The organism is Pseudomonas sp. BN102, assembly GCF_029871245.1.
GTDB lineage: Bacteria > Pseudomonadota > Gammaproteobacteria > Pseudomonadales > Pseudomonadaceae > Metapseudomonas.
Map to the genome: position 1 here is coordinate 1 of NZ_SSON01000037.1, position 42,525 is coordinate 42,525.

Here is a 42,525-nt window from a genome sequence, read left to right on the forward strand (position 1 = left end):
GCGCAGCTTATGCCAGGCGCCGGAGAGGGTCATCATGCCGTTGATCATGCCGCCCCAGCTGGGTGCCAGCAGCACCAGGGACATCACCATGCCGAGGGACTGGGCCCAGTCCGGCAGGGCGGTGTAGTGCAGGTGGTGCGGACCGGCCCAGATGTACAGGGTGATCAGCGCCCAGAAGTGCACGATGGACAGCCGGTAGGAATACACCGGGCGCTCGGCCTGCTTGGGCACGAAGTAATACATCATCCCGAGGAAGCCGGCGGTGAGGAAGAAGCCCACCGCGTTGTGGCCGTACCACCACTGGATCATGGCATCGGTGGCGCCCGAGTAGAGCGAGTAGGACTTGGTCAGGGTGACCGGGAGCTCCAGGTTGTTCACCAGGTGGAGGAGGGCCACGGTGAGGATGAAGCCGCCGAAGAACCAGTTGCCCACATAGATGTGCTTGGTCTTGCGCTTGGCCACGGTGCCGAAGAAGACGATGGCGTAGCTGACCCAGACAATGGTGATCAGGATGTCGATCGGCCACTCCAACTCGGCGTATTCTTTCGAGCTGGTCCAGCCCATCGGCAGGCTGATGGCGGCCAGCACGATCACGGCTTGCCAGCCCCAGAAGGTGAAGGCGGCCAGTCGGTCGGAAATCAGCCGGACCTGGCAGGTGCGTTGCACCGCATAGTAGGAGGTGGCAAACAGCGCGCAGCCGCCGAAGGCGAAGATCACCGCATTGGTATGCAGTGGTCGCAGGCGACCGAAGCTGGTCCAGGGCAGGTTGAAGTTGAGTTCCGGCCAGGCCAGTTGTGCGGCTATGAGAACGCCGAGCCCCATCCCGACGATTCCCCAGACCACCGTCATGATGGCGAACTGGCGGACCACCTTGTAGTTATAGGCGGTACTGCTTGCTGTGCTCATGTTATGGGCTTCCGTCCACGGTTTTTGGATTGCGAGGCAAGCATGGTGAAAGGCCATTGGGCGACCATTGACCTGGATCAATCACCCTCGACTGACGGAGAAGACTGAATGCTGTTGTGGAACAGGCCGGACGGCCCGGTTGTGAGCACCCTGATCCTGGCCCACGGGGCGGGTGCGCCCATGGACAGTCCATTCATGGACGACATGGCGCAAAGGTTGGCTGCACGCGGGGTTGCGGTGGTTCGCTTCGAGTTCCCCTACATGGCCGCACGGCGTGAGGACGGGCGCCGCCGGCCGCCGAATCAGCAGGCCCAGTTGCTGGCCTGCTGGCGGGAAATCCATGCCCTGGTGCGACAGCAGGTCACAGGGCGCCTGGCCATTGGCGGCAAGTCCATGGGCGGGCGCATGGCCAGCCTGCTGGCTGACGAACTGGGTGCGGATGCCCTGGTCTGCCTGGGCTACCCCTTTCATGCCGTGGGTAAGGCGGACAAGCCCCGCGTCGCCCACCTGGCGGATCTGAAGACGTCGGCCCTGATCGTCCAGGGCGAGCGCGACGCCATGGGCGACCGCCTCACTGTGGAGGGCTACAACCTTTCTGATGCCATCCACGTGCACTGGCTGGTGGCGGGGGACCACGACCTAAAGCCGCTCAAGGCGTCTGGGCTGACCCATGAGCAGCATCTGCAGAGTGCGGCTGATGAAGTAGCGAAATTCCTGACGGCCTGACGCTGCCCTGGCCCTTGGCGGATGCCAGCAGACTGCTGGTTCCGATTACTGCCAAGGACGAGGCCCGCGAATGAGTTCGCTGCATACCGATATACCCGTACTGATCTACCAAGATGCAGGCGACTGCATCACCGAAGTTCGGCTCGATGGTGAGACCGTCTGGCTTACGCAGAAACAGATGGGCAAGTTGTTCGACACCACTTCGGACAACATCGGCATCACCTGAAGCCGGATGGCGAGTTGAAGATCAACGACAACGCCTTGGCGGCCATCGCCTTGCTGGTGGTGCAGAGCGATCCGCTGCACAAGGAGCTGATGGTCCACCTGATCATGGGCTGAGCCAAAAAAGAAAAGGGCGCCTTGCGGCGCCCTTCTTCATGGCTCGGAATCAGCGATTGAACCTGTCCACCAGGGAGTACTGCCCCTGCGCCGTGTGCGTCAGTTCCTCGCTGAGCAGGGCGGTGCGCTGGGCTTCGCCCGAGGTCTGGTCGGCCAGGTGGGCGATGCTGGCGATGCTCTGGTTGATCTGCTCGGCCACCGCGCTCTGCTCCTCGGTGGCGGCGGCGATCTGGTCGGCCATGTCGGCGATGTTGGCGACCGATTCGCTGATCCCCACCAGCGCCCGGTCGGCCTGGAGCACGCGCTCGACACCTTCGTCGGCCTGGCGGCGACCATGCTCCATGGTGTGTACGGCCTCTTCGGCGGTCTTCTGCAGCTGGGCAATCAGCTGGTGGATCTGCCCGGTGGATTCCGCCGTGCGCTGCGCCAGCTGGCGCACTTCGTCGGCGACCACGGCGAAGCCGCGGCCCATCTCGCCGGCGCGGGCGGCCTCGATGGCGGCGTTCAGCGCCAGCAGGTTGGTCTGGTCGGCGATGCCCTTGATCACATCCACTACGCCGCCGATCTGGTTGCTGTCCTGGGCCAGCCGGGTCACGGTCTCGCCGGTTTCCCCCACCGACCGCGACAGGCGCTGAATGGCTTCGCGGGTCTCGGCAGCGATGGTCCGGCCCTGGCTGGTCAGGCGGTTGGCTTGCTGAGTGGCATCGGCGGTGCGTTGCACGTTGTTGGCGACTTCCTGGGTCGTGGCGGCCATCTGGTTGACCGCGGCGGCCACCTGTTCGGTCTCCACCCGCTGGCGTTCCAGCCCTTCGGAACTGTTGTGGGCCAGGGCATCGGCCTCGCTGGCCTGCTGGGCGAGGTGCTCGGCGGTGTCTTGCAAGCGGGTCAGGCAGGTCTTGAGGCGGGCTTCCTGGCTGAGCATGGCCATTTCCAGCCGTGCCTGGACACCGCGGCTATCGGTGAACATCTGGGCAATCAGCGGGTCCGAGGTGGTCTGGTCGGCCAGGTGCAGCAGGCGCTTGATGCCACGGTTCTGCCAGGCCAGGCCGATGAGACCCAGGGGCACCGAAAGCAGGGCCGCGAGGAGGAAGCCCCAATGGGAGTCCAGCCAAGCGCCGATGAGAAAGCCGATCTGGCTGATCAGGATGAAGGGCAGCCAGTCCTGCAGCACTGGCTGCCAGCGGTCGCGCCTGGGAATGGCCGGCTTGCCGGTATTCAGGCGCTGGTAGAGGGCCTCGGCCCGGCGCACCTGTTCGGCGGTCGGCTTGACCCGCACGGATTCGTAGCCGGTGACCTGGCTGCCTTCGAAGATGGGGGTGACATAGGCGTTGACCCAGTAGTGGTCGCCGTTCTTGCAGCGGTTCTTCACCAGGCCCATCCAGGGACGGCCCTTCTTCAGGGTGGTCCACATATGGGCGAACACCGCCGGCGGCACATCGGGGTGGCGGACCAGGTTGTGGGGTGCGCGGATCAGCTCTTCTCGGCTGTAGCCGCTGAGATCGATGAACGCCTCGTTGCAATAGGTGATCACACCCTTGCTGTCCGTGGTGGAGATCAGGCGTTGCTCGGCCGGGAAGCTGCGTTCCCGTTGGGTGATAGGTTGATTGTTTCTCATGGTTTCCATCCGCAAGGCTTACTACTGCTATCGGCATCCAGGCGCTTAGGTTGAGCCTTTTCTTTGCGCGTTAGTCTACCCAGCTTCAGTTCGCGGCCGCTTCCATTGTTGTTTGCGTCGCCCGTCTATCCCGGCTCTTGCCAACGCCGTTTCGTCTCAAAGGGGGCGTGGGGCCGGGGAGGTGAGCGCGTGTAACGACTCATCCCGGATTTCATCCGGGCTACGCGGGTCTTGTAGGTTGGCGCTGAGCGCAGCGAAGCCCAACGATTTGGGGCACCGAGTGGGACCCTGTTGGGCTTCGCGGGCTCAGCACCAACCTGCGAGGGCGCAGCCGCTACCCCGCCAGCAGCTGGCGCAGCACGTAGTGCAGGATGCCGCCGGCCTTGAAGTACTCGACCTCGTTCAACGTATCGATGCGGCACAGCAGCTGCGCCTCGTCCTTCGACCCGTCTTCGCGGGTGACTTCCAGGCGCAGGTCCATGTGCGGCCGCAGGATGGCACCGTCCAGCCCGCTGATGGTGAGGATTTCCCTGCCGGTCAGACCGAGGGTCTTGCGGTCGTCGCCGTCCTTGAACTGCAGGGGCAGCACGCCCATGCCCACCAGGTTGGAGCGGTGGATGCGCTCGAAGCTCTCCGCGATCACCGCCTTGACCCCCAGCAGGTTGGTGCCCTTTGCCGCCCAGTCACGGGAGGAACCGGTGCCGTATTCCTTGCCGGCGACTATCACCAGCGGCGTGTCGTCGGCCTGGTAGCGCATGGCGGCGTCATAGATGGCCAGTTTCTCGCCGCTGGGCACATGCAGGGTGTTGCCGCCTTCCTCGCCGCCGAGCATCTCGTTGCGGATGCGGATATTGGCGAAGGTGCCGCGCATCATCACCTCATGGTTGCCGCGCCGCGAGCCGTAGGAGTTGAAGTCGGCAGGCTGGACACTATGCTCGCGCAGGTAGCGTCCGGCCGGGCTGTCGGCCTTGATGTTGCCGGCGGGGGAGATGTGGTCGGTGGTCACCGAGTCGCCCAGCAGGGCGAGGATGCGCGCCTGGCGTACGTCTTCCACCTTAGGCGGAGCGCCGGTGATGTCGGCGAAGAAGGGCGGGTGCTGGATGTAGGTGGAGTCCGTCTGCCAGGCATAGGTGTCGGATTCGGGCACTTCGATCGCCCGCCACTGGTCGTCGCCGGCGAAGACCTCGGCGTACTCCTTGCGGAACATGGCGGTATCCACTTTCTGGATGGCGGCGGCGATCTCCTGCTGGCTTGGCCAGATGTCCTTGAGGTAGACCGGTTGGCCGTCCTTGCCTTGGCCCAGGGGCTGGCTGGCGAGGTCCAGGCGTATGCTGCCGGCCAGGGCGTAGGCCACCACCAGGGGGGGCGAGGCCAGCCAGTTGGCCTTCACCAGCGGGTGCACCCGGCCCTCGAAGTTGCGGTTGCCGGAAAGTACCGAGGCCACGGTCAGGTCGGCTTGCTGAATGGCCTGTTCGATGGGGTCCAGTAGCGGTCCGGAATTGCCGATGCAGGTAGTGCAGCCGTAACCCACCAGGTTGAAACCGAGCTGGTCGAGGTAGGGGGTGAGGCCGGCGGCGCGGAAGTACTCGGTCACCACCTTGGAGCCGGGGGCCAGGGAGGACTTGACCCAGGGCTTGCGGGTGAGGCCCTTTTCCACGGCCTTTTTCGCCAGCAGGCCGGCGGCCATCATCACGCTGGGGTTGGAGGTGTTGGTGCAGGAGGTGATGGCGGCAATGACCACGGCGCCATCATCCAGGGCGAAACTCTGGCCATCGTCGAGGGTGACCAGGCCATTGCCCACATCGCGCTCGCCCTCGGGCTTCAACTGCAGACCCAACAAGTCGTCGAAGGCCTGGGGTACCTGGGGTAGCGGCACACGGTCCTGCGGTCGCCGCGGGCCGGCCAGGCTGGCTACAACGCTGGAGAGGTCCAGTGCCACGCTGTCGGTGAACGCGGGCTCATGGCCGGGCTCCCGCCACAGGCCCTGGGCCTTGCTGTAGGCCTCTACCAACTGCACCGTCTCATCCGGGCGGCCGGACAGTCGCAGGTAACCCAGGGTGATTTCGTCCACCGGGAAGAAGCCGCAAGTGGCGCCGTATTCCGGGGCCATGTTGGCAATGGTGGCGCGGTCGGCCAGGGGCAGGTCGGCCAGGCCGTCGCCGTAGAACTCGACGAATTTCCCCACCACGCCCTTCTTGCGCAGCATCTGGGTGACGGTGAGCACCAGGTCGGTGGCGGTGATACCTTCGCGGAGCTTGCCGGTGAGCTTGAAGCCGATCACCTCGGGAATCAGCATGGATACCGGTTGGCCGAGCATCGCGGCCTCGGCCTCGATGCCGCCGACGCCCCAGCCGAGCACGCCGAGGCCGTTGATCATGGTGGTGTGGGAGTCGGTGCCGACCAGGGTGTCGGGGAAGGCCCAGGTGATGCCGTCTTCTTCCCGGGACCAGACGGTGCGGGCGAGGTATTCCAGGTTGACCTGGTGGCAGATGCCGGTGCCCGGCGGCACCACGCTGAAGTTGTCGAAGGCGCGCTGGCCCCAGCGCAGGAAGGCATAACGTTCGCCATTGCGCTGCATCTCCATCTCGACGTTCTGCTCGAAGGCGGCCTGGGAGGCGAAGCGGTCCACCATCACCGAGTGGTCGATCACCAGGTCCACCGGCGACAGCGGATTGATCCGCTGCGGGTCGCCGCCGGCAGCGGCCACGGCGGCGCGCATGGCGGCCAGGTCGACCACTGCCGGTACGCCGGTGAAGTCCTGCATCAGCACCCGCGCCGGGCGGTACTGGATCTCCCGCTCCGAACTGCGCGGGCCGAGCCAGTCGGCCAGGGCCTTGAGATCGGCGGCACTGACGGTTTCGTCGTCCTCCCAGCGCAGCAGGTTCTCCAGCAGCACCTTCATCGACATAGGCAGCCTGTCGATGGGGCCGAGGCGCTTGGCGGCCTCGGGAAGGCTGAAGTAGTGGTATGTCTTGCCAGCGACATCGAGGCTGCGGCGGCAGTTCAGGCTATCCAGGGAAGGCATTGGGACATCTCCTTTTGGCCCACACGGCATGGGCCAGCTGCTCGTACAGAACCTTAAAGGCTAGTTCTGCTTGGCGGGTCTCGCCATAGTAGCCGACCGGCTGGGCGCGCCCGGGTTTCCCGGAGACAAAGCGCCCGGCTGTATGAAATTACTCCGTGGCCTGTGTGAAAACAGCCGCCGCGCAACTATAGTGCGCGCCCAGGAGGAGCCCCCCGATGAACACTCTGTTGCTGCACTGCCGCCCCGGCTTCGAGGGCGAGGTCTGTGCCGAGATTTCCGAACATGCCGCCCGCCTCGACGTGGCCGGATACGCCAAGGCCAAGCCGCAGAGCGCCTGTGCCGAGTTCATTTGCACCGAGCCCGGCGGTGCCGAGCGGATGATGCGCAAGCTGCGCTTCGGCCAGCTGATCTTTCCGCGCCAGTGGGCCCGCGGCGAATATGTCGACCTGCCGGAAACCGATCGAATCGGCGTGCTGCTGGAGGCGCTGGCCGGCTACCCGGTGTGCGGCAGCCTCTGGCTGGAGGTGCTGGATACCAACGATGGCAAGGAGCTGTCGACCTTCTGCCGCAAGTTCGAAAAGCCCCTGCGCGCTGCCCTGGCCAAGGCCGGCCGGCTCAAGGACGATCCGCAGCTGCCGCGCCTGTTGTTGACCTTCCGCAGCGGTCGCGAGGCTTTCATCGGCCTGGCCGAGTCGAACAATTCGGCGCTCTGGCCCATGGGTATCCCGCGCCTGAAGTTCCCCCGCGAGGCGCCCAGCCGTTCGACCCTCAAGCTGGAAGAAGCCTGGCATCACTTCATTCCCCGCGCCGACTGGGACAAGCGCCTGGCGCCGGGCATGACCGCCGTGGACCTGGGCGCCGCCCCCGGTGGCTGGACCTGGCAGCTGGTGCAGCGGGAGATCAAGGTGACGGCGGTGGACAACGGCCCGATGGCCGAGAACCTGATGTACTCCGGCTTCGTCGAGCACCAGCGCGCCGACGGCTTCACCTTCAAGCCGCGGCGGCCGGTGAACTGGATGGTCTGCGACATCGTGGAGAAACCCGCGCGCACCGCGGCGATGATCGAGACCTGGCTGGGCGAGGGCTGGTGCCAGGAGGCCGTCGTTAATCTCAAGCTGCCAATGAAACAGCGTTATGCCGAGGTGCAGAAGCTGCTCGCGCGCATCGACGATGGGCTCAAGGGGCGGGGGCTGAAGGTATCCATCGGCTGCAAGCAGCTCTATCACGATCGCGAGGAAGTGACCTGCCATCTGCGCAGGTTGTGAGGGGGCAAGGTCCCGCATGGGTAATTTCTTGTAGGGGCGAATTCATTCGCCAAGGGCAGCGTAGCTGCCCCCCCGGCCCCGCAGGGCAGCCCTTCGGCCTGCTTGGCGAATGAATTCGCCCCTACATCAAGCCCGCATCCGGCTCACCCAGTAACTCTGCTTGTGCCCCCGCTCCTGGTATTCCGCGGCCAGGCGCTCGGCTTCCTCGCGGGTCAGCCCCGCGCGCAGGACGAACTCATTGCCATTGTCATCCAGCCGCTTGACGCACCAGTTGCGCTCGGGAGCCTGGGCCATGCCGCATCCTCCGGGAAATGCCCCATGCTGCGCCGGCTTTCACTGCCTGGCCAGCGGCGCCTCCAGCGGCAGCAGCGGCGGCAGGCTGATATCGCCCTTGAGCGTCGCGGCGCGAGGATTCCACGAACTATTGAACAGGTATTGGCCGCTGAAGCCGCTGACCCGCAGGCCCAGCTCGTCACCGGGCTGGAGCAGCGCGCTGGCGGCGGCCAGATCGATCTGGCGGGCGTTGAGTGGCGTGACCTGTTCGCTCAGTACCTCGATGTCGCCGCCGCCCCGTCGAACCGCCAGCGAGGCGAACAGCAGCGGCGTGTCAGCAGCCTGCTCCAGACGCAGACGGGCGCTGCCAACCAGTCCGCTGGCGGCGTCCGCCTTGCGCAGGGGGATGAAGGTGGCCGGGCTCAACCAGCCGCTGGTCAGCGGGCGAATGCGGGTTTCCGGCAAGGGCTGGGTTGCCTCGGCCTGCGGTAGATGCTGCAGGGCCAGGCCGTTGTCCAGGTCCAGGCTGAGACAGAGGTCCGGCACGCTGTCGGCGGCACCAGGGCGATTGCGCAGCTTGTCCTCGTACCAGGCGACCACTGCCTGATAGAGATTGATGGCGCGGTCGCCGCAATGCAGCACCGGCTCGTTGTTGAAGGGAGGCAGGCCGCTCCAGCGCTGCATGGGCGGCGGCAGTATGTGTCCACCCTGCATGCCCAGCAGGCGCACGTCGGCCTCGCCCTGGCGCAGGCAATCGCGGATCGCCAGGCCCTGGTCGAGGGGGAACAGGGTGTCGCGCAGGCCCTGGATCAGCAGCGCGTCGGCATGGGGCCGCTGGCCGCGCTGGCAGTAACTGGCCAGGCTATGGGCCTTGAGCTCAGCCCGGACCTGGGGCGCCATTTCGCCACCCGCGCTCTTCAGGTAGGGCGCCTGGGTGAACTTGCCGAGGTCGTAGCCGGTGGCGACGCCCAGGCCCAGCAACACCCCGGTCCAGCCCACCTTCATGCGGCCGCCCGGCGCCAGGGCCTCGGACAGGTCGTACCAGGTGGCGATGGGTACTATGGCGTCGATGCGCGGGTCCTCCGCCGAGGCCAGCAGTTGCACGGCGCCGCCGTAGCTTTCGCCGAGCATGCCGACGCGCGGATCGCCGGGACGATCCATGGCCAGGCGCGGCAGATGGGCGCTGGCCCAGTCGATTACCGCCAGGGCGTCCTGCACTTCGTAGCGCGGGTCCATCATCTCGATATCGCCATCGCTGCCGCCCCAGCCGCGCTGGTCGTAGCTGATCACCCAGAAACCGGCGCGCCAGGCCTTGAGGGCGGCGCGGCCGGACATCATCTGCCGGCCGTAGAAGCCGTCCGGCCCGGTCACCCTCCAGCCGCCCCATCCGTGGGTGTGTACCACCAGAGGCGCCTGTTCGCCGGGTCTGAGCGCCGGCTGGAAGACGGTCGCCGAAATTCGTGTGCCGTCGCGCGCAGTTATCACCGTCTCAAAATGCGAGGCGGGCAGTTCTCGGTCGGCGAGGGGCCCAAAATCGGGCAATTGTTCGCGGGCGGCGCAGCCGCCGAGCAGGAGGAGGGCGATGAACAGGCTGGCGAGACGCATCGGAGTTCTGCAGTTGGGGATGATCCGTGCAGCTTGCCCGAGGTTCGAGCCGTCGGGCGCCGATCCAAGGTTGTGTCGCGCTGTGGCCGGACGTCGCAGCGGCGCCGGCAAGGCTGGGCGGACTCCCGGCTTTGCGCCACAATAGCCGCCAGTTTTCGGAGTGCCCCATGTCCCAACAGCCTGATGCCATCCTCGACGCCACCGGCCTGAACTGCCCAGAGCCGGTGATGATGCTGCACAACAAGGTGCGCGACCTGCCGGCCGGCGGCCTGCTCAAGGTGATCGCCACCGATCCGTCGACGCGCCGCGACATCCCCAAGTTCTGCGTCTTCCTCGGCCATGAGCTGCTGGACCAGGCGGAAGAGGCGGGTACCTATCTCTACTGGATCCGCAAGAAGGCCGACTGATGCCTTACTACTTCGCCTACGGCTCGAACATGAACCCGGCGCGCATGCGCAGCCGCGGTCTGGATTTCAGCGAAGCCCTGGCAGGACGCCTGGAGGGGTACTCCCTGTGCTTCGACAAGCGCGCGCATGACCGTCCCGGCCGTTCCTACGCGAATATCCGCCACCAGCAGGGCGGCGTGGTGGAAGGCGTGCTCTATCGCCTGGCCCATGAGGACGAAATCTGGAAGATGGACCCTTTCGAGGGTACGCCGATCTTCTACAGCCGCGAGCGCATGCCGGTGATCACCGAAAAAGGCGTGCAGCCGGCCTGGGTCTACATCGCCAACCCGGCCATGCGCGAACCGGGCCTCTCGCCGACCCGCAGCTACCTGGAGCATCTGCTGGCGGGGCGGGATTTCCTGACGCCGGGCTACTGGGAAAACCTCTCGGCGGTGCCGGCGCATCCCGACGAATGACGGACCCTGCGCGCCTCATTCGCCGGAAGGAAAAAAGGGCCGCTGAGTGCGGCCCTTTTCATTACCTCCGGATCCTTGCCCTGGAGCTGCGCGCCAGGCGCAAGCTGAGCAGCGCGGCAGCGCAGGTCAGGCCAACCACCAGCCCTTGCCAGAGCCCTTTGGGGCCGCTTGGCTCGCCCAGCCAATCGGACAAACCGAGGGCGTAGCCAACCGGCAAGCCGATGCCCCAGTAGGCGAAGAGGGTGATGAGCATGGTTGCGCGGGTGTCCTGGTAACCACGCAGGGCGCCGGCTGCGGCGACCTGGATGGCATCGGAGAACTGGAATAGCGCCGAATAGACGATCAGCATGGCTGCCACCGCGATCACCTGCGGATCGGGCGAATACATCTTCGCGATCAGTTCGCGGCACAGCAGCATCAGGCTGGCGGACAGGCAGGCGTAGGCCAGCGCGGTAGCGATGCCGATGCCGGCGGCGAAGCGTGCTTCCCGTGGCTCGCCGCGGCCCAGAGCCTGGCCGACGCGTACTGTGACGGCCATGGCCAGGGCATAGGGAATCATGAAGATCAGGGCGCTGAAGTTCAGCGCGATCTGGTGCCCGGCCACCACGGTGGCCCCCAGTCCGCCGATCAGCAGGGCGATCACGGCGAAGATGCTCGATTCGGCGAATACCGCGATGCCGATGGGGCCGCCAATCGAAAGCAGGCGCTTGATCATCGGCCATTGCGGCTTGTCGAACCGGCCGAACAGCTGGCTCGACTTGTACGCCGGCGCGCGGGTCACCCAGCTAAACATGCCCAGCAGCATGAACCACATCACCAGGCCGCTGGCCCAGCCGCAACCCACGCCGCCCAAGGCGGGCATGCCCAGGTGGCCGTAGATCAGGATGTAGTTGAGCGGAATGTTCAGCAGCAGGCCGCAGATGCCCAGCACCATGCTCGGCCGGGTGCGGCCCAGGCCATCGCTGAAGCAGCGCAGCACGTAGTAGAGGGCTACGGCCGGGAAGCCGAAGGCGATGCCGTGCAGGTAGCCCATGGCGGGGTCGATCAGGTCCGGGTCCACGCCCATCAGCTGCAGCACCGGGCGGGCGTTGAGCAGCAGCAGGGCGCCGCAGAGGCCTACCACCAGGGCGAGCCAGAGCGCCTGACGTACCAGCGGGCCGATCTCGTCCTGTTTGCCGGCACCGAAGCGCTCGGCCACCTTGGCGGTGGTGGCCAGGAGGATGCCGGTCATCAACAGGAACACCGGAATCCAGATGGAGTTGCCCAGGGCTACGGCAGCCAGGTCGCGGGGGCTGACGCGGCCGGCCATCACCGCATCGACGAAGCCCATGGCGGAGTTGGAAAGCTGGGCGATCATGATCGGTGCGGCCAGCTTGAGCAGCGCGCGCAATTCGGTGCTGGCGCGGCTGAAACGGGTTTGAGCGGGGTTCAGTGATAGATCCATTTCAATCAGTCATCCACTGGGCATACCAGTGGCGTCCAGGCATTAGGTGGCAGGGAGTTGGATGCTGCCTGGTTGCGACGGGCTCGCAACGTTGCACTATCCCAGCCTTTGCAGAAGAGGCTGCCGGCGGAACGGGACGTGGAGGCTGAGGGACGGCTAGTCTACGCCCTGACGTATTGGTCAGGAAAGGGGGCGGACGGGCAGCATTAGCGCGCCAAGCGGGCCGATTGCGTAGAATAGCGGTCTCTCTGCCGGAGCCTGCCATGCGAATAGTTGCCGACGAAAACATACCCCTGGTCGATGCCTTCTTCGGCGGCCTGGGCGAAATCCGCCGCCTGCCCGGCCGCGCCATCGATGCCGCTGCACTAGCGGACGCCGACCTCCTGCTGGTGCGTTCGGTGACCCGCGTCGACCGTGCCCTGCTGGCCGGCAGCCCGGTGCGTTTCGTCGGCACCTGCACCATAGGCACCGACCACCTTGATCTCGACTACTTCAGCGAGGCCGGCATCGCCTGGTCCAGTGCGCCCGGCTGCAACGCCCGCGGCGTGGTCGACTACGTGCTCGGCAGCCTGCTGGTGCTGGCCGAGGACGCGGGCGTCGACCTCGCTTCGCGCACCTATGGCGTGGTGGGTGCCGGCCAGGTCGGCGGGCGCCTGGTGGAAATGCTGCACGGCCTCGGCTGGCGCGTGCTGGTCTGTGACCCGCCGCGCCAGGCTGCCGAGGGCGGCGACTACGTCGATCTGGAAACCATCCTCCGCGAATGCGATGCCATCAGCCTGCATACCCCGCTGAGCGCCAGCGGCGCGCACCCGACCCGCCACCTGCTGGATGCCGGGCGCCTTGAGCGCTTGCGCCCTGGTGCCTGGCTGATCAATGCCAGCCGTGGTGCGGTGGTGGACAACCAGGCCCTGCGCGACGTGCTGGCCCGCCGTGGCGAACTGCGCGCGGTGCTGGATGTCTGGGAAGGCGAGCCCCAGGCGGACGTGGAACTGGCGCGCCTGTGCCGGATCGCCACTCCGCATATCGCCGGTTACAGCCTGGACGGCAAGTTGCGTGGCACGGCGCAGATCTACCAGGCCTGGTGCCGGTTCAGTGGAGAGGCCGAAAGCGTCCGGCTCGACGAGCAGTTGCCGGCGCCCTGGCTGGGCGAGCTGGCCCTGGATGCCGCTTGCGACCCCAACTGGGCCCTGGCCACCCTGTGCCGGGCGGTCTACGACCCGCGCCGCGACGATGCGGATTTCCGCCGCAGCCTGGTTGGTGACGAGGTCCAGCGCCGCGCCGCCTTCGATGCCCTGCGCAAGCACTATCCGGTGCGGCGCGAGATCGACGGGCTGCGGGTGCGCCTGGCGGGGGATGCGCCGAGGCTGGCGGAAATGGTCCGGGCGTTGGGGGCGGAACTGGTGTAGGAAGCGGCCCGGGATTGCCCCGGGCCACAGGGGTCAAGCCTGTTTCAGTTCGGGTGCCAGCTGCTTGTGCAGTTCCTGGCAGGCGCGCTGGATCATGGTTTCGGTGATCGGAATCTCACGGCCCTGGGCGTCGATGATGGCGCCGCCTACGGGGCGACGCTGCTGCAGCGGGACCACGCGGCGATCGGAAGTGCTGTCGTGCAAGCTCATGGCCTGTCTCCTCTTCAGGTAATGCGCGCAGTCTAGGTACGGTAGATGAACACGCAGTGACAGTTGGCGCCGGCAATGCGCCGGAAAAACGAAAGACCAGGAAACGCCAGCAGCGAATGTGCCAACTGCGAGCCTCCTGGTCCTGGTGGATGGACCCCCTGCACGGGGTGCGAGTTCAGTACGAGGTTTAGCATGTCCATGTTCCATATGGGTCTGATTATCAACCCTCTGGCCGGTCTGGGTGGCCCGGCGGCACTCAAGGGCAGCGACGGGGTCGCCGCAGAGGCGCTTGCCAGAGGCGCCGAGCCCAGGGCGACGATGCGCACGCGCCTGGCCCTGGAGTGCCTGTTGCCGCTCGTCGGGCGTATCCAGTTCCTCACCTTCCCCGGCTCCATGGGGGCCGACCTGTTGGCGGAGATGGGCTTTGCGCACCGGGTACTGGGCCATCTCGATGGGCCGCAGACCCGGGCTGAGGATACCCGCCATGCGGTCGAGGCCCTGCAGGAGGCTGGCGTGGCGCTGATTCTCTTCGCTGGCGGCGACGGTACGGCGCGGGATGTCAGCGCCGTGGTGCGCGAGGGCCAGCCGGTGCTGGGCATTCCCGCCGGGGTGAAGATCCATTCGGGGGTCTATGCCATCAGCCCGCGCGCCGCCGGGGAACTGGCGCGGCGGCTGGTGGAGGGAGGGCTGGTGCGCCTGGCCAGTGGTGAGGTACGTGACCTGGACGAGTCCGCCCTGCGCGATGGCAAGGTGGCTGCACGCTGGTACGGCGAGCTGACGGTGCCTGAGGAAGGCCATTTCATGCAGAACGTGAAGCAGGGCGGCATGGAGTCCGAGGAGCTGGTGCTGGTGGAGCTGGCCGACTGGCTGGCCGACAGCTGGGAGGAGGGCGTGCGCTACGTCTTCGGTCCCGGCTCGACCCTGCACGGCCTGGCCGCGAACCTGGGGCTGGAAACCTCCCTGCTGGGAGTGGACGTGATCGAGGACTGCCAGGTGCTGGCGCGGGATGTCACCGAGGCGCAGCTCTTCGAACTGGTGGACGGTCATCCGACGCGGCTGCTGGTCACCGCCATCGGGGGACAGGGCCATATCATCGGTCGCGGCAATCAGCAGATCAGCCCGCGCGTGCTGCGCGCCATAGGCCTGGAGCATCTGAGAGTGGTGGCCACCAAGCGCAAGCTCGGTACCCTGGCAGGCCGACCCCTGCTGGTGGACAGCGGCGATCCCGCCCTGGACGAGGCCTTTCCCGATGCCGTACGGGTCTGGGCCGGCTACAAGGAAGAACTGCTATATCCCGTGGGGTGGGGCGATGCGCACTGACGCAGGGGCCGCGTCTCACTGAGGCAAGGGCGGATCGGCTACTATCGGCGTCACCTTCCCGTGGATGCAGGAGCATCGCGATGGATGCCGATCAGTACCCGCCCCATATCCGGCCCGGCGAGCGTGTCGTGCTCTTCGACGGTGTGTGCAAACTCTGCAACGTCTGGGCGAAGTTCCTGATCCGCCATGATCGGGAGCGGGTCTTCAAGCTGGCCTCTGTGCAGTCCCCGGAAGGCCAGGCGATCCTGCGCTGGTTCGGCATGCCCACCGATAGCTACGCCACCATGCTCTATGTCGAGGGTCGCGAGCTGGTCATTCGATCCGAAGCCATAGTGCGTATCGTCCGGCAGCTGCCGTCACCCTGGCCGCTGCTGGGGCTGTTTCGCTTCCTCCCCCTGGGCCTGCGGGACTGGTGTTACGACCGCATCGCCCTGAACCGCTACCGCATTTTCGGCCGGTACGAGGTCTGCCTGCTGCCGTCGCCCGACCATGAGGGGCGCTTTCTGCATGCCGACCGCTGAATCGTATCGTTTCGCCACCCTGGCCCGTTGGGGGTTGGCGCTGCTGTTCCTCTACCACGGCCTGGTGCCCAAGCTGCTCTGGCTGAGTGCAGATGAAAAACTGATGATCGCCGCCCACGGCTTTTCCCGGGTGGAGCTGGTGGCGTCCCTCGCCGGCCTTGCGGAGATCGCCCTGGCCCTGTTGCTGTTGGGGGTGCGCAGGCGGCGCTGGCCGCTGGCTCTGGCGGCGGTTCTGCTGACCGGGCTGCTGCTGGATGTCGCCCTGTTCGCCCCAGGCCTGCTGATCGAGGCTTTCAACCCGTTGTCCACCAACCTGTTGGCGCTCTGCCTGTGCCTGGTGGGTTGGTGGGCGGAAGCGCCGGACACTGCCGATCAGGGCGGTGTGCAACCCCTTGGGCAAACCGACTGAGTCCTTCGATGGCATCCTTACTTTCCGCACGGCAGCGCAATGCGCTGCGCATGGCTGGCCGCTTCGTCTCGCCCTATCGTTGGCGGGTGCTCGGTGCCTTGCTGGCATTGTTGTTCACCGCCGGAATTACCCTGTCCATGGGGCAGGGCATTCGCCTGCTGGTGGACCAGGGGCTGACGACCCAGTCCCAGGCGGCGCTGCAACAGACGATCATGCTGTTCTTCGCACTGGTGCTGGCCCTGGCAGTCGGCACCTTCACCCGTTTCTACCTGGTGTCCTGGATTGGCGAGCGCTTTGTCGCGGATATCCGCAAGCGCGTGTTCGACCATCTCGTCCAGCTGCACCCCGGCTTCTACGAGAGCAACCGCGCCTCGGAAATCCAGTCGCGGCTGACCGCCGACACCACCCTGCTGCAATCGGTGATCGGCTCATCCCTGTCCATGGCGCTGCGCAATGGCATCATGCTGGTCGGCGGCATCGTCCTGTTGTTCATCACCAATCCCAAGCTCACCGGCATCGTGCTGCTGGCGCTGCCACTGGTGCTGGCGCCCATCCTGGTTTTCGGCCGCCGCGTCCGGCGCCTGTCGCGGCAGAGCCAGGACCGCATCGCCGATGTCGGCAGCTACGTGGGCGAGACCCTGGGGCAGATCAAGACGGTGCAGGCCTACAACCACCAGGCACAGGATCGCCAGCGCTTCGCCCGTACGGTGGAAGGGGCCTTCGATACCGCGCGGCTGCGCATCGCCCAGCGCGCCTGGCTGATCACGCTGGTCATCGTGCTGGTGCTCGGCGCGGTAGGGGTGATGCTCTGGGTCGGCGGCACGGACGTGATAGCCGGGCGCATCTCGCCCGGCGACCTGGCGGCCTTCGTCTTCTACAGCCTGATAGTCGGCGCCGCATTCGGTGCCGTCAGCGAAGTCATCGGTGAACTGCAGAGCGCCGCCGGTGCGGCGGAGCGCATTGCCGAGCTGCTCCAGGCGCGAAACGCCATCGTCGCACCGGCAAGAGGGGGTGCGCTGCTGCCACCACGGGTCAGTGGCCGCATCGAGCTGCACGATGTGCGCTTCGCCTATCCCAACCGCCCCCAGGTCAATGCCCTGGACGGTGTCAGCCTGGATATACGTCCCGGCGAGACCCTGGCCCTGGTGGGGCCTTCCGGGGCCGGCAAGTCGACGGTGTTCGAGCTGCTGCTGCGCTTCTTCGACCCGCAGGAGGGCACCATCCTGGTGGAAGGTACGGAGCTGAAACAGCTCGACCCCGCCGACCTGCGCCGTTGCTTCGCCCTGGTGTCGCAGAATCCGGCGCTGTTCTTCGGCAGTGTCGAGGACAACATCCGCTACGGCCGCCCCGAGGCCAGCGATGCCGAGGTGGAGGCGGCGGCTCGCGCGGCCCACGCCCACGAATTCATCACCCGCTTGCCCCAGGGTTACCAGACCCACCTGGGGGAGGGCGGTATCGGCCTGTCCGGCGGCCAGCGGCAGCGACTGGCCATCGCCCGCGCGCTGCTGGTCGATGCGCCCATCCTGCTGCTGGATGAAGCTACCAGCGCCCTGGACGCCGAAAGCGAACACCTGATCCAGCAGGCGCTGCCGACCCTGATGAGTGGCCGCACCACACTGGTGATCGCCCACCGCCTGGCCACGGTGCAGAACGCCGACCGCATCGCGGTGATGGAGCGGGGAAAGGTGGTGGCCATCGGGCGTCACGGGCAGCTGGTGGCCAGCAACCCGCTCTATGCGCGGCTGGCGGAGTTGCAATTCGGGACCCGGGACGAAACTGAGCTGGAGTAGCGTAACCGTGCCTCCGGGGTTGGAGGTGGGGCGCCGAGCCTGGGAAGTCCAACTCATCTCCATGCGCAATAAAAAAAGGGATGCCAATGGCATCCCTTTCTTCATTCAGGCTTGGCTTCAGACGACCGGCTTGGTCTCGTCCTTGGCTTCGTCCTTTTCCTTTTCCTCTTCTTCGGCCTTGGGTTCGGCTTTCGCCGGAACCTCTTCCTCGGTCGCTACCGCCACTTGCTCCTGCTGTTCGGCCGGGGCTTCGACAGGTTGCTCCACTGCCTGCTCGACGGCCTCTACGGCCGGCTGCTCGGCAGCGACTTCCTCGGCCACGCCAGAGATGGCGTGCACGGCAGCGGAAACCGGCTCGGCGGCGACTACGGCTTCAACCGCATTGGCGGCAGCAGCTTCGGCTTCCTTGGCCAGGCGCTCGGCTTCGCGCTGACGGCGGCGAACTTCACGGGGGTCGTTGGCGGCGCGACCGGTGCTGGACAGGGCGGCGGCCGGGGCCTCGACCTGCGGAGCAGCGACTTCCGGAACATCCACCACCGGAGCGGGGGCGGGCTCTTCGGTCAGGACCGCAGCCGGAGCGGCTTCGATGAACTGAGGCGCCTCGACCACGGCCGGTGCTTCAACAGCTTCAACAGCTTCAACGACCGGCTCGGCGACCGGGGCAGCTTCCTCGACCGGGGCGAAGACAGCCTCGGCTTCAACCACCTGGGCTTCGACCTGGACGGGTTCCTGGCTGGTGGCTTCAGTAGCTTCACCGACCGTTTCGGCTGCGACCACGGCGGTAGCGGCTATTGCGGCGACCTGGGCGACATCGACAGGGGAGGCCTGCTCGACGCCTTCCTGGCCTTCCGCCAGTTCTTCGCCGCCGGCTTCACGCTGACGCTCACGGCGATTGCTGCGGCGGCGCTGGCCACGGGAGCGGCGACGCGGGCGTTCGCCATCGGCGCCTTCCTGATCGTCGTCCAGCAGCTCTTCGTTGTTCAGCAGTTCTTCGTCGACCGCTTCGGCCTGGGCCTGTTCGGCGCGCGGCTGGCGTTCCTCGCGGGGCTGACGCTCTTCACGCGGCTGGCGCTCTTCGCGGGCCGGACGCTCAGCGCGCTCGCCACGCTCGCGACGACCTTCCTGGCCTTCACGGGGTTCGCGCGGCTGGCGCTCTTCGCGCTGCGGGCGATCCTCGCGGACCTGGCGTTCCTCGCGAGGCTGACGCTCTTCACGGGGCTGGCGCTCTTCGCGCGGCTCGCGGGCCTGGCGCTCTTCACGCGGTTGACGCTCCTCGCGTGGCTGGCGCTCTTCGCGGGCCGGACGCTCGCGGCGGGCTTCCTGGCCTTCGCGGGCTTCGCGCGGCTGGCGCTCTTCACGCGGCTTGCGATCGTCATCACGACGGCCTTCACGACCCTCGCGGCCTTCGCGACCATCACGGCGACGGTTCTGCTGGCGGCCGGCGCGACGCTCTTCACCGCGCGGCTGGCGCTCGGTGGCGGGCGTCTCGGCTTCGACCTTGGGCTCTTCCTTGCCGGCGAACAGGCCTACCAGGGATTTCACCAGGCCCTTGAACAGACTGGGTTCCGGGGTTGGCGCCGGCGGGGCCAGCGGGGCGGCAGCAATCGGCGCCGGAGCGGGGCGCTCGGGGGAAACGGTCTTCACCGCGGCTTCCTGGCGAACCAGAGTGCGGGTGGAGCTGGCCGGCTGGGCTTCTTCGACCTCGGCCGGGGTCATCTCGTAGCTGGACTGGCCGGTCAGCACTTCAGGGCTGTCGTCGCGCAGGCGCTGGACTTCGAAGTGCGGGGTCTCGAGGTGGTCGTTCGGCAGGATGACGATGCGCGAACGGCTACGCAGCTCAATCTTGGTGATGCTGTTGCGCTTCTCGTTGAGCAGGAAGGCGGCAACCGGGATCGGCACCTGGGCGCGGACTTCGGCGGTGCGGTCCTTGAGGGCTTCTTCCTCGATCAGGCGCAGGATGGCCAGGGATAGCGACTCAACGTCACGGATGATGCCTTGGCCGTCGCAGCGAGGGCAGACGATGCCGCTGGTCTCGCCCAGGGACGGACGCAGGCGCTGGCGGGACATTTCCAGCAGGCCGAAGCGGGAGATACGACCGATCTGCACGCGGGCGCGGTCGGCTTCCAGGGCTTCGCGGACTTTCTCTTCCACGGCGCGCTGGTTCTTGGCCGGGGTCATGTCGATGAAGTCGATGACGATCAGGCCGCCGATGTCACGCAGGCGCAGCTGGCGGGCGATTTCCTCGGCCGCTTCCAGGTTGGTCTGCAGGGCGGTTTCCTCGATGTCGCCGCCTTTGGTCGCACGGGCCGAGTTGATGTCGATGGACACCAGGGCTTCGGTCGGGTCGATGACGATGGAACCGCCGGACGGCAGCTTCACTTCGCGCTGGAAGGCGGTTTCGATCTGGCTTTCGATCTGGAAGCGATTGAACAGCGGAACGCTGTCCTGGTAGAGCTTGATCTTGCTCTGGTACTGCGGCATCACCTGGCGGATGAAGCTGAGGGCTTCCTCGTGGGCTTCGACGCTGTCGACCAGCACTTCGCCGATGTCCTGGCGCAGGTAGTCACGGATGGCGCGGATGATGACGTTGCTTTCCTGATAGATCAGGAAAGGGGCGCCGCGTTCACCGGAAGCTTCCTTGATGGCGCTCCAGAGTTGCAGCAGGTAGTCCAGGTCCCATTGCAGCTCCTCGCTGGAGCGGCCGAGGCCGGCGGTGCGGACGATCAGGCCCATGTCGGCCGGAGCGTTGAGGCCGTTCAGCGCTTCGCGCAGTTCGTTGCGCTCTTCGCCTTCGATGCGACGGGAGATACCACCGGCGCGGGGGTTGTTCGGCATCAGCACCAGGTAGCGGCCGGCGAGGCTGATGAAGGTGGTCAGGGCTGCGCCCTTGTTGCCGCGCTCTTCTTTCTCGACCTGGACGATGACTTCCTGGCCTTCGCTGAGCACTTCCTTGATGTTGATGCGGCCTTCGGGAGACTTCTTGAAGTACTCGCGGGAAATTTCTTTCAGCGGCAGGAAGCCGTGGCGCTCGGCGCCGAAGTCGACGAAGGCGGCTTCGAGGCTGGGCTCGATACGAGTGATCCGGCCCTTGTAGATGTTGGCTTTCTTCTGCTCGCGTGCACCCGACTCGATGTCCAGGTCGTACAGGCGTTGGCCGTCGACCAGAGCAACACGCAACTCTTCGGGCTGAGTTGCGTTAATCAGCATTCTTTTCATGTGATACCAATGGGTTTCCGGGCTACCGGTAACGGCGATTGGCGCACACGACTCTCGCGGTCGGTGTCAGGTGCGTGTCAGGGCCGGCGGACCGTCCCAGTGTCCAGCGAACTCCAGCCAGTGGGGCCGGAATCGCGACTACGTCTCCTGCTTGCTGTGTCGTGACAGAAGCACTTGTTCAGGAGGAGGAATCAACGGTCGGTAGCGGACGAAATGAAGCGTCTTGAATAAAGCCTGGTGCTACGCAGTCCGACTATTGTGCATCTCCACCCTACACTTATCCCTTGAAAATCGGGTGCCGCTCGCTGAATCCGTAGCGGGTTGCATTTACCGTGATCTCCCGTTGGAAGGGGCGATCACGCGTCATGGCTCAAGGCTTTGATTTCGGAAATTGCGCGGTCAATGCGGCGAAATTTCTGTCGGACGGCCTCACGTCCTGAAAGGGTTGCAGCGGTTGGGATGGCAGTTTTGGCGAACATCCCGAAACCAGGCCGCTTTTGGCGGCGTTCGCGACTATAGCAGTAATCATTAAGTGCTTCAAATCCATAAAAAATTGTTATGATGCGCAAATGACTACTCCTGCCTCTCCAACCTCCGGCGTCCAGCTGCTTGAGGTTGCGCCGGAATATGCCGGCCAACGCATCGATAATTTCCTACGTACCCAGCTGAAAGGTGCGCCCAAGACGCTGATCTATCGCATCCTGCGCAAGGGCGAAGTCCGGGTGAACAAGGGGCGCATCAAGCCGGAGTACAAGCTCCAGGCCGGCGACATCGTGCGGGTTCCGCCGCTGCGCCTGGCCGAGCGCGATGAGCCAGCGCCTGTGGCCCAGGGGCTGCTGGAGCGCCTGGAAGCCGCCATCGTCTACGAAGACAAGGCCCTGATCGTGCTGAACAAGCCTGCCGGCATCGCCGTGCATGGCGGCAGCGGTCTCAGTTTCGGGGTGATCGAGGCGTTTCGCCAGTTGCGCCCGGATGCCAAGGACCTGGAGCTGGTGCATCGCCTCGACCGCGATACCTCGGGCCTGCTGATGATCGCCAAGAAGCGCAGCATGCTGCGGCACCTGCACGAGGCCCTGCGTGGCGATGGCGTGGACAAACGCTACCTGGCACTGGTGCGCGGCAGCTGGCCGACCTCGAAAAAGAAGGTCAGTGCGCCATTGCTGAAGAATAACCTGCGCTCTGGTGAGCGCATGGTGGAGGTGAACCCCGGAGGCAAGGACGCCCTGACCGAGTTCCGGGTCGTGCGGCGCTTCGGCGAGTTCGCCACCCTGGTGGAGGCCAGTCCTATCACGGGCCGTACCCACCAGATCCGTGTGCATGCCAAGCACGCTGGCCATTCCATCGCTGGCGACCCCAAGTACGGAGACGAGGACTTCACCCACGAGATCCGTGATCTTGGTGGTAAGCGCCTGTTCCTGCATGCCCATTCCCTGGCCATCAGCCTGCCTGATGGCGGCGAGTTGAAGCTGGAAGCGCCGGTGGACGAGATGTGGCAGAAGACCCTGGAGCGTCTCGGTGCGTGACTATCGACTGCTGATCTTCGATTGGGATGGCACGCTGGTGGATTCCATTGCCCGCATAGTCGAGTCCATGCGTGTCGCGGCCGACGTCTGTGGGTTGCCCTGGCGCGACGATGTCGCCATCAAGGGCATCATCGGCCTAGGTTTGCCGGAGGCCATTGCTACCCTTTACCCGGATCTCGACGACGTGCGACGTATCGATGAATTCCGGCGCAGTTATGGTGATCATTACAACGCCTTGGAAAGCCAGCCTTCGCCCCTGTTCGAGGGGGTGGCTGAGGCCCTGGAAGACTTCCGTGCTCAGGGTTACCGCCTGGCGGTCGCGACCGGCAAGAGCCGCCGTGGGCTCGATCATGTATTGGCCGGGCGCGGTTGGCTGGAATATTTCGATGTCACCCGATGCGCGGATGAGACGGCGAGCAAGCCCGATCCGCTGATGCTGCGGGAAATCCTCGCGCACTGCGGCGTGGCGGCCGAGCAGGCACTGATGGTGGGGGATTCACCCTTCGATCTGCGCATGGCGCATCGGGCGGGGATGGATTCCGTGGCGGTGGGTTATGGTGCCCAGCCGCTTGCCGAGTTACTCAAGGAGTCGCCGAAATTGGCGATCGAGCGTTTCGAGGAGCTGCGTCACTGGTTGAGTGGTGATCGCAGTCGGCAATCCCTGGAGGTGGAACTCTATGTCTGATGAATGGAAAGCAGCGGCTTCTGCCGACAAGGCTGACGAGAAGAGCTGGAAGCTGCTGGAGAAAGCGGTGCTGGCTGGCGTCCAGGAGCAGCGTCGGGCTCGGCGCTGGGGGATTTTCTTCAAGTCCCTGACTTTCCTTTATCTGTTCGTCGCGCTGGCGCTGTTCGCGCCATCCCTCGATCTGCAGAAAGGTGCGGCGCGCAGCAAGGATCACACGGCACTGGTGGAGGTCCGCGGCCTGATCGCCGATGAGGAGGCGGCCAGTGCGGATAATATCGTCACCGGTCTGCGCGCAGCCTTCGAGGATCCGAAGACCAAGGGCGTTGTCCTGCGCATCAACAGCCCGGGCGGCAGCCCTGTGCAGTCCGGCTACATCTATGACGAGATTCGTCGGCTGCGCGAGGCGCACAAGGACATCAAGGTCTACGCCGTGATCTCCGATCTGGGCGCGTCCGGTGCCTATTACATTGCCAGCGCGGCGGATGAGATCTACGCCGACAAGGCCAGCCTGGTGGGTTCGATCGGCGTGACTGCGACCACCTTCGGCTTCGTCGATGCGATGGGCAAGCTGGGTGTCGAGCGCCGTGTCTACACCTCTGGCGAGCACAAGGCATTCCTTGATCCCTTCCAGCCACAGAAGGCGGAAGAGACCGAGTTCTGGCAGGGTGTGCTGAATACCACCCACCAGCAGTTCATCGAAAGTGTGAGGAAGGGTCGCGGCGATCGGCTGAAGGTCGAGGGGCATCCCGAACTCTTCAGTGGCCTGGTCTGGTCGGGGGAGCAGGCGCTGGCGCTGGGCCTGGTGGACAAGTTGGGCAATGCCAGCTTCGTGGCGCGGGAAGTGGTGGGGGCGAAGGAAATCGTCGACTACACCGTCCAGGAGTCGCCTTTCGATCGCTTCTCCAAGAAGTTCGGCGCCAGCGTCGCCGAGCGGCTGGCCTTGTGGATGGGCTTGCAGGGGCCTTCGCTGCGCTAAGTTGCGCGCGTTGCCAATGAAGAAAGCCCGGCCAGTGCCGGGCTTTCTTCATTTATATGGATGGGGTCAGGGGATCTGCACGCCTTCGGCGAGCAGCATGTCCACCAGGCGGATCAGCGGCAGGCCGACCAGGCTGGTGGCGTCGCTGCCTTCGGTGGCGCGAAACAGGCTGACACCCAGGCCTTCGGCCTTGAAGCTGCCGGCACAGTCGTAGGGTCGTTCCGCTTCCAGGTAGCGGCTGATGCGCGCTTCGTCCAGTTCGCGGAAGTGCACCGTGAAGGGCACGCAGTCCACCTGGTAGTTCCCCGTGACGCTGTTCAGCAAGGCCAGGCCGGTAAGGAAGCTGACGCTGGTTCCGCTGGCGGCCAGCAATTGACTGCGGGCGCGTTCGAATCCGTGGGGTTTGCCGAGTATCTGCTCGCCGAGTACGGCGACCTGGTCGGAGCCGATGATCAGGTGATTCGGGTGCAGGGTGGCCAGTGCCTGGGCCTTTTCCAGGGCAAGGCGGCGCACCAGTCGTTCGGCGGACTCCTGCGGATGGCGGGTTTCGTCGATGGCCGGAGCACTCCAGGTGAAGGGCAGGCGCAGGCGTTCGAGCAATTCGCGGCGGTAGGGGGAGCTGGATGCGAGCACCAGGGGCGGCATGGCGATCTCCGGAATGTGGGCGAGGAATTCTATAGAGCCGGTTCGCGCAGGGACAATGCGGAAATTCTTTTGACAGGGGAGGGGCTCGTCCCTAGAATGCTGCGCCTATGTTGAATGGGCCGATTCCACCTCATGTAGATCCGCGCAAGCTGGCGGACCGCGAGATCACCCTCGAAGGTGATATTGCGCTTGCCAGCCTGGAGCGACTCTGCGACCCCCTAGCGGACAATGCGGGCAGCATCCATGCGAGCCTGGCGTTCAGTCGTGACGAACGTCGCGCGGTCGTCATCCACAGCCGGATCGACGTCGAGGTCAAGATGGTTTGCCAGCGTTGTCTAGAGCTGGTCGCCCTGAACATCCACAGCGAATGCGATTACGCCGTGGTGAGGGAAGGGGCTGACAGTCAGTCGCTGCCGAAGGGCTATGACGTGCTGGAAGTGGGAGAGGATCCTCTGGATCTGATGACTCTGGTCGAGGATGAGCTGTTGCTTGCCCTGCCCATAGTTCCGGCCCATGACCCTGAAGAATGCCAGCAGCCGGCGGGCCTTGATGCGCCCGAACCGAGCGAGGACGAGGTTTCGCGGTCCAACCCGTTCAGTGTATTGGCGCAGTTAAAGCGTGACCCAAACGTTTAGGAGTTAATTGATTATGGCTGTTCAGCAGAACAAAAAATCCCGCTCGGCACGCGACATGCGTCGTTCCCACGACGCCCTCGATGCCAACGCACTGTCCGTAGAGAAGAGCACCGGTGAAGTTCACCTGCGCCACCACGTTTCCCCGGACGGTTTCTACCGCGGTCGCAAAGTGATCGACAAGGGCGCTGACGAGTAATCCTTGTCCGCCTCGATCGTCGCGATTGATGCAATGGGCGGGGACTTTGGTCCCCGCTGCATTGTCCCGGCCAGTGTCGCCTGTCTGGCCGAATTCCCCTCGCTCCACCTGGTCCTTGTCGGCCAAGCTCCCCTTCTCGAAGAACTCATCGCCCGCGTTCCCGCGGCCGATCGCCAGCGCCTGCAGATCGAACACGCCAGCGAGGTGATCGGCATGGATGAGCGCCCGGCGCAAGCCCTGCGCGGCAAGCCTGATGCCTCGATGCGCGTCGCCCTCGAACTGGTGCGCAATGGGCGTGCCCAGGCTTGCGTCAGTGCCGGCAATACCGGTGCGCTGATGGCGCTGTCTCGCTATGTGCTGAAGACGCTGCCCGGCATCGACCGTCCGGCCATGGTCAGCGCCATTCCTACGGCCCGTGGTCACTGCCATTTGCTGGATCTTGGCGCCAATGTCGATTGCAGTGCGGAGCATCTCTATCAATTCGCTGTGATGGGGGCGGTGGCCGCCGAGATCCTGGGGGTGGAGCGGCCGCGGGTGGCATTGCTGAATGTCGGCACCGAAGACATCAAGGGCAACCAGCAGGTCAAGCTGGCGGCGAGCCTGTTGCAGCAGGCCCAGGGGCTCAATTACATCGGCTACATCGAGGGGGACGGGCTCTATCGCGGTGAAGCGGACGTGGTGGTGTGCGACGGTTTCGTCGGCAACATCCTGCTCAAGTCCAGTGAAGGCCTGGCCTCCATGATTTCCGCGCGCATCGAGGCGCTTTTCACCGAGAACCTGGGTTCGCGCCTGGTGGGTTCGCTGGCGTTACCGCTGCTGCGCAGGCTGCGCACCGATCTGGCGCCCGCGCGTCATAACGGGGCGAGTTTTCTCGGCTTGCAGGGTATCGTCATCAAGAGCCATGGCTCAGCCGGTTCGGAGGGCTTCCAGAGCGCCATCCGCCGTGCGCTGATCGAGGTTCGGGAGAACCTCCCGCAGCGTCTGCACGGTCGCCTGGAACATCTGTTGCTGTAGGATGTGACCGCTATCGGTAGCCTGTCATCCAACTGTCAGTTCTTTGCGCTTGGCTATGCCAGGCGTCAATCTCCCTATACCGCCAGATAAGGGACCACTCTCAATGTCCGCATCCCTCGCTTTCGTCTTTCCCGGTCAGGGCTCCCAGTCTCTGGGCATGCTGGCCGAGCAGGGGGGCCAGCAGAAGCTGGTCCTGGATACCTTTGCTGAAGCCTCCGAGGCGCTCGGCTATGACCTCTGGGCATTGACCCAGCAGGGTCCGGAAGAGCAGCTCAACCAGACCGACAAGACCCAGCCGGCCATCCTCGCCGCCTCCATCGCCCTGTGGCGCCTGTGGCTGGCTGAAGGTGGCGCCCGTCCGGCCTACGTCGCCGGCCACAGCCTGGGTGAATACTCCGCCCTGGTGGCTGCCGGCAGCTTGGCCTTCGCCGATGCGGTGAAGCTGGTGGAGCGCCGTGGCCAGCTGATGCAGCAGGCCGTTCCGGCAGGGCAGGGCGGCATGGCCGCCATTCTCGGTCTGGAAGATGCCGACGTGCTGGCCGCCTGCGCCGAAGCCGCGCAGGGTGAAGTGGTCAGCGCGGTGAACTTCAACGCACCCGGCCAAGTGGTGATCGCTGGTGCCGCGGCTGCCGTCGAGCGCGCCATCGAGGTGTGCAAGGCGCGCGGCGCCAAGCGTGCGATGCCGCTGCCGGTCAGCGTGCCGTCCCACTGCGCACTGATGAGGCCCGCCGCCGAGCGATTCGCCGAATCCATCGAAGCCCTCGCCTGGCAGGCGCCGCAGATTCCGCTGGTGCAGAACGTCAGCGCTGCCGTTGCGGCGGACCTCGACGTACTCAAGCGCGACCTGCTGGCCCAGCTCTACAGCCCGGTTCGCTGGGTGGAGTCGATGGTCTGCCTGTCCGAGAGCGGTGTCACCGACCTGGTGGAGTGCGGCCCGGGCAAGGTGCTGTCCGGCCTGAACAAGCGCTGCGTGAAGGGTGTCAACACCCACAACCTGGATACCCCTGATGCTTTCGCAGCCGCCCGTGCTGCGCTGGCCTGAACAAGGAGAAGACCTATGAGTCTGCAAGGTAAGGTGGCATTGGTCACCGGTGCGAGCCGTGGCATTGGCCAGGCGATCGCTCTCGAACTGGGCCGTCAGGGCGCCGTGGTCATCGGTACCGCGACTTCCCCCTCCGGTGCCGAGAAAATCGCCGAGTACCTCAAGAGCAACGGCATCGAAGGCGCCGGCCTGGTCCTGGACGTCAGCAATGACGAGTCGGTCGCCAGCACCCTCGAACACATCCAGCAGCACCTGGGTCAGCCGCTGATCCTGGTGAACAACGCCGGCATCACCCGCGACAACCTCATGCTGCGCATGAAGGACGACGAGTGGTTCGACGTCATCAACACCAACCTCAATAGCCTGTACCGCCTGTCCAAGGCCGTGCTGCGCGGTATGACCAAGGCTCGCTGGGGACGCATCATCAACATCGGTTCGGTGGTGGGCGCCATGGGCAACGCTGGCCAGACCAACTACGCCGCCGCCAAGGCCGGTCTGGAAGGCTTCAGCCGCGCATTGGCGCGTGAAGTCGGTTCCCGTGCCATTACCGTGAACGCGGTGGCGCCGGGCTTCATCGACACCGACATGACCCGTGAACTGCCGGATGCCCAGCGCGATGCGCTGCTGACCCAGATCCCGCTGGGTCGCCTGGGCCAGGCCGAAGAGATTGCCAGGGTGGTGGGTTTCCTCGCCTCCGATGGCGCTGCCTACGTCACTGGCGCTACCATCCCGGTCAACGGCGGTATGTACATGAGCTGAATGTGACGAATCCCTTCAGAAAGCTGTCATATGGGCTGTCTAGAATTCGCTATATAAGTGCAGTCGGGTTATAGACATTTCGTTGCGGCGATCCGAAGGGGTTCAGGCGTTCTGCTTGAAATGCGGAAAACCCTTTCTATACACTGCAGCCCCAGCTGCACGGATTTTTCCATAGGAGTGAAAACAAGGTATGAGCACCATCGAAGAACGCGTCAAGAAAATCGTCGCCGAACAACTGGGCGTCAAAGAAGAGGAAGTCACCAACAGCGCTTCCTTCGTTGAAGATCTGGGCGCCGACTCCCTTGACACCGTTGAGCTGGTGATGGCTCTGGAAGAGGAATTCGAGACCGAAATCCCGGACGAGCAAGCCGAGAAGATCACCACCGTTCAGGAAGCCATCGATTACATCAACGCCCACGCGCAGTAATGTAATCGTCGGTTCCCCGACGCGGAGAAGCCGCACGACCCAACCGGGCGTGCGGTTTTTCTTTAAGCAGGTTGTTGAAAATCCGCGGGGCATGTCGCCTGCCGGGCTTTTCAACAGTCTGTTAATCCGAATCAACCGCCGTGTAGAGATTGAAGAAGGAGAGCGCTGTGTCGCGTAGACGCGTCGTGGTCACTGGCCTTGGCATGTTGTCGCCGCTGGGTACCGATGTACCGAGCAGCTGGCAGGGAATTCTGGCTGGCCGCAGTGGCATTGGCCTGATCGAACATATGGACCTTTCCGCCTACACCACCCGCTTCGGCGGTTCGGTCAAGGGGTTCAATGTCGAGGAGTACCTGTCGGCCAAGGAGGCGCGCAAGCTCGACCTTTTCATCCAGTACGGCCTTGCGGCGAGCTTCCAGGCCGTGCGTGATTCCGGCCTCGAAGTCACCGATGCCAATCGCGAGCGCATCGGCGTCGCCATGGGTTCCGGCATCGGCGGTTTGACCAACATCGAGAACAACTGCAAATCGCTGATCGATCAGGGGCCGCGTCGGATCTCTCCGTTCTTCGTGCCCGGCTCGATCATCAACATGGTGTCCGGCTTCCTGTCGATCCACCTGGGCATCCAGGGGCCGAACTACGCCATCGCCACGGCCTGCACCACCGGCACCCACTGCATCGGCATGGCTGCGCGCAATATCGCCTACGGCGAGGCCGACGTGATGGTCGCCGGCGGTTCCGAGATGGCCGCTTGCGGCCTCGGCCTGGGTGGCTTCGGTGCCGCCCGTGCACTGTCCACTCGCAATGACGATCCGACCCGCGCCAGCCGCCCGTGGGACAAGGGGCGCGATGGCTTCGTGCTGTCCGATGGCGCCGGCGCCCTGGTGCTGGAAGAGCTGGAGCACGCCAAGGCCCGTGGTGCGACCATCTATGCCGAGCTGATCGGCTTCGGCATGAGTGGCGACGCCTACCACATGACCTCGCCGCCGGATGACGGCGCCGGCGCGGCCCGCTGCATGCGCAATGCCCTGCGCGATGCAGGCCTGAACGGCGACCAGGTGCAGTACGTGAACGCCCATGGCACCTCGACGCCAGCAGGCGACATCGCCGAGGCCATGGCGCTGAAATCGGTATTCGGCGAGCACGCCTACAAGCTCGCGGTCAGCTCCACCAAATCCATGACCGGCCACCTTTTGGGTGCCGCCGGCGCGGTGGAAGCGATCTTCAGCGTGCTGGCCCTGCGCGACCAGGTGGCGCCGCCGACCATCAACCTGGACGAGCCCGATGAAGGCTGCGACCTCGACTTCGTGCCCCACGAAGCGCGTTCCATGCCCATGGACATCGTGCTGTCCAACTCCTTCGGCTTTGGCGGCACCAATGGTTCCCTGGTGTTCCGCCGGTTCGCTGGCTGATGCATAGCTGGGTCGACGGCCATCCGGCCGAGTCGCTGTCCATCAAGGACCGCGGCCTGGCCTACGGCGATGGGCTTTTCGAAACCATCGCCGTGCGTGCCGGTCGGCCCCCGCTGCTCGAATACCACTTGGCGCGGCTGACCGAAGGCTGCCGACGCCTGGGTATCCCTCTCGACCTGCCACTGATGCGTACCGAGCTGCTGGCGTTCTCAGCGGGCCTGGGCGAGGGCGTGGCCAAGCTCATGGTCACCCGCGGCGAGGGCCTGCGCGGCTATGCACCGCCGCCCGTCGCCTTGCCGCGGCGCATCCTGCAGAGCAGCGCTTTTCCCGCCTATCCCGAAGGCAACTGGGAGCAGGGCGTGCAACTCTTCCCTTGCGCGACCCGTCTGGCCGAGCAGCCGCTGTTGGGCGGTCTCAAGCACCTGAATCGCCTGGAACAGGTCCTCGCCCGCGCCGAATGGCAAGGCGGCGATTTCGCCGAAGGCCTGATGCGCGACCAGTCGGGACGGGTGATCGAGGGCGTGTTCAGCAACCTCTTCATGGTCCGGGGCGGCGTCCTGGTCACCGCCGAGCTTTCCCGCTGCGGTGTGGCGGGGGTAATGCGCGCGGCCCTGCTGGACTGCGCCAGGGCGCAGCGCATTGCGGTCGAAGTGCGGGATATCCCTTTCGAGGAGTTCGTCCAGGCCGACGAGGTTTTTCTCTGCAACAGCGTCTTCGGCATCTGGCCGGTGCGTTCAGTAACAGGCCATCACTGGCCGGTCGGGCCGCTGACCCGTAAACTTCAGGCTATCGCTCGCGATCTACTGGACATCTGATTCGTGATACGCAAATTCCTGCTGATGCTGGAGGCAGGCCTGCTCTTTGCCGGCCTGTTGGTAGCCTTTGCCGGCTGGCAGCAACGCGTCACCCTCGAGCAACCCTTGAACATTTCCGCAGAGCGGATGCTCGACGTCCCGTCCGGCGCCACCCCAGGCGGCCTGCTGAATCGCCTGGAAGAGGAAGGGGTGCTGCGCAACGCCTTCTGGCTGCGTCAGTACTGGCGCTTCAACCTGTCCAACGCATCGCTGTACAGCGGCGAGTACCGCCTGAGCCCTGGCATGAGCGCCGCCGCTTTGCTGGGCCTGTGGCAACGGGGTGAGGTGGTGCAGTACAGCGTGACCCTGGTGGAGGGCTGGAGTTTCCGCCAGGTCCGTGCCGCCCTGACCAAGCAGGGCAAGCTGGAGCAGACTCTGGCCAATGTCGGCGATGCGGAGCTGATGGCCCGCCTTGGTCGGCCCGGCGAGAATCCGGAAGGCCGTTTCTTCCCCGATACCTACCGATTTGTGCGTGGCATGCGCGACATCGATCTGCTGAAGCTGGCGCGGGAGCGTCTCGACCAGGTGCTGGACGAGGAGTGGTCCAAGCGCGCCGAACGGCTGCCCTATGCCGACCCCTACCAGGCGCTGATCATGGCGTCGCTGGTCGAGAAGGAAACCGGCGTGCCGTACGAGCGCGGGCAGATCGCCGGCGTCTTCGTGCGCCGCCTGCAGACCGGCATGTTGCTGCAGACGGACCCGACCGTGATCTACGGCCTGGGCGAGCGCTACAACGGCAACCTGACCCGTGATCACCTGCGCGAGCCGACGCCCTACAACACCTACGTGATCAGCGGCCTGCCGCCGACTCCGATCGCCCTGGCCGGGCGCGAGGCGATTCACGCGGCATTGCATCCCTCCGATGGCAAGAGCCTCTACTTCGTCGCACGCGGCGACGGCAGCCATGTATTCTCCGAGACCCTGGGTGAGCACAATCAGGCCGTGCGCGACTTCCAATTGAAGCGCCGCAGCGATTACCGCTCCAGCCCAATCCCGCAATGAATAAGGACACCCAGTGAGCGGTCTGTTCATCACCTTGGAAGGCCCCGAAGGCGCCGGAAAGAGCACCAATCGCGACTACCTCGCCCAGCGCCTGCGTGACCAGGGCGTCGAAGTGCTGCTGACCCGCGAACCCGGCGGCACGCCGCTTGCCGAGCGCATTCGGGAACTCCTGCTGGCCCCCAGCGACGAACCCATGGCCGTGGATACCGAGCTGCTGCTGATGTTCGCTGCCCGTGCGCAGCACCTGGAAGCCGTTATCAAGCCAGCCCTGGCCCGTGGCGCTGTGGTTCTCTGCGACCGCTTCACCGATGCCACCTATGCCTACCAGGGCGGTGGCCGCGGTCTGCCCGAGGAGCGCATTGCCTTGCTGGAGCGGTTCGTCCAGGGCGACCTGCGTCCCGATCTGACCCTGGTCTTCGACCTCCCGGTGGAAATCGGCCTGAGCCGAGCAGCCGCTCGTGGCCGCCTCGATCGATTCGAGCAGGAGCAGCGCAGCTTCTTCGAGGCGGTGCGCCAGACCTACCTCAGGCGCGCCCAGTCGACCCCTGAGCGCTACAGGGTGATAGACGCCTCGGTGCCCCTTGCCGACGTCCAGGACAGCCTCGACCGGTTGCTGCCTGAACTGCTGGAGCGCTGCAATGGCTGATGCCTATCCCTGGCAGGACGCGCTCTGGCAGCAACTGGCGGGCCGCCCGCGGCACGCTCACGCCTATCTGCTGCATGGCCCGTCCGGCATCGGCAAGCGCGCCCTCGCCGAGCGCCTGATGGCGCGCCTGCTCTGCCAGAGCCCGGCCGGCCTCGATGCCTGTGGGCAGTGCAAGGCCTGCCTGCTGCTGGCGGCCGGCACGCACCCGGATGCCTTCGTGCTGGAGCCCGAGGAGGCTGACAAGGCCATCCGCGTCGACCAGGTGCGCGAGCTGGTGGAATTCGTGGTCCAGACCGCACAGCTCGGAGGGCGCAAGGTGATCCTGCTGGAGCCGGCCGAGGCGATGAACCTGAACGCCTCCAACGCCCTGCTCAAGAGTCTGGAGGAGCCGTCCGGCGATACCGTGCTGCTGTTGATCAGCCACCAGCCGAGCCGACTGCTGCCGACCATCAAGAGTCGTTGCGTGCAGCAGGCGAGCCCCCTGCCGAGCGAGGCCCAGAGCCTGGCCTGGCTGGCTTCGGCGCTGCCGGATGCCGCGCCCGAGGAATTGCACGAGCTGCTGGTCCTCGCCGGTGGTTCGCCGCTTTCGGCGAAGCGCCTGGAGGGGCAGGCGGTGCGCACCCAGCGTGCCGAAGTCGTGGAAGGCGTGAAGAAGCTGCTCAAGCAGCAGGTCGGCGCCAGCCAGTTGGCGGAGGGCTGGAATGCCGTGCCCCTGACGCTGCTGTTCGACTGGTTCTGTGACTGGGCCCAGCTGATGCTGCGCTACCAGCTCACCCGTGACGAGGCCGGCCTGGGACTGGCCGACATGCGCAAGGTAGTGCAGTACCTGGCCGACAAGGCGCCGCAGCACAAGGTGCTGGCCATGCAGGACTGGTTGCTGCAACAGCGCCAGAAAGTCCTCAACAAAGCCAACCTCAACCGTGTCTTGCTTCTCGAAGCGCTCCTGGTGCAGTGGGCAAGCCTGCCCGGGCCGGGCTAGAATCGGTGGCTGAAGCAGTCAGCCAGGAAAGTCGCATGAGCTTGCCACCGAATCTGGGCCCGCGTAACGGGATACTGTCCTTGACCATCAAGGACAAGTCGGTCCTGTATGCCGCCTATATGCCGTTCATCAAGAACGGTGGCCTGTTCATTCCGACCAACAAGAGCTACAAGCTCGGCGACGAAGTCTTCATGCTGCTCAACCTGATGGACGAGCAGGAGAAGATCCCGGTCGCCGGCAAGGTGGTCTGGATCACTCCCAAGGGCGCCCAGGGCAACCGTGCTGCGGGCATCGGCGTCCAGTTCAACGATGGCGACAGTGGCGCGCGCAACAAGATCGAGACCTACCTCGCTGGCGCTCTCAAGTCCGACCGACCCACCCATACGATGTAACGGCACAGTTTCCGAGTCGCAAGCTGCAAGCCGCAGGAGCCCTGTCGCTTTTCTCTTGTGGCTCGAAGCGTGCCGCTTGAGGCTTTCATGCTTATCGACTCCCATTGCCACCTGGACCGCCTCGACCTGGCTGCCCACGGTGGATCCCTCGACGCCGCGCTGGATGCCGCACGGGCCCGCGGCGTCGGCCAGTTCCTCTGCATCGGCGTGAGCGCCGACAATGCCGCCGCGGTGAAGGCGCTGGCCGAGCGCTACGAGGATGTGCACTGCTCCGTCGGTGTCCACCCGCTGGACCTGCAGCCGGGTGAATCCCTGGCGCTGGAATGGCTGCTGGGCGAGCTCGAGCACCCGCGTGTGGTGGCAATCGGCGAAACCGGCCTGGACTATCACTACGAGCCCGAGGCGGCCGAACTCCAGCAGCAGGCCTTCCGCCTGCACCTGGAAGCGGCCAGGGTCACTGGCAAGCCGGTGATCGTCCATACCCGCGAGGCCCGCGCCGATACGCTTGCCCTCCTGCGCGAGGCGGCGTTGCCCCAGGCAGGCGTGCTGCATTGTTTCACCGAGGACTGGGAGATGGCCCGCGCCGCGCTGGACCTCGGCTTCTACATCTCGCTCTCCGGCATCGTCACCTTCCGCAATGCCGACGCCCTGCGCGAAGTGGCCCGGCAGGTGCCGGCCGACCGCCTGCTGGTGGAGACCGATTCGCCTTATCTCGCGCCCATTCCTTACCGCGGCAAGCCAAACCTTCCTCAGTACGTGCGAGAGGTGGCGGAATTCCTCGCCGAACTGCGTAGGGAGGGATTCGAGAGTTTCGCCCGGCAGACCACGGAAAACTACCTGCGGCTGTTTCCGTTGGCGCGCCGGAGCTGAGCCGGGCCTTTCGCATCCCGGGCGGCAACAAAAACCGCGCACAAAAAAAACCCGGGTTCTGGGGGATGAATCCGGGTCAAGACCATTAGGAGTAAAACAAAGGAACGCGATCCACGGTTCCTCGACTGGCTGGGCACTTGGGGGGAGATGCCGCGCGCCAGTAAGAAGAAGTTTAGCCAATATCCCCATGCGTCCAGACAGCCCGGCGGCGTTTCTTAAACCTATTTGGAATACACCGGCACGGGCTGAGTCCTCATGCGTCTGCCATCTGGCGCAGCAGCGAAAGGGTTTCCTCGATCACCCGCGGCTCGGTGTAAAAGTGCGGCGAGAAGCGGATGCCACCACCACGCTGGGCACAGACCACCTGCTCGGCCCGCAGTCGCTCGAACAGCGCCTGGTTCTCCCAGCCGTCCAGCCGGAAACTGAGAATGCCTGCGCGCCGTGCAGGGTTCGGCGAGCTCAGCAGCTGTACGCCGGGGATTCTGGCCAGTCCCTCCTGCAGCCATTGCATCCGCTCGCCAAGGCCCTGGGCTACCTGCTCCATGCCCACTTCCTCCAGCAAGGAGAGGCTCGCCTCCAGCGCCATGGCGCCGAGCATGTTGGGGCTGCCGCACTCGAAGCGGCGGGCGGTGCGCGAGGGTTCCCAGTCGGCCCGCTCGTAGTCGCCGGGGTGTTCCAGCATGTGCCAGCCGTATTCGTGGAGCTTCAACTGCTCGCGCAGGTCGCTGCGGCAATAGAAGACGCCCAGGCCTTCCGGGCCCAGCATCCACTTGTGGCCGTCGGCCATGGCGAAGGCGCAGTCGATGGCCTGGGCATCGAAGGGCAGGGCGCCCAGTTGCTGGATGGCGTCGACGCAGAACAGCACGCCGCTCTGGCGGCAGCCATGGCCGAGGCGCAGCAGGTCGAGGCGCAGGCCGCTGGCGTACTGCACGGCGCTGATGGACATCAGGCGGGTGCGCGGGCCGCAACTCGCGAGCAGGGCGCCTTCCGGGTCGGGTACATCCAGCGAGACCTGCCGCACATCGACGCCGAAGCGCTTCAGCGCTTCCCAAACGACCCGGTTGGAGGGGAATTCCTGGTCGCTGATGATCACCTGATCACCTGTTGCCCAGTCCAGACCGAAGGCAACGAATGACAGGGCTTCCGATGTATTCTTGACCAGTGCGATATCTGCTGTGGTCGGTGAGTTCAGCAGTCTGGCCAGGCGTTCGCGCAGGCGACGTTCTACTATCAACCAGTCCGGATAGTCTCTGGCACCCAGGTGCAGGTTCTCTTCGGCGAAACTCTGGACCGCACGAGTCGCGCGTTTCGGCCAGGGTGCCACCGCCGCATGGTTGAGATAGCGGAGCCCGTCGGCCTGGGCAAACTCATCTTGCAGTAAGCTCATAGTTGGATGTTCCGTGCATTTTTACGCCAGATAGGCATAATACGCGGCTTGATTTTCGACCCCACAGTCCCTTTATGCAGAAAGAACCCCGTAAAGTCCGTGAGTTCCGCCGCCGCGAGCAGGAAATTCTCGACACCGCCCTCAAACTCTTCCTGGAAGAGGGCGAAGACAGCGTTACCGTCGAGATGATCGCCGACGCAGTGGGTATCGGCAAAGGCACCATTTACAAGCACTTCAAGTCGAAGGCGGAGATCTATCTGCGCCTGATGCTCGACTACGAGCGCGACCTCAATGCGCTGTTCCATTCCGCCGATGTGGATCGGGACAAGGAGGCGCTGTCGCGGGCCTATTTCGAGTTCCGCATGCGCGACCCGCAGCGCTATCGCCTGTTCGATCGCCTGGAAGAGAAGGTGGTGAAGAACAGCCAGGTGCCGGAGATGGTCGAGCAGCTGCACAAGATCCGTGCTTCCAACTTCGAGCGTTTGACCCAGCTGATCAAGGGCCGCATCGCCGAAGGCAAGCTGGAGGACGTGCCGCCGTACTTCCACTACTGCGCCGCCTGGGCCCTGGTACACGGCGCCGTGGCGCTCTACCACTCGCCGTTCTGGAGCAGCGTGCTGGAGGACCAGGAGGGCTTCTTCCAGTTCCTCATGGACATCGGCGTGCGCATGGGCAACAAGCGCAAGCGCGAGAGTGAGTCGTCGGCAGGCTGACGTATTCAGTACGCCTATATCGCGGTTCCGGGCATGTGATGGCCCCAGCCGGGGGGATATACTCTGGCATATCACATGCCGGAGCGTCCCATGATCGTCGACCGCCAAGGCAGGCGATTCCGCAATCTGCGCATCAGCCTGACCGCCGCCTGCAACTATGCCTGCACCTACTGTGTGCCAGACGGTAAGCGCCTGGTAGCGGCTCAGGATGAGCTCTCGGCCGAAGCCATGGTGCGCGGCGTCGCCTACCTGATCGAAGCAGCGGGCATCGAGCGCCTGCGCATCACCGGCGGCGAGCCGCTGGTGAGTCCCAAGCTCGATCCTTTCCTCCACGCGGTCAGCAAGCTCGGGCTCGAAGACATCAGCCTGACCAGCAACGGCCAGTTGCTTTCTCGCAAGCTGCCGCTGTTGCTGGAGTGTGGCATCCGCCGCCTGAACATTTCCCTCGATACCCTGGATGCCGGCGAGTTCCGCAGCATCGCCCGCGGCGGCGACCTGGCCACCGTGCTCCGGGGGCTGGAGGAGGCGAAGGCGGCCGGACTGAAGATCAAGGTGAACATGGTCCCGCTGCGCGGCAAGAACCTCGATCAGGTGCTGCCGTTGCTGGACTATTGCCTGGAGCAGGGCTTCGAGCTGCGTTTCATCGAGCTGATGCGCATGGGGCATCTGGCCCGCGATCCCAATGCCTTCCACCAGCAGTTCGTGGGGCTGGAAGAGCTGCTGGCGCTGATCGGTACTGCGCATGAGTTCGTCCAGGCGGACGCACCGCTGGATGCCACGGCCTTGCGTTACAGCGTCCCGGGGCAGGGGTATTTCGGCGTGATCGCCAACGAGAGCGTGCCCTTCTGTCGCACTTGCTCGCGCCTGCGGCTGTCCTCAACCGGCTGGCTGCATGGATGCCTCTCTTCGAGCAACCGGCACTATATCGGCGACCTGCTGGAGAAACCCCGGCACGAGGCGTTGCCCGCGCTGCAACGGTTGCTGGTCAAGGCGTTGGCGGACAAACAGGAAGTCGCGTTCTCCGGCGGCGTCACCGTGATGAAGATCATTGGCGGTTGATGGCGCGGAAGCTGCATTGGTCCCCTATCCGCCGGCTTTTCGTCGCCGGCGCCTGGAGGACAAACGATGCGTAGCATGATTCTGTTGCTGGCGATTCTCGGCCTGGGTGGCTGCATGAAGGTCAGCGACATGGCCGAAGGCAGTCGCGAACAACTGAGCGATGCCGGATTCCTCGACCACAGCGAAACCCGCCGCGCCAGTTCCTGGCGCCTGCAGCCGGATTCCTTCATTTACATTGCCCAGGGCTATTTCGTGCCGCCGGGCTCGGCCTATCCGCGGCCCAATGTAGTGGCCGAGGAGGCCTTCAATGGTTTCGTCGAATACTTCCCCCTGGTGCGCCGGGCCAAGGGGCCGGCCGGCCTCGAGGAGTCCATGGGCCAGGCCCGCGCCGCCGGTGCGCACTACCTGCTCTACGCCCGTTTCGCCAGCGCTGACGACCGCATCGGGACGGTAGCAGAGTGGGAAGACCAGGAGGCCCTGGATCGACTCGGCCGCGACCGTGGTGCGATCCAGTTGATGCTGATCGAGACCAATACCCGCTATCTGGTGGATACTGCCCGTATCCGCAATCGCGGCGGATTTCTGACGTTTTACGATGCCAAGCCCGAGGACCTGATCGGCCCTCCGCTGGAAGAGTACGCTCGCAGCCTGCTTGGCTTGAGTCGTTAAGGAGATTGAAATGAGCGATCCCGGCAAAGCCGGCGACCTGCTGGCGCAGATACCCAAGGGCGACAAACCGGGTGGCGCCCCGGTACACCTGTGGAATCCGCCGTTCTGCGGCGACCTCGACATGCGCATCGCCCGCGATGGCACCTGGTTCTACCTGGGCACGCCGATCGGGCGCAAACCCATGGTGAAGCTGTTCTCCAGCGTGATCCGCAAGGACGGCGAGGACTACTTCCTGGTGACTCCGGTGGAGAAAGTGGGCATCCAGGTGGATGACGCGCCGTTCGTCGCCGCGGAGCTGCGGGTCGAGGGGGCAGGGGAGGCGCAACAACTGCGCTTCATCACCAATGTCGAGGATGAGGTGGTCGCCGGTGCGGCGCACCCCATTCGCGTTGAGCTGGACCCGCGGACCCAGGAGCCTTCGCCCTATATCCTGGTGCGCACCAACCTCGAGGCGCTGATCCACCGCAACGTCTTCTATCAGCTGGTAGAGCTGGCCGAGCCGCGGGAAATCGATGGCGCCACCTGGCTGGGCGTCTGCAGCGGCGGGGCGTTCTTCCCCATAGGTCCGATGCCGGAGTAGTCCCGACACGGCAATGAAAAAAGGCTCCCGAGGGAGCCTTTTTCGTGCCTGCTTACATGTTGGGGTAGTTCGGGCCGCCGGTGCCTTCCGGGGCTACCCAGTTGATGTTCTGGGCCGGGTCCTTGATGTCGCAGGTTTTGCAATGGACGCAGTTCTGCGCGTTGATCTGGAAGCGCTTGGTACCGTCTTCCTGGGTCACTACCTCATATACGCCGGCCGGGCAGTAACGCTGCGCCGGTTCGTCGTACATCGGCAGGTTCTTGGCGATCGGGATGCTCGCGTCGGCCAGCTTCAGGTGGCAGGGTTGTTCCTCTTCATGGTTGGTGTTGGAGAGGAATACCGAGCTGAGCTTGTCGAAGCTGAGCTTGCCGTCCGGCTTCGGATACTCGATGCGCTGGGACTGGGCTGCGGGCTTCAGGCAGGCGTAATCCGGCTTGTTGTCGTGCAGGGTGAACGGGATCTTGCCACCGAACCAGTTCTGGTCGATGTAGTTGATCGCCCCGCCCACCAGTGTGCCGAACTTGTGGATCGCTGCGCCGAAGTTGCGGCTGCGGAACAGCTCGTCGTACAGCCAGCTGGACTTGAAGGAGTCGACATAGCCGGTCAGCTCGTCACCGCCTTCCTTGCCGGCGCCCAGGGCTGCGGCCACTGCGTCGGCGGCCAGCATGCCGGACTTCATCGCGGTATGGCTGCCCTTGATCTTGGCGAAGTTCAAGGTGCCGAGGTCGCAACCGATCAGCGCACCGCCGGGGAAAACCATCTTCGGCAGCGAGTTCAGACCGCCTTTGCAGATGGCGCGGGCGCCATAGGCCACACGCTTGCCGCCTTCCAGATACTGCTTGACCACCGGGTGGTGCTTGTAGCGCTGGAACTCGTCGAAGGGCGAGAGGAAGGGGTTGCTGTAGGACAGGTCGATGATCAGGCCGACGACCACCTGGTTGTTCTCCAGGTGATAGAGGAAGGAGCCGCCCGGATTCTCGTCGTTCAGCGGCCAACCGGCGGTGTGGACCACCAGGCCGGGTTGGTGCTTGGCCGGGTCGATGTCCCAGATTTCCTTGATACCAATGCCGTAGTGCTGGGCGTCGGCTTCGGAGTCGAGGTTGTACTTCTTGATCAGCTGCTTGCCGATGTGGCCACGGCAGCCTTCGGCGAACAGGGTGTACTTGGCACGCAGCTCCATGCCGGGGGTGTAGTAACCCTCTTTCGGGTTGCCTTCACGGTCGACGCCGAGATCGCCGGTGACGATGCCGCGCACCACGCCGTTCTCGTCGATCAGCGCTTCCTGGGCGGCGAAGCCCGGGTAGATTTCCACGCCCAGGCCTTCGGCCTGCTGGGCCAGCCAGCGGCAAAGATTGCCCAGGGAGATGATATAGTTGCCCTCGTTGTGCATGGTCTTGGGCACAAAGAGGCCTGGAACCTTGATCGCGGAGTCGGCATCCTTGAGCATATAGATGTCGTCGCCGGTCACCGGGGTGTTCAGCGGGGCGCCCAGATCTTTCCAGTCAGGGAAGAGTTCGTTCAGGGCTCGCGGTTCGAATACGGCGCCAGAGAGGATGTGGGCGCCGACTTCGGAACCCTTCTCGACCACGCATACGCTGATCTCTTGACCAGCTTCCGCGGCCTTCTGCTTCAGTCGGCACGCGGCGGACAGGCCAGCGGGGCCGGCACCGACGATGACGACGTCGAATTCCATGTATTCGCGTTCCACAGTCAATCTCCTCAAGGCTCTTCGATATTTTGTGTTGGAGGGCTAGGCTCGATCCCTGACCTGAGCTGGCGCATTATATCCAGCACCTTCGGCTGGTCCAATACAAACGTTTGTTTGAATTTTGTGAAGCCCTGATAGGATAAGGCTCTGCGGGTTATGACAGGGCATTTTGCTGTATTGACCCGAATAGGCGATCCGGTCAAGATACGGGCGGTTTTGCGCTCGCTGTCTGGGCTGATGTCGGTTCCGGCCGACCTGCATCACTAGCCAGGTTCATCTTGGCGACATTCTTATTAACCGGAGAGTAACGAGGAATCCATGAAGGTTCTTGTAGCTGTCAAACGAGTGGTCGACTACAACGTCAAGGTCCGCGTCAAGGCGGACAACTCCGGCGTCGACCTCGCCAACGTGAAGATGTCGATGAACCCCTTCTGCGAAATCGCCGTAGAAGAAGCCGTCCGTCTGAAAGAAAAAGGCGTAGCGAGTGAAATCGTCGTCGTCACCATCGGCCCGAACACCGCTCAAGAGCAGCTGCGTACGGCCCTGGCCCTGGGCGCCGACCGTGCGATCCTGGTGGAGAGCGCTGACGAACTGAACTCCCTGGCGGTGGCCAAGCTGCTGAAAGCCGTGGTCGAGAAGGAGCAGCCGCAGCTGGTCATCCTCGGCAAGCAGGCGATCGACAGCGACAACAACCAGACCGGCCAGATGCTCGGCGCCCTGACCGGCTATGCCCAGGGCACCTTCGCCTCCAAGGTCGAGGTGGCTGGCGACAAGGTCAACGTCACCCGTGAGATCGATGGTGGTCTGCAGACCGTGGCGCTGAACCTGCCGGCGATCGTCACCACCGACCTGCGCCTGAACGAACCGCGCTACGCGTCGCTGCCGAACATCATGAAAGCCAAGAAGAAGCCGCTGGACGTGGTCACCCCGGATGCCCTGGGCGTGTCCACTGCCTCCACCGTGAAGACCCTGAAAGTCGAAGCACCGGCCGCCCGCCAGGCCGGTATCAAGGTCAAGTCCGTGGCTGAACTGGTCGACAAACTGAAGAACGAGGCGAAGGTAATCTGATGGCTATCCTGGTTGTTGCTGAACACACTAACGCCGCACTGGCAGCCGCCACCCTCAACACCGTAACCGCTGCGCAGAAGATCGGTGGTGATATCCACGTGCTGGTCGCAGGCCAGGGCGTAGGCGCCGTCGCCGAAGCCGCTGCCAAGATCGCCGGCGTAGCCAAGGTGCTGGTGGCCGACAACGCCGCCTACGCGCACCAGCTGCCGGAAAACGTCGCTCCGCTGATTGCCGAGCTGGGCAAGGGCTACAGCCATGTGCTGGCGCCGGCCACCACCAACGGCAAGAACTACCTGCCGCGCGTGGCCGCCCTGCTGGACGTCGACCAGATCTCCGAGATCATCGCCGTCGA

Annotated in this window: 43 protein-coding genes and 1 pseudogene; 32 read left to right on the forward strand and 12 right to left on the reverse strand. The window is 64.9% G+C overall.

Translation table 11 applies throughout. From position 1 onward, the window contains the following. Positions 1-906: cbb3-type cytochrome c oxidase subunit I (locus E8F12_RS06180; protein WP_280324400.1), on the reverse strand; the 906-nt coding region annotated here is incomplete at its 3' end. 108 nt (positions 907-1,014) lie between these two features. Here E8F12_RS06180 and E8F12_RS06185 point away from each other — a divergent pair. Beyond that, positions 1,015-1,632, forward strand: a complete 618-nt coding sequence (locus E8F12_RS06185; protein ID WP_280324401.1) for an alpha/beta family hydrolase — start codon at positions 1,015-1,017, stop codon at positions 1,630-1,632. Between the two features lie 70 nt (positions 1,633-1,702). Further along, the gene (locus E8F12_RS06190) at positions 1,703-1,858 is read left to right on the forward strand and encodes a hypothetical protein (RefSeq protein ID WP_280324402.1); all 156 of its coding nucleotides are present in this window, start codon (positions 1,703-1,705) and stop codon (positions 1,856-1,858) included. Between the two features lie 162 nt (positions 1,859-2,020). Here E8F12_RS06190 and E8F12_RS06195 read toward each other — a convergent pair whose 3' ends face one another. Together E8F12_RS06195 and acnA are read right to left on the reverse strand one after the other, a co-directional pair. Then, positions 2,021-3,586 (reverse strand): PAS domain-containing methyl-accepting chemotaxis protein, encoded by a 1,566-nt coding sequence (locus tag E8F12_RS06195; RefSeq protein WP_280324403.1) that lies wholly within the window; start codon positions 3,584-3,586, stop codon positions 2,021-2,023. Positions 3,587-3,920: 334 nt separating this feature from the next. Beyond that, on the reverse strand, positions 3,921-6,611 hold the full coding sequence (gene acnA, locus E8F12_RS06200; RefSeq protein WP_280324404.1) for an aconitate hydratase AcnA: 2,691 nt from the start codon (positions 6,609-6,611) through the stop codon (positions 3,921-3,923). 215 nt (positions 6,612-6,826) lie between these two features. On the opposite strand from acnA, the gene rlmM reads away from it, so the two are divergent. After that, a complete protein-coding gene (gene rlmM, locus E8F12_RS06205; RefSeq protein WP_280324405.1) occupies positions 6,827-7,876 on the forward strand; it encodes a 23S rRNA (cytidine(2498)-2'-O)-methyltransferase RlmM in 1,050 nt (349 codons plus the stop codon). 126 nt (positions 7,877-8,002) lie between these two features. Here the strand turns inward: rlmM and E8F12_RS06210 are convergent, their stop codons facing one another. Both E8F12_RS06210 and E8F12_RS06215 read right to left on the reverse strand, forming a co-directional pair. After that, positions 8,003-8,170, reverse strand: a complete 168-nt coding sequence (locus E8F12_RS06210; protein WP_280324406.1) for a hypothetical protein — start codon at positions 8,168-8,170, stop codon at positions 8,003-8,005. Positions 8,171-8,209: 39 nt separating this feature from the next. Then, positions 8,210-9,754 carry an alpha/beta fold hydrolase gene (locus E8F12_RS06215; RefSeq protein WP_280324407.1) on the reverse strand — a complete coding sequence of 515 codons (1,545 nt, stop codon included), beginning with the start codon at positions 9,752-9,754 and terminating at the stop codon, positions 8,210-8,212. A 167-nt stretch (positions 9,755-9,921) separates the two neighbouring features. Here E8F12_RS06215 and tusA point away from each other — a divergent pair, with 167 nt between their 5' ends. Both tusA and E8F12_RS06225 read left to right on the forward strand, forming a co-directional pair. Next, a complete protein-coding gene (tusA, locus tag E8F12_RS06220; protein ID WP_280324408.1) occupies positions 9,922-10,161 on the forward strand; it encodes a sulfurtransferase TusA in 240 nt (79 codons plus the stop codon). Further along, a complete protein-coding gene (locus E8F12_RS06225; RefSeq protein ID WP_280324409.1) occupies positions 10,161-10,616 on the forward strand; it encodes a gamma-glutamylcyclotransferase in 456 nt (151 codons plus the stop codon). The genes tusA and E8F12_RS06225 overlap by 1 nt, the downstream gene beginning before the upstream one ends. Positions 10,617-10,677: 61 nt before the next feature. On the opposite strand, the gene E8F12_RS06230 is transcribed toward E8F12_RS06225, so the two are convergent. Beyond that, the gene (locus tag E8F12_RS06230; RefSeq protein ID WP_280324410.1) at positions 10,678-12,060 is read right to left on the reverse strand and encodes an MATE family efflux transporter; all 1,383 of its coding nucleotides are present in this window, start codon (positions 12,058-12,060) and stop codon (positions 10,678-10,680) included. Between the two features lie 263 nt (positions 12,061-12,323). On the opposite strand from E8F12_RS06230, the gene pdxB reads away from it, so the two are divergent. Then, a complete protein-coding gene (gene pdxB / locus E8F12_RS06235; protein ID WP_280324411.1) occupies positions 12,324-13,466 on the forward strand; it encodes a 4-phosphoerythronate dehydrogenase PdxB in 1,143 nt (380 codons plus the stop codon). A gap of 33 nt (positions 13,467-13,499) precedes the next feature. Here pdxB and E8F12_RS06240 read toward each other — a convergent pair whose 3' ends face one another. After that, a complete protein-coding gene (locus E8F12_RS06240; protein WP_280324412.1) occupies positions 13,500-13,676 on the reverse strand; it encodes a PA1571 family protein in 177 nt (58 codons plus the stop codon). Positions 13,677-13,868: 192 nt separating this feature from the next. On the opposite strand from E8F12_RS06240, the gene E8F12_RS06245 reads away from it, so the two are divergent. The 4 genes from E8F12_RS06245 to E8F12_RS06260 all read left to right on the forward strand — a co-directional run bounded on the left by E8F12_RS06245 (position 13,869) and on the right by E8F12_RS06260 (position 17,716). Next, positions 13,869-14,996: an ATP-NAD kinase family protein gene (locus E8F12_RS06245; RefSeq protein ID WP_280324413.1), complete on the forward strand. Its 1,128-nt coding sequence runs from the start codon at positions 13,869-13,871 to the stop codon at positions 14,994-14,996. Between the two features lie 80 nt (positions 14,997-15,076). Then, a complete protein-coding gene (locus E8F12_RS06250) occupies positions 15,077-15,517 on the forward strand; it encodes a thiol-disulfide oxidoreductase DCC family protein (RefSeq protein ID WP_280324414.1) in 441 nt (146 codons plus the stop codon). Next, the gene (locus E8F12_RS06255) at positions 15,504-15,926 is read left to right on the forward strand and encodes a DoxX-like family protein (protein WP_280324415.1); all 423 of its coding nucleotides are present in this window, start codon (positions 15,504-15,506) and stop codon (positions 15,924-15,926) included. Before E8F12_RS06250 ends, E8F12_RS06255 begins: the two co-directional genes overlap by 14 nt. 8 nt (positions 15,927-15,934) lie before the next feature. Further along, positions 15,935-17,716 carry an ABC transporter transmembrane domain-containing protein gene (locus E8F12_RS06260; protein WP_280324416.1) on the forward strand — a complete coding sequence of 594 codons (1,782 nt, stop codon included), beginning with the start codon at positions 15,935-15,937 and terminating at the stop codon, positions 17,714-17,716. A gap of 117 nt (positions 17,717-17,833) precedes the next feature. Here E8F12_RS06260 and rne read toward each other — a convergent pair whose 3' ends face one another. Further along, positions 17,834-20,932 (reverse strand): ribonuclease E, encoded by a 3,099-nt coding sequence (gene rne / locus E8F12_RS06265; protein WP_280324417.1) that lies wholly within the window; start codon positions 20,930-20,932, stop codon positions 17,834-17,836. 356 nt (positions 20,933-21,288) lie between these two features. Further along, the gene (locus E8F12_RS06270; protein WP_280287381.1) at positions 21,289-21,501 is read right to left on the reverse strand and encodes a hypothetical protein; all 213 of its coding nucleotides are present in this window, start codon (positions 21,499-21,501) and stop codon (positions 21,289-21,291) included. On the opposite strand from E8F12_RS06270, the gene rluC reads away from it, so the two are divergent. From rluC to sppA, 3 genes are read left to right on the forward strand one after another with little or no spacing between them, the layout of a single operon-like run. Then, positions 21,502-22,455 (forward strand): 23S rRNA pseudouridine(955/2504/2580) synthase RluC, encoded by a 954-nt coding sequence (gene rluC, locus E8F12_RS06275; RefSeq protein ID WP_280324418.1) that lies wholly within the window; start codon positions 21,502-21,504, stop codon positions 22,453-22,455. Continuing rightward, positions 22,448-23,140: an HAD-IA family hydrolase gene (locus E8F12_RS06280; protein WP_280324419.1), complete on the forward strand. Its 693-nt coding sequence runs from the start codon at positions 22,448-22,450 to the stop codon at positions 23,138-23,140. The genes rluC and E8F12_RS06280 overlap by 8 nt, the downstream gene beginning before the upstream one ends. Then, positions 23,133-24,116 carry a signal peptide peptidase SppA gene (sppA, locus tag E8F12_RS06285; protein ID WP_280324420.1) on the forward strand — a complete coding sequence of 328 codons (984 nt, stop codon included), beginning with the start codon at positions 23,133-23,135 and terminating at the stop codon, positions 24,114-24,116. Before E8F12_RS06280 ends, sppA begins: the two co-directional genes overlap by 8 nt. A 66-nt stretch (positions 24,117-24,182) precedes the next feature. On the opposite strand, the gene E8F12_RS06290 is transcribed toward sppA, so the two are convergent. After that, on the reverse strand, positions 24,183-24,761 hold the full coding sequence (locus E8F12_RS06290) for a nucleoside triphosphate pyrophosphatase (RefSeq protein WP_280324421.1): 579 nt from the start codon (positions 24,759-24,761) through the stop codon (positions 24,183-24,185). Positions 24,762-24,868: 107 nt separating this feature from the next. Between E8F12_RS06290 and E8F12_RS06295 the strand changes: the two genes are divergently transcribed. From E8F12_RS06295 to E8F12_RS06355, 13 genes are all read left to right on the forward strand, one after another. Further along, the gene (locus E8F12_RS06295; protein WP_280324422.1) at positions 24,869-25,396 is read left to right on the forward strand and encodes a YceD family protein; all 528 of its coding nucleotides are present in this window, start codon (positions 24,869-24,871) and stop codon (positions 25,394-25,396) included. Positions 25,397-25,409: 13 nt separating this feature from the next. Then, positions 25,410-25,592, forward strand: a complete 183-nt coding sequence (gene rpmF, locus E8F12_RS06300; RefSeq protein WP_131183483.1) for a 50S ribosomal protein L32 — start codon at positions 25,410-25,412, stop codon at positions 25,590-25,592. 3 nt (positions 25,593-25,595) lie between these two features. Further along, the gene (plsX, locus tag E8F12_RS06305) at positions 25,596-26,606 is read left to right on the forward strand and encodes a phosphate acyltransferase PlsX (protein WP_280324423.1); all 1,011 of its coding nucleotides are present in this window, start codon (positions 25,596-25,598) and stop codon (positions 26,604-26,606) included. Between the two features lie 103 nt (positions 26,607-26,709). After that, positions 26,710-27,648, forward strand: coding sequence for an ACP S-malonyltransferase (gene fabD / locus E8F12_RS06310; RefSeq protein WP_280324424.1), 939 nt, complete (start codon positions 26,710-26,712; stop codon positions 27,646-27,648). Between the two features lie 15 nt (positions 27,649-27,663). Further along, a complete protein-coding gene (fabG, locus tag E8F12_RS06315) occupies positions 27,664-28,407 on the forward strand; it encodes a 3-oxoacyl-ACP reductase FabG (protein ID WP_280287373.1) in 744 nt (247 codons plus the stop codon). Between the two features lie 190 nt (positions 28,408-28,597). Next, positions 28,598-28,834, forward strand: coding sequence for an acyl carrier protein (acpP, locus tag E8F12_RS06320; protein WP_003283670.1), 237 nt, complete (start codon positions 28,598-28,600; stop codon positions 28,832-28,834). Between the two features lie 167 nt (positions 28,835-29,001). Next, on the forward strand, positions 29,002-30,246 hold the full coding sequence (gene fabF, locus E8F12_RS06325) for a beta-ketoacyl-ACP synthase II (protein WP_280324425.1): 1,245 nt from the start codon (positions 29,002-29,004) through the stop codon (positions 30,244-30,246). Next, entirely contained in the window at positions 30,246-31,061 is an 816-nt protein-coding gene (gene pabC, locus E8F12_RS06330) for an aminodeoxychorismate lyase (RefSeq protein WP_280324426.1), read from the forward strand. Before fabF ends, pabC begins: the two co-directional genes overlap by 1 nt. Before the next feature lie 3 nt (positions 31,062-31,064). Further along, positions 31,065-32,102 (forward strand): endolytic transglycosylase MltG, encoded by a 1,038-nt coding sequence (gene mltG / locus E8F12_RS06335; RefSeq protein WP_280324427.1) that lies wholly within the window; start codon positions 31,065-31,067, stop codon positions 32,100-32,102. 13 nt (positions 32,103-32,115) lie between these two features. Beyond that, complete coding sequence (gene tmk, locus E8F12_RS06340) at positions 32,116-32,748, forward strand: dTMP kinase (RefSeq protein WP_280324428.1); 633 nt, start codon at positions 32,116-32,118, stop codon at positions 32,746-32,748. Then, the gene (locus E8F12_RS06345) at positions 32,741-33,727 is read left to right on the forward strand and encodes a DNA polymerase III subunit delta' (RefSeq protein WP_280324429.1); all 987 of its coding nucleotides are present in this window, start codon (positions 32,741-32,743) and stop codon (positions 33,725-33,727) included. Before tmk ends, E8F12_RS06345 begins: the two co-directional genes overlap by 8 nt. Before the next feature lie 35 nt (positions 33,728-33,762). Next, positions 33,763-34,119, forward strand: a complete 357-nt coding sequence (locus E8F12_RS06350) for a PilZ domain-containing protein (RefSeq protein ID WP_280287367.1) — start codon at positions 33,763-33,765, stop codon at positions 34,117-34,119. Positions 34,120-34,206: 87 nt separating this feature from the next. Further along, positions 34,207-34,989 (forward strand): TatD family hydrolase, encoded by a 783-nt coding sequence (locus E8F12_RS06355; RefSeq protein ID WP_280324430.1) that lies wholly within the window; start codon positions 34,207-34,209, stop codon positions 34,987-34,989. Between the two features lie 253 nt (positions 34,990-35,242). On the opposite strand, the gene E8F12_RS06360 is transcribed toward E8F12_RS06355, so the two are convergent. Beyond that, positions 35,243-36,376: an aminotransferase class V-fold PLP-dependent enzyme gene (locus E8F12_RS06360; protein ID WP_280324431.1), complete on the reverse strand. Its 1,134-nt coding sequence runs from the start codon at positions 36,374-36,376 to the stop codon at positions 35,243-35,245. A gap of 74 nt (positions 36,377-36,450) precedes the next feature. On the opposite strand from E8F12_RS06360, the gene E8F12_RS06365 reads away from it, so the two are divergent. The 4 genes from E8F12_RS06365 (at position 36,451) to E8F12_RS06380 (ending at position 39,397) form a co-directional block, all read left to right on the forward strand. Further along, positions 36,451-37,089: a TetR/AcrR family transcriptional regulator gene (locus E8F12_RS06365; RefSeq protein WP_280324432.1), complete on the forward strand. Its 639-nt coding sequence runs from the start codon at positions 36,451-36,453 to the stop codon at positions 37,087-37,089. 90 nt (positions 37,090-37,179) lie between these two features. Then, positions 37,180-38,148 carry a radical SAM protein gene (locus tag E8F12_RS06370; RefSeq protein ID WP_280324433.1) on the forward strand — a complete coding sequence of 323 codons (969 nt, stop codon included), beginning with the start codon at positions 37,180-37,182 and terminating at the stop codon, positions 38,146-38,148. A 66-nt stretch (positions 38,149-38,214) separates the two neighbouring features. Beyond that, entirely contained in the window at positions 38,215-38,817 is a 603-nt protein-coding gene (locus E8F12_RS06375) for a DUF4823 domain-containing protein (protein WP_280324434.1), read from the forward strand. Positions 38,818-38,827: 10 nt separating this feature from the next. Next, a complete protein-coding gene (locus E8F12_RS06380) occupies positions 38,828-39,397 on the forward strand; it encodes a DUF1285 domain-containing protein (protein WP_280324436.1) in 570 nt (189 codons plus the stop codon). A gap of 52 nt (positions 39,398-39,449) precedes the next feature. Here the strand turns inward: E8F12_RS06380 and E8F12_RS06385 are convergent, their stop codons facing one another. Further along, positions 39,450-41,105: an electron transfer flavoprotein-ubiquinone oxidoreductase gene (locus E8F12_RS06385; RefSeq protein ID WP_280324437.1), complete on the reverse strand. Its 1,656-nt coding sequence runs from the start codon at positions 41,103-41,105 to the stop codon at positions 39,450-39,452. 318 nt (positions 41,106-41,423) lie between these two features. Between E8F12_RS06385 and E8F12_RS06390 the strand changes: the two genes are divergently transcribed. Both E8F12_RS06390 and E8F12_RS06395 read left to right on the forward strand, forming a co-directional pair. Then, the gene (locus E8F12_RS06390; RefSeq protein ID WP_215378610.1) at positions 41,424-42,173 is read left to right on the forward strand and encodes an electron transfer flavoprotein subunit beta/FixA family protein; all 750 of its coding nucleotides are present in this window, start codon (positions 41,424-41,426) and stop codon (positions 42,171-42,173) included. Further along, a pseudogene (locus tag E8F12_RS06395) lies at positions 42,173-42,525 on the forward strand (electron transfer flavoprotein subunit alpha/FixB family protein); the annotation flags it as partial. The gene E8F12_RS06390 and the pseudogene E8F12_RS06395, both read left to right, overlap by 1 nt.

What these genes read in the sequence shown, in the direction of transcription:
- E8F12_RS06185 (WP_280324401.1), top strand. Translation starts at nt 1,015, where the DNA reads ATGCTGTTGTGGAACAGGCCGGACGGCCCGGTTGTGAGCACCCTGATC.
- E8F12_RS06190 (WP_280324402.1), top strand. Translation starts at nt 1,703, where the DNA reads ATGAGTTCGCTGCATACCGATATACCCGTACTGATCTACCAAGATGCA.
- E8F12_RS06195 (WP_280324403.1), bottom strand. Translation starts at nt 3,586, where the DNA reads ATGAGAAACAATCAACCTATCACCCAACGGGAACGCAGCTTCCCGGCC.
- acnA (WP_280324404.1), bottom strand. Translation starts at nt 6,611, where the DNA reads ATGCCTTCCCTGGATAGCCTGAACTGCCGCCGCAGCCTCGATGTCGCT.
- rlmM (WP_280324405.1), top strand. Translation starts at nt 6,827, where the DNA reads ATGAACACTCTGTTGCTGCACTGCCGCCCCGGCTTCGAGGGCGAGGTC.
- E8F12_RS06210 (WP_280324406.1), bottom strand. Translation starts at nt 8,170, where the DNA reads ATGGCCCAGGCTCCCGAGCGCAACTGGTGCGTCAAGCGGCTGGATGAC.
- E8F12_RS06215 (WP_280324407.1), bottom strand. Translation starts at nt 9,754, where the DNA reads ATGCGTCTCGCCAGCCTGTTCATCGCCCTCCTCCTGCTCGGCGGCTGC.
- tusA (WP_280324408.1), top strand. Translation starts at nt 9,922, where the DNA reads ATGTCCCAACAGCCTGATGCCATCCTCGACGCCACCGGCCTGAACTGC.
- E8F12_RS06225 (WP_280324409.1), top strand. Translation starts at nt 10,161, where the DNA reads ATGCCTTACTACTTCGCCTACGGCTCGAACATGAACCCGGCGCGCATG.
- E8F12_RS06230 (WP_280324410.1), bottom strand. Translation starts at nt 12,060, where the DNA reads ATGGATCTATCACTGAACCCCGCTCAAACCCGTTTCAGCCGCGCCAGC.
- pdxB (WP_280324411.1), top strand. Translation starts at nt 12,324, where the DNA reads ATGCGAATAGTTGCCGACGAAAACATACCCCTGGTCGATGCCTTCTTC.
- E8F12_RS06240 (WP_280324412.1), bottom strand. Translation starts at nt 13,676, where the DNA reads ATGAGCTTGCACGACAGCACTTCCGATCGCCGCGTGGTCCCGCTGCAG.
- E8F12_RS06245 (WP_280324413.1), top strand. Translation starts at nt 13,869, where the DNA reads ATGTCCATGTTCCATATGGGTCTGATTATCAACCCTCTGGCCGGTCTG.
- E8F12_RS06250 (WP_280324414.1), top strand. Translation starts at nt 15,077, where the DNA reads ATGGATGCCGATCAGTACCCGCCCCATATCCGGCCCGGCGAGCGTGTC.
- E8F12_RS06255 (WP_280324415.1), top strand. Translation starts at nt 15,504, where the DNA reads ATGCCGACCGCTGAATCGTATCGTTTCGCCACCCTGGCCCGTTGGGGG.
- E8F12_RS06260 (WP_280324416.1), top strand. Translation starts at nt 15,935, where the DNA reads ATGGCATCCTTACTTTCCGCACGGCAGCGCAATGCGCTGCGCATGGCT.
- rne (WP_280324417.1), bottom strand. Translation starts at nt 20,932, where the DNA reads ATGAAAAGAATGCTGATTAACGCAACTCAGCCCGAAGAGTTGCGTGTT.
- rluC (WP_280324418.1), top strand. Translation starts at nt 21,502, where the DNA reads ATGACTACTCCTGCCTCTCCAACCTCCGGCGTCCAGCTGCTTGAGGTT.
- sppA (WP_280324420.1), top strand. Translation starts at nt 23,133, where the DNA reads ATGTCTGATGAATGGAAAGCAGCGGCTTCTGCCGACAAGGCTGACGAG.
- E8F12_RS06290 (WP_280324421.1), bottom strand. Translation starts at nt 24,761, where the DNA reads ATGCCGCCCCTGGTGCTCGCATCCAGCTCCCCCTACCGCCGCGAATTG.
- E8F12_RS06295 (WP_280324422.1), top strand. Translation starts at nt 24,869, where the DNA reads ATGTTGAATGGGCCGATTCCACCTCATGTAGATCCGCGCAAGCTGGCG.
- rpmF (WP_131183483.1), top strand. Translation starts at nt 25,410, where the DNA reads ATGGCTGTTCAGCAGAACAAAAAATCCCGCTCGGCACGCGACATGCGT.
- fabD (WP_280324424.1), top strand. Translation starts at nt 26,710, where the DNA reads ATGTCCGCATCCCTCGCTTTCGTCTTTCCCGGTCAGGGCTCCCAGTCT.
- fabG (WP_280287373.1), top strand. Translation starts at nt 27,664, where the DNA reads ATGAGTCTGCAAGGTAAGGTGGCATTGGTCACCGGTGCGAGCCGTGGC.
- acpP (WP_003283670.1), top strand. Translation starts at nt 28,598, where the DNA reads ATGAGCACCATCGAAGAACGCGTCAAGAAAATCGTCGCCGAACAACTG.
- pabC (WP_280324426.1), top strand. Translation starts at nt 30,246, where the DNA reads ATGCATAGCTGGGTCGACGGCCATCCGGCCGAGTCGCTGTCCATCAAG.
- E8F12_RS06345 (WP_280324429.1), top strand. Translation starts at nt 32,741, where the DNA reads ATGGCTGATGCCTATCCCTGGCAGGACGCGCTCTGGCAGCAACTGGCG.
- E8F12_RS06350 (WP_280287367.1), top strand. Translation starts at nt 33,763, where the DNA reads ATGAGCTTGCCACCGAATCTGGGCCCGCGTAACGGGATACTGTCCTTG.
- E8F12_RS06355 (WP_280324430.1), top strand. Translation starts at nt 34,207, where the DNA reads ATGCTTATCGACTCCCATTGCCACCTGGACCGCCTCGACCTGGCTGCC.
- E8F12_RS06360 (WP_280324431.1), bottom strand. Translation starts at nt 36,376, where the DNA reads ATGAGCTTACTGCAAGATGAGTTTGCCCAGGCCGACGGGCTCCGCTAT.
- E8F12_RS06365 (WP_280324432.1), top strand. Translation starts at nt 36,451, where the DNA reads ATGCAGAAAGAACCCCGTAAAGTCCGTGAGTTCCGCCGCCGCGAGCAG.
- E8F12_RS06370 (WP_280324433.1), top strand. Translation starts at nt 37,180, where the DNA reads ATGATCGTCGACCGCCAAGGCAGGCGATTCCGCAATCTGCGCATCAGC.
- E8F12_RS06375 (WP_280324434.1), top strand. Translation starts at nt 38,215, where the DNA reads ATGCGTAGCATGATTCTGTTGCTGGCGATTCTCGGCCTGGGTGGCTGC.
- E8F12_RS06380 (WP_280324436.1), top strand. Translation starts at nt 38,828, where the DNA reads ATGAGCGATCCCGGCAAAGCCGGCGACCTGCTGGCGCAGATACCCAAG.
- E8F12_RS06390 (WP_215378610.1), top strand. Translation starts at nt 41,424, where the DNA reads ATGAAGGTTCTTGTAGCTGTCAAACGAGTGGTCGACTACAACGTCAAG.